This is a genomic window from Variovorax sp. 10N420, from assembly GCF_056394705.1.
On sequence record NZ_JBFTIJ010000018.1, the window covers coordinates 1 to 56350 of the forward strand.

53 protein-coding genes (1 of these 53 cut by a window edge) are annotated in these 56350 nt (G+C 64.4%); 25 read left to right on the plus strand and 28 right to left on the minus strand.

Annotated features, from left to right (window positions below; genetic code table 11):
- The first annotated feature begins 172 nt into the window (after positions 1–172).
- From AC1DEK_RS27575 to AC1DEK_RS27600, 6 genes are read left to right on the plus strand one after another with little or no spacing between them, the layout of a single operon-like run.
- Positions 173–976 carry an ABC transporter ATP-binding protein gene (locus AC1DEK_RS27575; protein ID WP_478128505.1) on the plus strand — a complete coding sequence of 268 codons (804 nt, stop codon included), beginning with the start codon at positions 173–175 and terminating at the stop codon, positions 974–976.
- Positions 973–1707, plus strand: coding sequence for an ABC transporter ATP-binding protein (locus AC1DEK_RS27580; protein ID WP_478128506.1), 735 nt, complete (start codon positions 973–975; stop codon positions 1705–1707). The genes AC1DEK_RS27575 and AC1DEK_RS27580 overlap by 4 nt, the downstream gene beginning before the upstream one ends.
- Before the next feature lie 43 nt (positions 1708–1750).
- Positions 1751–2482: a nicotinamidase gene (locus AC1DEK_RS27585; RefSeq protein WP_478128578.1), complete on the plus strand. Its 732-nt coding sequence runs from the start codon at positions 1751–1753 to the stop codon at positions 2480–2482.
- Positions 2479–2958: a (2Fe-2S)-binding protein gene (locus AC1DEK_RS27590; RefSeq protein ID WP_478128507.1), complete on the plus strand. Its 480-nt coding sequence runs from the start codon at positions 2479–2481 to the stop codon at positions 2956–2958. The genes AC1DEK_RS27585 and AC1DEK_RS27590 overlap by 4 nt, the downstream gene beginning before the upstream one ends.
- On the plus strand, positions 2955–6674 hold the full coding sequence (locus tag AC1DEK_RS27595; protein WP_478128508.1) for a molybdopterin cofactor-binding domain-containing protein: 3720 nt from the start codon (positions 2955–2957) through the stop codon (positions 6672–6674). The genes AC1DEK_RS27590 and AC1DEK_RS27595 overlap by 4 nt, the downstream gene beginning before the upstream one ends.
- Positions 6675–6714: 40 nt before the next feature.
- The gene (locus tag AC1DEK_RS27600; RefSeq protein WP_478128509.1) at positions 6715–7899 is read left to right on the plus strand and encodes a fumarylacetoacetate hydrolase family protein; all 1185 of its coding nucleotides are present in this window, start codon (positions 6715–6717) and stop codon (positions 7897–7899) included.
- Positions 7900–7903: 4 nt separating this feature from the next.
- Here AC1DEK_RS27600 and AC1DEK_RS27605 read toward each other — a convergent pair whose 3' ends face one another.
- Together AC1DEK_RS27605 and AC1DEK_RS27610 are read right to left on the minus strand one after the other, a co-directional pair.
- Complete coding sequence (locus AC1DEK_RS27605) at positions 7904–8581, minus strand: hypothetical protein (protein WP_478128510.1); 678 nt, start codon at positions 8579–8581, stop codon at positions 7904–7906.
- Between the two features lie 54 nt (positions 8582–8635).
- Positions 8636–10171 carry a YifB family Mg chelatase-like AAA ATPase gene (locus AC1DEK_RS27610; protein ID WP_478128511.1) on the minus strand — a complete coding sequence of 512 codons (1536 nt, stop codon included), beginning with the start codon at positions 10169–10171 and terminating at the stop codon, positions 8636–8638.
- 164 nt (positions 10172–10335) lie between these two features.
- Between AC1DEK_RS27610 and AC1DEK_RS27615 the strand changes: the two genes are divergently transcribed.
- The 7 genes from AC1DEK_RS27615 to AC1DEK_RS27645 all read left to right on the plus strand — a co-directional run bounded on the left by AC1DEK_RS27615 (position 10336) and on the right by AC1DEK_RS27645 (position 17205).
- Complete coding sequence (locus AC1DEK_RS27615) at positions 10336–11208, plus strand: TorF family putative porin (protein ID WP_478128579.1); 873 nt, start codon at positions 10336–10338, stop codon at positions 11206–11208.
- A 56-nt stretch (positions 11209–11264) separates the two neighbouring features.
- Positions 11265–11603: a P-II family nitrogen regulator gene (gene glnK / locus AC1DEK_RS27620; RefSeq protein ID WP_162565354.1), complete on the plus strand. Its 339-nt coding sequence runs from the start codon at positions 11265–11267 to the stop codon at positions 11601–11603.
- Between the two features lie 27 nt (positions 11604–11630).
- Positions 11631–13163: an ammonium transporter gene (locus AC1DEK_RS27625; protein ID WP_478128512.1), complete on the plus strand. Its 1533-nt coding sequence runs from the start codon at positions 11631–11633 to the stop codon at positions 13161–13163.
- Between the two features lie 209 nt (positions 13164–13372).
- Positions 13373–14293: an SMP-30/gluconolactonase/LRE family protein gene (locus AC1DEK_RS27630; protein ID WP_478128513.1), complete on the plus strand. Its 921-nt coding sequence runs from the start codon at positions 13373–13375 to the stop codon at positions 14291–14293.
- Between the two features lie 25 nt (positions 14294–14318).
- Complete coding sequence (glcE, locus tag AC1DEK_RS27635) at positions 14319–15425, plus strand: glycolate oxidase subunit GlcE (RefSeq protein WP_478128514.1); 1107 nt, start codon at positions 14319–14321, stop codon at positions 15423–15425.
- Between the two features lie 41 nt (positions 15426–15466).
- Entirely contained in the window at positions 15467–16705 is a 1239-nt protein-coding gene (gene glcF / locus AC1DEK_RS27640; RefSeq protein WP_478128515.1) for a glycolate oxidase subunit GlcF, read from the plus strand.
- An 86-nt stretch (positions 16706–16791) separates the two neighbouring features.
- Positions 16792–17205 carry a carboxypeptidase regulatory-like domain-containing protein gene (locus tag AC1DEK_RS27645; protein ID WP_478128516.1) on the plus strand — a complete coding sequence of 138 codons (414 nt, stop codon included), beginning with the start codon at positions 16792–16794 and terminating at the stop codon, positions 17203–17205.
- Between the two features lie 24 nt (positions 17206–17229).
- Here AC1DEK_RS27645 and AC1DEK_RS27650 read toward each other — a convergent pair whose 3' ends face one another.
- The 3 genes from AC1DEK_RS27650 to lplT are packed head-to-tail and all read right to left on the minus strand — an operon-like array spanning position 17230 to position 19938.
- Complete coding sequence (locus AC1DEK_RS27650) at positions 17230–17715, minus strand: glutathione peroxidase (protein WP_478128517.1); 486 nt, start codon at positions 17713–17715, stop codon at positions 17230–17232.
- Positions 17712–18614 carry a DMT family transporter gene (locus AC1DEK_RS27655; protein ID WP_478128518.1) on the minus strand — a complete coding sequence of 301 codons (903 nt, stop codon included), beginning with the start codon at positions 18612–18614 and terminating at the stop codon, positions 17712–17714. Before AC1DEK_RS27655 ends, AC1DEK_RS27650 begins: the two co-directional genes overlap by 4 nt.
- Positions 18615–18633: 19 nt before the next feature.
- Entirely contained in the window at positions 18634–19938 is a 1305-nt protein-coding gene (gene lplT, locus AC1DEK_RS27660) for a lysophospholipid transporter LplT (RefSeq protein ID WP_478128519.1), read from the minus strand.
- 170 nt (positions 19939–20108) lie between these two features.
- Here lplT and alr point away from each other — a divergent pair, with 170 nt between their 5' ends.
- Entirely contained in the window at positions 20109–21197 is a 1089-nt protein-coding gene (alr, locus tag AC1DEK_RS27665; RefSeq protein WP_478128520.1) for an alanine racemase, read from the plus strand.
- 24 nt (positions 21198–21221) lie between these two features.
- Here the strand turns inward: alr and AC1DEK_RS27670 are convergent, their stop codons facing one another.
- Positions 21222–21731, minus strand: coding sequence for a MarR family winged helix-turn-helix transcriptional regulator (locus AC1DEK_RS27670; RefSeq protein ID WP_478128521.1), 510 nt, complete (start codon positions 21729–21731; stop codon positions 21222–21224).
- Positions 21732–22119: 388 nt separating this feature from the next.
- Between AC1DEK_RS27670 and AC1DEK_RS27675 the strand changes: the two genes are divergently transcribed.
- On the plus strand, positions 22120–23724 hold the full coding sequence (locus AC1DEK_RS27675) for a tannase/feruloyl esterase family alpha/beta hydrolase (RefSeq protein WP_478128580.1): 1605 nt from the start codon (positions 22120–22122) through the stop codon (positions 23722–23724).
- A gap of 57 nt (positions 23725–23781) precedes the next feature.
- Here AC1DEK_RS27675 and AC1DEK_RS27680 read toward each other — a convergent pair whose 3' ends face one another.
- The 5 genes from AC1DEK_RS27680 to AC1DEK_RS27700 form a co-directional block, all read right to left on the minus strand.
- Positions 23782–24867 carry an ornithine cyclodeaminase gene (locus AC1DEK_RS27680; protein ID WP_478128522.1) on the minus strand — a complete coding sequence of 362 codons (1086 nt, stop codon included), beginning with the start codon at positions 24865–24867 and terminating at the stop codon, positions 23782–23784.
- A gap of 138 nt (positions 24868–25005) precedes the next feature.
- Complete coding sequence (locus tag AC1DEK_RS27685) at positions 25006–25431, minus strand: Lrp/AsnC family transcriptional regulator (protein ID WP_478128523.1); 426 nt, start codon at positions 25429–25431, stop codon at positions 25006–25008.
- Positions 25432–25508: 77 nt separating this feature from the next.
- Positions 25509–26921 carry an amidase family protein gene (locus AC1DEK_RS27690; protein WP_478128524.1) on the minus strand — a complete coding sequence of 471 codons (1413 nt, stop codon included), beginning with the start codon at positions 26919–26921 and terminating at the stop codon, positions 25509–25511.
- Positions 26922–26940: 19 nt separating this feature from the next.
- On the minus strand, positions 26941–28275 hold the full coding sequence (locus AC1DEK_RS27695; protein ID WP_478128525.1) for an MFS transporter: 1335 nt from the start codon (positions 28273–28275) through the stop codon (positions 26941–26943).
- A gap of 15 nt (positions 28276–28290) precedes the next feature.
- Complete coding sequence (locus AC1DEK_RS27700) at positions 28291–29514, minus strand: M20 aminoacylase family protein (protein ID WP_478128526.1); 1224 nt, start codon at positions 29512–29514, stop codon at positions 28291–28293.
- A 242-nt stretch (positions 29515–29756) separates the two neighbouring features.
- Here AC1DEK_RS27700 and AC1DEK_RS27705 point away from each other — a divergent pair, with 242 nt between their 5' ends.
- The gene (locus tag AC1DEK_RS27705; RefSeq protein WP_478128527.1) at positions 29757–30659 is read left to right on the plus strand and encodes a LysR family transcriptional regulator; all 903 of its coding nucleotides are present in this window, start codon (positions 29757–29759) and stop codon (positions 30657–30659) included.
- Positions 30660–30674: 15 nt separating this feature from the next.
- Here the strand turns inward: AC1DEK_RS27705 and AC1DEK_RS27710 are convergent, their stop codons facing one another.
- The 14 genes from AC1DEK_RS27710 to AC1DEK_RS27775 all read right to left on the minus strand — a co-directional run bounded on the left by AC1DEK_RS27710 (position 30675) and on the right by AC1DEK_RS27775 (position 42795).
- Positions 30675–31652 carry a 2-dehydropantoate 2-reductase gene (locus AC1DEK_RS27710; RefSeq protein WP_478128528.1) on the minus strand — a complete coding sequence of 326 codons (978 nt, stop codon included), beginning with the start codon at positions 31650–31652 and terminating at the stop codon, positions 30675–30677.
- A 43-nt stretch (positions 31653–31695) separates the two neighbouring features.
- The gene (locus tag AC1DEK_RS27715) at positions 31696–32487 is read right to left on the minus strand and encodes a class II aldolase/adducin family protein (protein ID WP_478128529.1); all 792 of its coding nucleotides are present in this window, start codon (positions 32485–32487) and stop codon (positions 31696–31698) included.
- A 12-nt stretch (positions 32488–32499) separates the two neighbouring features.
- Positions 32500–33312 (minus strand): aldolase/citrate lyase family protein, encoded by an 813-nt coding sequence (locus tag AC1DEK_RS27720; RefSeq protein ID WP_478128530.1) that lies wholly within the window; start codon positions 33310–33312, stop codon positions 32500–32502.
- A 9-nt stretch (positions 33313–33321) separates the two neighbouring features.
- Complete coding sequence (hpaH, locus tag AC1DEK_RS27725; protein WP_478128531.1) at positions 33322–34122, minus strand: 2-oxo-hept-4-ene-1,7-dioate hydratase; 801 nt, start codon at positions 34120–34122, stop codon at positions 33322–33324.
- Between the two features lie 32 nt (positions 34123–34154).
- Positions 34155–34559, minus strand: a complete 405-nt coding sequence (locus AC1DEK_RS27730; protein ID WP_478128532.1) for a 5-carboxymethyl-2-hydroxymuconate isomerase — start codon at positions 34557–34559, stop codon at positions 34155–34157.
- A gap of 13 nt (positions 34560–34572) precedes the next feature.
- Positions 34573–35424: a DODA-type extradiol aromatic ring-opening family dioxygenase gene (locus AC1DEK_RS27735; protein WP_478128533.1), complete on the minus strand. Its 852-nt coding sequence runs from the start codon at positions 35422–35424 to the stop codon at positions 34573–34575.
- Positions 35421–35756: an aromatic ring-opening dioxygenase subunit LigA gene (locus AC1DEK_RS27740; protein ID WP_478128534.1), complete on the minus strand. Its 336-nt coding sequence runs from the start codon at positions 35754–35756 to the stop codon at positions 35421–35423. Before AC1DEK_RS27740 ends, AC1DEK_RS27735 begins: the two co-directional genes overlap by 4 nt.
- A gap of 14 nt (positions 35757–35770) precedes the next feature.
- Positions 35771–36742: a tripartite tricarboxylate transporter substrate binding protein gene (locus tag AC1DEK_RS27745; protein WP_478128535.1), complete on the minus strand. Its 972-nt coding sequence runs from the start codon at positions 36740–36742 to the stop codon at positions 35771–35773.
- Positions 36739–38199: a 5-carboxymethyl-2-hydroxymuconate semialdehyde dehydrogenase gene (gene hpaE / locus AC1DEK_RS27750; RefSeq protein ID WP_478128536.1), complete on the minus strand. Its 1461-nt coding sequence runs from the start codon at positions 38197–38199 to the stop codon at positions 36739–36741. The genes AC1DEK_RS27745 and hpaE overlap by 4 nt, the downstream gene beginning before the upstream one ends.
- A 37-nt stretch (positions 38200–38236) precedes the next feature.
- Complete coding sequence (locus AC1DEK_RS27755; protein ID WP_478128537.1) at positions 38237–38989, minus strand: fumarylacetoacetate hydrolase family protein; 753 nt, start codon at positions 38987–38989, stop codon at positions 38237–38239.
- Entirely contained in the window at positions 38986–39609 is a 624-nt protein-coding gene (locus AC1DEK_RS27760; protein WP_478128538.1) for a fumarylacetoacetate hydrolase family protein, read from the minus strand. The genes AC1DEK_RS27755 and AC1DEK_RS27760 overlap by 4 nt, the downstream gene beginning before the upstream one ends.
- Positions 39606–40037 carry a homoprotocatechuate degradation operon regulator HpaR gene (hpaR, locus tag AC1DEK_RS27765; RefSeq protein ID WP_478128539.1) on the minus strand — a complete coding sequence of 144 codons (432 nt, stop codon included), beginning with the start codon at positions 40035–40037 and terminating at the stop codon, positions 39606–39608. Before hpaR ends, AC1DEK_RS27760 begins: the two co-directional genes overlap by 4 nt.
- Positions 40038–40117: 80 nt before the next feature.
- The gene (locus tag AC1DEK_RS27770; RefSeq protein WP_478128540.1) at positions 40118–41104 is read right to left on the minus strand and encodes a Bug family tripartite tricarboxylate transporter substrate binding protein; all 987 of its coding nucleotides are present in this window, start codon (positions 41102–41104) and stop codon (positions 40118–40120) included.
- Positions 41101–42795 (minus strand): FAD-dependent oxidoreductase, encoded by a 1695-nt coding sequence (locus AC1DEK_RS27775; RefSeq protein ID WP_478128541.1) that lies wholly within the window; start codon positions 42793–42795, stop codon positions 41101–41103. Before AC1DEK_RS27775 ends, AC1DEK_RS27770 begins: the two co-directional genes overlap by 4 nt.
- A 71-nt stretch (positions 42796–42866) precedes the next feature.
- Between AC1DEK_RS27775 and AC1DEK_RS27780 the strand changes: the two genes are divergently transcribed.
- The 3 genes from AC1DEK_RS27780 (at position 42867) to AC1DEK_RS27790 (ending at position 44483) form a co-directional block, all read left to right on the plus strand.
- Entirely contained in the window at positions 42867–43796 is a 930-nt protein-coding gene (locus AC1DEK_RS27780; RefSeq protein ID WP_478128542.1) for a LysR substrate-binding domain-containing protein, read from the plus strand.
- Positions 43797–43858: 62 nt separating this feature from the next.
- Entirely contained in the window at positions 43859–44344 is a 486-nt protein-coding gene (locus tag AC1DEK_RS27785) for a helix-turn-helix domain-containing protein (protein WP_478128543.1), read from the plus strand.
- Positions 44337–44483, plus strand: a complete 147-nt coding sequence (locus AC1DEK_RS27790; RefSeq protein WP_478128544.1) for a hypothetical protein — start codon at positions 44337–44339, stop codon at positions 44481–44483. Before AC1DEK_RS27785 ends, AC1DEK_RS27790 begins: the two co-directional genes overlap by 8 nt.
- A gap of 101 nt (positions 44484–44584) precedes the next feature.
- Here AC1DEK_RS27790 and AC1DEK_RS27795 read toward each other — a convergent pair whose 3' ends face one another.
- Together AC1DEK_RS27795 and AC1DEK_RS27800 are read right to left on the minus strand one after the other, a co-directional pair.
- Entirely contained in the window at positions 44585–46513 is a 1929-nt protein-coding gene (locus AC1DEK_RS27795) for a hybrid sensor histidine kinase/response regulator (RefSeq protein WP_478128545.1), read from the minus strand.
- Between the two features lie 82 nt (positions 46514–46595).
- Complete coding sequence (locus tag AC1DEK_RS27800) at positions 46596–46991, minus strand: MAPEG family protein (RefSeq protein WP_478128546.1); 396 nt, start codon at positions 46989–46991, stop codon at positions 46596–46598.
- A gap of 91 nt (positions 46992–47082) precedes the next feature.
- On the opposite strand from AC1DEK_RS27800, the gene radA reads away from it, so the two are divergent.
- From radA to AC1DEK_RS27820, 4 genes are all read left to right on the plus strand, one after another.
- A complete protein-coding gene (gene radA / locus AC1DEK_RS27805) occupies positions 47083–48474 on the plus strand; it encodes a DNA repair protein RadA (protein ID WP_478128547.1) in 1392 nt (463 codons plus the stop codon).
- Between the two features lie 218 nt (positions 48475–48692).
- The gene (locus AC1DEK_RS27810; protein ID WP_478128548.1) at positions 48693–49103 is read left to right on the plus strand and encodes a hypothetical protein; all 411 of its coding nucleotides are present in this window, start codon (positions 48693–48695) and stop codon (positions 49101–49103) included.
- Between the two features lie 454 nt (positions 49104–49557).
- Positions 49558–50031 carry a hypothetical protein gene (locus AC1DEK_RS27815; RefSeq protein WP_478128549.1) on the plus strand — a complete coding sequence of 158 codons (474 nt, stop codon included), beginning with the start codon at positions 49558–49560 and terminating at the stop codon, positions 50029–50031.
- The gene (locus AC1DEK_RS27820) at positions 50024–51064 is read left to right on the plus strand and encodes a serine/threonine-protein kinase (protein WP_478128550.1); all 1041 of its coding nucleotides are present in this window, start codon (positions 50024–50026) and stop codon (positions 51062–51064) included. Before AC1DEK_RS27815 ends, AC1DEK_RS27820 begins: the two co-directional genes overlap by 8 nt.
- 652 nt (positions 51065–51716) lie before the next feature.
- Here the strand turns inward: AC1DEK_RS27820 and AC1DEK_RS27825 are convergent.
- Positions 51717–54092 carry a hypothetical protein gene (locus AC1DEK_RS27825; protein ID WP_478128551.1) on the minus strand — a complete coding sequence of 792 codons (2376 nt, stop codon included), beginning with the start codon at positions 54090–54092 and terminating at the stop codon, positions 51717–51719.
- A gap of 131 nt (positions 54093–54223) precedes the next feature.
- Here AC1DEK_RS27825 and AC1DEK_RS27830 point away from each other — a divergent pair, with 131 nt between their 5' ends.
- Together AC1DEK_RS27830 and AC1DEK_RS27835 are read left to right on the plus strand one after the other, a co-directional pair.
- Positions 54224–54637: a PaaI family thioesterase gene (locus tag AC1DEK_RS27830; RefSeq protein ID WP_478128552.1), complete on the plus strand. Its 414-nt coding sequence runs from the start codon at positions 54224–54226 to the stop codon at positions 54635–54637.
- A gap of 144 nt (positions 54638–54781) precedes the next feature.
- Positions 54782–56350 carry the 5' portion of a DEAD/DEAH box helicase gene (locus tag AC1DEK_RS27835; protein ID WP_478128553.1) on the plus strand. It continues 246 nt past the right edge of the window, so only the first 1569 of its 1815 coding nucleotides appear in the window; it begins with the start codon at positions 54782–54784; its stop codon lies off the right edge, out of view.

Below are 56350 nucleotides of genomic sequence, written 5' to 3' on the forward strand. Positions count from 1 at the left end.
GTTTGCGCGGACCCCACGAAAAGCGAGCACCGCAGGTTGCCCGTAGCGCAGCGAAGGGACGCCCACAGCAGGGTCGCCTTTCTTTTGCTTCCTTTTCTTTGGCGAAGCAAAGAAAAGGAAGTCGCCCGCCGGGGCGAGTCCCGGCCAACGGCCTAACCAAGCACGCCACCCCATGACCCTCCTAAAAGTCCAAGACCTAGGCAAGTCCTTCGGCGGCGTAAAAGCCGTAGACGGCATCACCTTCACCCTCCCCCCCGGCGAGCTCCTGGCCCTCATCGGCCCCAACGGCGCAGGCAAGTCCACCACCTTCAACATGGTCAACGGCCAACTCAAGGCAGACCGCGGCTCCATCCTCCTCGACGGCGAAGAACTCGTAGGCCGCAAGCCTAGAGAGATCTGGCGCATGGGCGTAGGCCGCACCTTCCAGATCGCCGAAACCTTCGCCTCACTCACCGTGGCCGAAAACGTGCAGATGGCCTTGCTCTCCAATGACCACAAACTCTTCACGACGTGGCGCCGCGCAGCCGACCACAAGCGCGACGAAGCGATCGAATTGCTCGACCAGGTCGGCATGAAGGCGCAAGCCGACCGCCCCTGCAGCGTGCTCGCCTATGGCGACGTCAAACGCGTCGAACTCGCGATCGCGATGGCCAACCGTCCCAAGCTCCTGCTCATGGACGAGCCCACCGCCGGCATGGCCCCCAAGGAACGCAACTCGCTGATGGCGCTGACCAAGCAACTGGTCGTCGATCGCGGCATGGCGGTGCTCTTCACCGAGCACAGCATGGACGTCGTCTTCGCGTATGCCGATCGAATGATCGTCCTCGCGCGCGGGCGGCTGATCGCGCAAGGCAAGCCGCTGGAGATCCGTGACCATCCGAAGGTGCAGGAGGTGTATTTCGGCAGCGGCAAGACTTTCGAGAAGATCGCGGAAAAGGCGGCGGCGGTGAACGCGGCGGTGGGAGAAAGCGCATGAGTTCGCACGAGGTATTGCTCGAAGCCAAGGCACTTTGCGCCTGGTACGGCGCTGCGCAGATCCTCTACGACGTCGACCTCGAAGTGCGGCGCGGCGAAGTGGTGGCGCTGATGGGGCGCAACGGGGCGGGCAAGTCGACGACGCTGAAGGCGCTCATCGGCATGCTCGGCAAACGGCGGGGCGGTGTGCGCTTTCTCGGACATGACATCTCCAAGAGCGAGCCGCATCAGGCCGCGCGGCTGGGCCTGGGTTTCGTGCCGGAGGACCGTCGCGTGTTCACCGATCTCAGCGTGATGGAGAACCTCGAGGTCGGCAAGCAGGACGCACGTCGCTGGAGCGATGGCACCGACGCGCCGCTGTGGACGCCCGAGCGGCTCTTCAAGCTGTTTCCGAACCTTGGCGAAATGCCCCATCGCCCCGGCGGGCGCATGAGCGGTGGCGAGCAGCAGATGCTCACGGTGGCGCGCACATTGATGGGCAATCCCTACCTCGTGCTGCTCGACGAGCCTTCCGAGGGTGTTGCGCCGGTGATCGTCGAGCAGATGGCCAACATGATCCTGGAGCTCAAAGGGCAGGGCGTGAGCATTCTCTTGTCGGAGCAGAACATGCACTTCGCGGAGCTGGTGTCCGACCGTGCCTATGTGCTGGAGAAGGGGCAGATCCGCTATCAGTCGACGATGGCGGACCTGGCCACCAACGACGAAGTACGCCGCGCATATCTGAGTGTCTGAGCATCGATTTTTTCAACCACGAGGAGTGAAGACCATGACGACCATGCATTTCACGCAACGCAGAACTCTCTTGAAGTCCGCAGCCGCCTTCGGCCTGATCGGCGGGCTGGGTGCCTCGGCGCCGCTCTTCGCGGCTTCGAAGATCAAGCCGGCATCCAACGCGGCGCTGATCGTCGTGGACGTTCAGAACTGCTTCATCGACGGCGGAACCTTGCCAGTCAAGGGCGGTGCCGAGGTCGTGCCGATCATCAATAAGCTCGCCGGATCCTTCGACAACATCGTCGTCACGCAGGATTGGCACACGCCGGCCCATGCCTCCTTTGCGAGCACCTACGCGGGCAAGAAGCCGTTCGAGACGACCAAGCTGAGCTACGGCACGCAAGTGCTTTGGCCGGACCACTGCGTGCAGGGGACGGACGATGCCGCGCTCAACAAGGACCTGAAGCTGCCGACGGCGCAGATCATCATCCGCAAGGGCTTCCACAAGGGCATGGACAGCTACTCCGCATTCGAGGAAGCCGATCACAAGACGGCGACCGGGCTTGGCGGCTACCTGAAGGCACGTGGCGTGAAGACAGTGTTCGTCACCGGGCTCGCGACGGACTTCTGCGTGGCCTGGACGGCGATGGATGCGCGCAAGGCAGGCTTCGATGTCTACGTGATCGAGGATGCGACGCGCGCCATCGACCTCAACGGCTCGCTCGCCGCGGCATGGAAGCAGATGACCGCCAAGGGCGTCAAGCGCATTCAGTCTTCCGATATCGAAAGCGTGTGACACCGACCCGCCTCACGGTCAACGGACGCAGCGTCGAACTCACCGCGCCGCGCGAGGCGACGCTCCTGCACGTATTGCGCAACGACCTGGGCCTGAACGGGCCCAAGTACGGCTGCGGCCTCGGGCAATGCGGTGCCTGCACGGTGTGGGTGGACGGCGTGGCCGCGCGTTCGTGCGTGATTCCGGCGCACGGCGTGGCGGGCCGCGCCATCACCACGCTCGAAGGCCTCGGCTCGCGTGATCGATGGCACCCCGTCCAGCAGGGCTTCGAAGACGCACAGGCGGCGCAATGCGGCTATTGCCTGAGCGGCATGGTGATGCAGGCAGCAGCATTGCTCGCCCGTGAGCCGAACCCGAGCGAGGCTCGAATCCGCAGCGAGCTGTCCGGCAATCTCTGCCGTTGCGGCACGCACGTGGAGATCGTGGCGGCCGTGCAGCGCGCGGCACTGTCGATGGCGAGGGACGCGGCTTCGTGACTCGGCGCGCCGACCAGCCCCGCACGCGCAGCGATTTCCTCCATGCCGACGGCGTGCTCGTCGTCGTGCGCGACACGCCGCCGGCACCGCCCCCGGCAAAGGGACAGCCGGCGCTCATCGCAGGCAACCCGGCAGAGGGGCCGGAGGTGTTGGTCGCGATATGGGACGACGGCAGCGTGACCGCGCTGAACGGCCATGTCGACCTGGGCACCGGCATCCAGACCGCGCTGTCGCAGATCGTCGCGGAAGAGCTCGATGTGTCGCTGGCGCAGGTGCGCATGGTGTTGGGCGACACCGCCAAGGCGCCCAACCAGGGCGCGACCATCGCGAGCGCATCGATCCAGATCCATGCCGAGCCGCTTCGCCGCGCGTCGGCACAGGCGCGCGCCTGGCTCGTTGCGCAGGCATCGGAGCAGCTTGGCGTACAGCCTTCGCTGCTGAAGGTGCGCGATGGCCGGGTGCACGCCGGAGACGATCCGGCCTTCAGTCTCGGCTTCGGCGAACTGGTCGCCGGCGCGCGCACGGTGCTGCAGCTTGATCCTGCATCGCGCTTGAAAGACCCTGCCGACTACCGCATCGTCGGCAGCCGCATTCCGCGCGTCGATATCCCTGCCAAGCTCACTGGCGAACTCGTCTTCGTGCATGACATGCGCGTGCCGGGCATGCTGCACGGCCGTGTCGTGCGCCCTCCGTATGCGGGGGCGGACCATGGTGACTTCATCGGCAATACGCTCGAATCGGTCGATGAATCGTCGATCGCCCACATCCCCGGAATCCGCGGCGTGGTCGTCATTCGCGACTTCGTCGGCGTGGTTGCGGAACGCGAAGAGCATGCCGAGCAGGCCCTGCGTGAACTGCGCGTGACCTGGAAAGCATGGCCCGGCCTGCCCGCGCTCAGCGATCTGGAAGGGGCATTGCGCAACAACCCTTCGACCCAGCGCGTGCTGGTCGACGAAGGCGACGTGGACCGTGCACTTGCGAGCGCCGCGAATCCGATGCCGCGCACCTACGTGTGGCCCTATCAGATGCACGCGTCGATCGGGCCCTCGTGCGCAGTCGCGCAGTGGGAGCCCGAGGGCGATGACGGCTACAAGCTGCGCGTGTGGGCCGGTTCGCAAAACCCGCACGTTCTGCGCGCCGATCTTGCAAAGCTGATGGGCCTCGACGACCTAGCTGTCGATGTCGTGCGGATGGAAGCGGCCGGTTGCTACGGACGCAATTGCGCCGACGACGTGGCGGCCGACGCGGCCCTGCTCGCGCGCGCAGTGAGCGCGCCCGTGCGAGTGCAACTCACGCGCGAACAGGAGCATGCGTGGGAGCCCAAGGGCGCCGCTCAGTTGATGCAGATCCGCGGCGGGCTCGACGCTGACGGCAATGTTGCGGCTTACGATTTCGAAACCTCCTATCCATCGAACGGTGCGCCGACGCTGGCGCTGCTGTTGACGCGCACCATTGAACCTGTCGCCCAAGCCTTCGAGATGGGCGACCGCACCGCCCGCCCGCCCTATGCCTACGCAAACCTGCGCGTCAAGGTCAACGACATGGCGCCCATCCTTCGGGCTTCATGGCTGCGCGGGGTGTCCGCGTTGCCGAGTTCGTTTGCGCACGAGTCCTACGTCGACGAACTCGCGACGGCCGCGGGCCTTGACCCCGTCGCCTTCCGCCTGCGCCATCTGCACGATCCGCGCGCCGCGGACCTCGTGCGCGAGACGGCACAGAAGGCAGGCTGGCGCATGCGCACCGGCCCGCAAGAGAACGCCGATGGCGGGCTGGGACCCGGTGGCGACATTCTTTTTGGGCAGGGCTTTGCCTATGCGCGCTACGTGCACAGCAAGTGGCCGGGCTTCGGGGCCGCATGGTCCGCCTGGGTTGCGGATGTGGAGGTCAACCGAAAGACCGGCGAGGTGCACGTACGCCGTGTCGTGGTGGGGCATGACGCCGGCCTCATGGTCAACCCGGCGGGCGTCGAACACCAGATTCATGGCAACGTGATCCAGACGACGAGCCGCGCGCTGAAGGAGCGGGTGCAGTTCGCGCCGCAGCGAGCGCCGGATGCAGCAACGCTCCCGGGCGTGCGGCCTTCAGGCGTGGTCGCGAGCCGCGAGTGGGGCGGCTATCCGATCATCAACTTCCGCGAGGTCCCGGTCATCGAGGTGATGCATATGCAGCGCCCCGGAGAGCCGCCGCTCGGCGCGGGCGAATCGTCTTCGGTGCCGGGAACGGCGGCGATTGCCAACGCGATCTTCGATGCGACGGGCGTTCGCTTCCGGTCCCCGCCGTTCACGCCGGAGGTGGTGCTTGCGGCGTTGAATCCACTCGCGGCGCCGACGCCAGCGGGCGAGGGCGATGGTCCGCAGCCGAGGCGTGTCGAGCCGCTTTGCGAGCCGCCCGCTGATGCGCCGTGGCCTCGTCGCAGAGGTCTGTGGGCCGGACTCGCCGCGCTGGTCGTCGGCGCTATAGGGGTCATCGCGGGTTCCATGGGCTGGCGCTCCGCCATCGCGCCGGTGTCTTTCAGTGCACCGGCCTACAGCGAATCGACCATCGAGCGCGGCCGCACGCTTGCAGCACTCGGCGACTGCGCGGTTTGCCACACGGCAACGGGCGGCAAGCCCAATGCCGGCGGGCGCCCGATGCAAACGCCCTTCGGCACGATCTACACCACCAATCTCACGCCCGATGCCGAGACAGGGCTTGGCCGCTGGTCGTTCAGCGCCTTCCAGCGTGCGATGCGTGAAGGCATTTCGCGCGACGGACATCATCTTTATCCCGCCTTTCCCTACACGGCCTTCGCGAAGACCAGCGACGACGATCTGCAGGCGCTCTACGCGTATTTCATGTCTTTGACGCCGGTCAGCGCCGAAACACCGAAAGCGGACCTCAAATTCCCCTTCGGCGCGCGGCCGCTCATGGCGGGGTGGAATGCGCTGTTCCACGATCCCTCGCCGATGCAACCCGTTGCTTCGCAAAGCGCGGATTGGAATCGCGGCGCCTACCTCGTCAATGGGCTGGGCCACTGCGGCGCCTGCCACACGCCGCGCAACGCACTGGGCGCGGAGCAGGGCGGCTCCGCGTTTCTGTCGGGCGCCATGGTGGACGGCTGGGAAGCGCCGGCGCTGACTTCAGTATCGACATCCGCCGTTCCATGGAACGCCGAAGCGCTCTACAGCTACCTCCGCCATGGTCACGCAAAGAGCCACGGCATTGCAGGCGGTCCGATGGCGGAAGTCGTGCGCGAACTCGCAGCAGTGCCGGACGCGGACATCCGCGCGATGGCCACGTACCTTGCGTCCTTCAACCCCGACACATCCAATGAAGCAACCGCAGCGCAGGCGAAGCGCGTGGTGGCCGACGCTGCCGCCCGACAGGGCCGACTGCTGGGCAGCGGTCAACGCTTGTTCGACGGCGCTTGCGCGGCCTGCCATCACGACGGCGACGGACCGACGCTGCTCGGCGTCAACACGCCCCTGGCGCTGAACAGCAATCTCACGAGCGCCCGGCCGGACAATCTCCTGCGCACGATTCTGGATGGCGTGCGAGAGCCGGCATCACGAGACATCGGCTTCATGCCCGCGTTCGGCGATGCGCTCGACGATGCGCAAATCGCCGAACTGTCCAGTTACATGCGCGCGCGTTTCGCGCCGCAAGAGCCGGCATGGAAGGACCTGCCGCAGGCGATTGCCCGCGTCCGCGCGAGCGGTACCGACAAAGCGCGCTGACAGTCCCGTACGATCTGCAAATCATAAAGGAGACTTCTGCATGACCTCGTCGCTTTCGCCAGATCAATCATTGCCTCAGGATGCCGAGCGCGCCACGCTGATCGGCCGCATCTGGCTGCCCGACGTCGGTCCGGTGCTCGTGGCCCTGCACGAGGGCGGACTGCACGACCTCTCGCGCATCGCCGCGACTGCCAGCCAATTGCTCGAACTCGATGACCCTGTAGGCGCCGTGCGCCAGGGGCTGCGCGACGAACGCCTGCCGCGCGTGGCTGCACTGGAGCCGACCTTGGCCAACAGCGACGAGTCGCAACGCGACACCCTGCATCCCTGGATGCTCGCACCGTGCGATCTGCAGGCAGTCAAGGCCAGCGGCGTCACCTTCATCGCGAGCCTGCTGGAGCGCGTGATCGAAGAGCAATCGCGCGGCGATGCGTCGAAGGCGGAATCCATCCGCGCAGCGCTCGGTGGCGTGCTCGGAGACAACCTCGCCGGCATCGTTCCCGGATCGCCGCAAGCAGCCAAGGTCAAGGACGTGCTCATTGCACAGGGCGCGTGGTCGCAGTATCTGGAGGTCGGAATCGGCCCTGATGCCGAGATCTTCACCAAGGCGCCGGTGATGTCGGCAGTCGGAACCGGCGCCGACGTGGGCATTCATTCGGGATCGATCTGGAACAACCCCGAGCCCGAGGTGGTGCTGGCCGTCAACAGCCGTGGACAGACGCTCGGTGCGGCGCTCGGCAACGACGTCAACCTGCGCGACTTCGAAGGCCGGAGCGCACTGCTGCTTGGCAAGGCAAAGGACAACAACGCTTCTTGCGCCATCGGGCCTTTCATCCGGCTCTTCGATGAACACTTCGGCATCGAAGATGTGCGCCGCATCACCGTCGCCCTGCGAGTGCTCGGGCCGGAAGGCTTCACGCTCGAGGGATCGAGTTCGCTCTCGAAGATCAGCCGCGATCCGCTGGACCTCGTGTCACAGGCGATCGGGCCGCACCATGCCTATCCGGACGGCCTGATGCTCTTTCTCGGCACGATGTTCGCGCCCACGCAGGACCGCCATGGCCCCGGCCAGGGATTCACGCACGTGGTGGGCGACCGCGTCACGATTTCGGCCCCTGAACTCGGCGCGCTGGAGAACCGTGTCGTGCATTCGGAAGACGCCGCACGTTGGAACTTCGGGATCGGCGCGCTGATGCGCAACCTCGGGGGGCGCGGACTTCTTTGACCGACTATTCAATGCTCGTCGCGTTCTGCATGGCATCGCTCTCGCTCGCGCAGTTGCCGAACTCGCAGCGCACCACCATCACCTCTCCATCGCTGCACGGCACTGCGTGAAGCTCGAAGCCGGGGCCCTTTTCCTGCAGCGAGGCAAACGGAACCGCTGCGCAGTTTCGATCCTTGGCCAGGGCTTCGACGTTGTAGGTGTCCCGTCCCGTCGCACGGGGCGGCGGCTTTCGCGTCGACGGTGGGCGAGGTGCCCAGGTGACGTTCACGGTCGGGTCCGCGTTGACGTAGCCCTTCTCGGCCATGCAGTTCATCAGCATGGTTTCCTGGCGCGACCACCAATCGACGCGCTCGGGCATGTACGCGACGTAATGCAGGCCCGCCAGTCCCAGCAGCGCGCCGCCGCCGGGAAGAACGCCCCAGCCGGCGGCCCAGCCCAGGCCGACCGTGCCGACGTCGATGGCTGCCAGCGCATCGTCGTGCCGGTCCATCTTGAACGGCACGTTCACCGCACTTAGCCTGCAGTGCGCGACGTCCTTGTCGAAGGCCGCGATGTCGGTCGATGGGGGATGAACGTTGGGTACGTAGTCCGCCCCGTAACGCGATCCCGGCCCCTCGTTGGGACGAATCGCACAGCCGCAAACCAGCGCGGCCGCGCACGCCATGCTCAGCACTTTTTTCATACCTCTCCCTGCGAAATTCTTGATTTAGGGTGCGGATTCAACCACACCCGCCGATCAAATCGCAGTGCGCAACGCGCGCCGGTATTGCACCGCTTCGGCGACGTGCGCCACCTGGACTTCATCGGCTTCCGCCAAGTCTGCGATGGTGCGGGCCACCTTCAATGCGCGATGTGTGCTGCGCGCCGACCAGCCCAGCTTGGCCGCCGCTGTGTGCATGAACTTCAACGCGTCGGCTGCCAACGAAGCGTGCTGGTCGATCTCTGCGCCCTGCAACGCGTGGTTGGTCTTTCCTTGTCGCTTTACTGCAAGTTCGCGAGCGCGAACCGCGCGCTCGCGAATGGCGCCGGTCGCTTCGCCGGCAGGCGCCTCCAGCAGTTGCTGCGCGGACACTGCAGGCACTTCGATGTGAAGATCGATGCGGTCGAGCAAGGGTCCGCTGAGCTTGCCCTGGTAGCGCGAAACCTGATCCGGCGTACAGCGGCAGGCTTTCAGCGTCGATCCCAGATAGCCGCAGGGGCAGGGGTTCATCGCCGCGATCAACTGGAACCTCGCGGGGAACTCGGCGCGCCGCGCCGCGCGTGCGATCGTGATGGTCCCGGTCTCCAGGGGCTCGCGGAGCGCCTCCAAGGCGGGCCTCGTGAATTCCGGAAATTCGTCGAGAAAAAGGACACCGTGATGCGCCAGCGAAATCTCGCCGGGCCGTGGAGGCGACCCGCCGCCCACCATGGCGACGGCGCTCGCCGTGTGATGCGGGCTGGACGTCGGCCGGCACATCCAGCAGTCGACCGCGAACCGGCCACCCAGACTGGCGACGGCGGCGCTTTCGAGCGCTTCGTCGACGCTCATGGCAGGCAGCAACCCGGCGAAACGCTGCGCCAGCATCGACTTGCCTGAACCGGGCGGCCCCACCATCAAGAGGCTGTGATTGCCAGCGGCGGCGATTTCCAGTGCGCGCTTGGCGCCGGCGTGTCCCTTCACATCAGCCAGATCGGAATGAGCCACAGCGGTTCTGCCAGGCACCGGCAGGACGCGGGCCCAGCCGTCATCCCTGGCTTCGGGCGGAACGCTGTCCGGCGGGAGAAACTGCTGGACCACGTCGAGCAGATGCCGCGCGCCATAGACCTCCGCGCCGGGCACCAGGGCGGCCTCCTGTGCGCTGTCGGTCGGCAGCACCAGCCGGGTGGCGATGCCGCGCGTATGCAGCGCCAGCGACATGGCGAGCGCACCACGCACGGGACGCAACTGCCCCGAAAGCGAGAGCTCGCCCGCGAACTCATGCCCCACCAGTCGCGCGGCCTCGATCTGGCCGCTCGCCGCGAGGATGCCAAGGGCGATCGGCAGATCGAAGCGCCCGGAATCCTTCGGCAGATCCGCAGGCGCGAGGTTGACCGTGATCCGCTTGTTATTGGGGAACTCGAGGCCGGCGTTCTGGATGGCCGACCGCACGCGTTCGCGTGCTTCCCTCACTTCGACGTCGACCAGACCGACCAGCGTGAAGCTGGGCAAACCATTGGCCAGATGCACCTCAACCGTGACGCTGGCGGCTTCCAGGCCCAACAGCGCGCGGCTTTGCACCAAACAAAGACTCATGACACTCCCTATCCCCAGGATGGTGCACCCATCCCTTTCTTGTATGAAACGACGTACATGCCGCGCCGGCCCTTGTAAGGCAGGCCTTGTTGCGCTTGGCACGCTCCCTGCTTTGAGGTGGTTGATCACCACTTTCAAAAACAACTCCGAGGAGTCTTTCGATGATGCACCGTAAACCCGTCCGAATCCTGGCTTTGGGCGCACTCGCTGTCTTGCCGATGCTTGCGAGCGCGCAAGCCACCGACGCAAGTGCAGCGCCGGCGGCAGCTCCAGCCCCGAATCTCACGGGCAATATTTCGCTGACCACGAACTACAAGTTCCGCGGCCAGGATCAGGACACCATCGGGCACAACGGCTTCGCCAAGACCAGCTGGTTCAAGCCCGCCATTCAAGGCGGCCTGGACTACGCCTTTGGAGAAAGCGGCTTCTACGTCGGCAACTGGAACTCCAGCGTGAACTGGCTGCCGGGCAACTCGATCGAGATGGACTTCTACGGCGGCTACAAATTCAAGGGCGGCCCGATCGACTGGGACGTGGGCGTCTACCAGTACTACTACCCCGGCAACACCGCGGGCAACACGACTGAAATCTACGGCGGCGCAAGCTGGACCGACGAGCGCATCGGCACCTTCGCGGGCAAGTATTCGTGGACCGTATCGAGCGACTACTTCAACTACGCCGGCAGCCAGGGCGGCTCGGGGCTCGATGGCCAGAACACCAGCTACCTGAATCTCTCCTACTCGAAGGAGATCTTCCCGAAGCTGACCTTCAAGACGGCCGTTGGCTACACCTTCTTCACCAGCGACATCAAGAGCCTGGGCTACAAGGACTACCTTGACTACAACGTAGGCGTTTCCTACGACTTCGGCAGCGGCTTGGCGTTGGCCGGCTCGGTGCAGGGGGGCAACAACCAGAGCGCCTTCAACCTGGTTGCCAGTCCAGGGATCCCCACCGGGACTGCCTTCGGACCGATCGGCCAGACCACCTTCTCGCCGAACGTCACCCGATTCATCGTCATGCTCACCAAGACGCTGTAGCTGCCGCAGGCGCGGCACCCATGGCCGCGCCGCTTCCATCCATCAGGAGAAACATCATGAAGCTGGTCACAGCCATCATCAAACCCTTCAAGCTCGATGAAGTGCGCGAAGCGCTCTCGGCCATCGGCGTGCAAGGGATCACCGTCACCGAGGTCAAGGGCTTCGGTCGGCAGAAGGGCCACACGGAGCTGTATCGCGGCGCTGAGTACGTGGTCGACTTCCTGCCCAAGGTCAAGATCGAGGCCGCCGTGGCCGACGAACTCGTCGAGCGAGTGATCGAGGCGGTCGAGTCCGCCGCACGCACCGGCAAGATCGGCGACGGCAAGGTTTTTGTGTACGACCTGGAGCAAGTCGTCCGCATTCGCACCGGCGAAACGGGCCGCGAAGCGCTCTGAACTACAAGGCATGAAAGACATACCGAAATGAAGAAATTCCTTGTTTCACTCGCGCTCGGCCTGAGCGTGCTTGCCGCCGGCACCTCCGGCTTCGCGCAGACGCCGCCGGCAGCGCCCGCTGCAGAGGCGAGCGCCCCGGCCGCTGCCGCCACCGCAGCAGCACCTGCCGCAGCCGCTGCTGCCGCAGCACCGGCCGACGCCGCTGCAGCAACGCCCGCTGCTGCACCCGCGCCTTCCTTCAACAAGGGCGACACCGCCTGGATGCTCGTCTCCACGCTGCTGGTGATCATGATGACGATCCCCGGCCTGGCGCTGTTCTACGGCGGCCTCGTCCGCAGCAAGAACATGCTGTCGGTGCTGATGCAGGTGATGGTCACCTTCTCGATGATCGTGGTGCTGTGGCTGATCTACGGCTACAGCCTGGCATTCACCGAAGGCAATTCATTCATCGGCGGATTCGACCGGCTCTTCATGAGGGGCATCTTCGATGCGTCGACCGGCGTGTTCGCGCCCGGCGCGACCTTCAGCAAGGGCGTGTACATCCCCGAGCTGCTGTTCGCCGCCTTCCAGGCAACCTTCGCCGGCATCACCTGCTGCCTGATCGTCGGCGCCTTCGCCGAACGCATCAAGTTCTCGGCCGTGCTGCTCTTCATGGCGATCTGGTTCACCTTCAGCTATGCGCCGATCGCGCACATGGTCTGGTTCTGGATGGGTCCTGACGCTTACTCGAGCAAGGAAGTGGTCGACGCGATGAACGCCAAGGCCGGTTTGATCTGGCAGTGGGGCGCACTCGACTTCGCGGGCGGCACGGTGGTGCACATCAACGCGGCCGTCGCCGGCCTCGTCGGCGCCTTCCTGGTCGGCAAGCGCATCGGCTACGGCAAGGAATCGTTCACGCCGCATTCGCTGACGCTGACGATGGTCGGTGCTTCGCTGCTGTGGGTGGGCTGGTTCGGCTTCAACGCCGGCTCCGCGCTCGAGGCAGGCACCAGCGCCGTGCTCGCCTTCATGAACACCTTCTCCGCGACCTCCGCCGCCGTGCTGGCATGGTGCATCGGTGAAGCGCTGATGCGTGGCAAGGCTTCCATGCTGGGTGCCGCATCGGGCGCCGTCGCCGGCCTCGTGGCCATCACCCCCGCCGCCGGCAACGTCGGCCTGATGGGCGCGATCATCATCGGCTTCATTGCCGGCTTCGCCTGCCTGTGGGGCGTCAACGGTCTCAAGAGACTGCTCGGCGCGGACGACTCGCTCGACGTCTTCGGCGTGCACGGTGTCGGCGGCATCGTCGGCGCACTGCTCACCGGCGTGTTCAACACCCAAGCGCTCGGCGGCCCTGGCCTCGTCGGCGACTGGGTCACCGCCAGCGTCATCTCCAACGGCATCGGCGCCCAATTTTGGATCCAGCTCAAAGCCGTCCTGCTGACCGTCGTCTGGTCTGCCGTCGTCGCCTTCATCGCCTTCAAGATCGCCGACCTCACCATCGGCCTGCGCGTCACCGAAGAAGAAGAACGCGAAGGCCTGGACATCTCCGCCCACGGCGAAACCGCCTACAACCGTTAACCCAAGCGTCTCCTCTGGATATTAGGCCCGCTAACGCGGGCCTTTTTTTGCGCAAAAAAAAAGCCCAGCGAAGCGGGGCCCCCACCAGAAACACCGCGGAACCGGCTTCGCCGGGCCGCTGGTGTTGCCCCCGGCAGGGGGTGGAGAGCGACACGAAGTGCGCGAGCCTGGGGGCGAGCATAATTTTTGGGGCGAGCATAATTTTTTAGATGTGGACCACACTGAATGAGAGCTTGAGCCAGCTCGGCGAATCGCCCTTCTGGCATCCGGCGGAACGATCGCTCTATTGGCTGGACATCCCCGGCCGCGCCGTTCTGCGCACGCGCGGCGACATCGCCGATCCGAAGGTCGAGCGATGGGACATGCCGACCGAGCCCGGCTGCATGGCGCCGGCGCGGCGCGGCGGGCTGGTGATTGCGCTGCGCGACGGCGTCTATCGCGCGCGCGAATGGGGCGGCACGCTGCAAGCCATGGCCGGTGCCGACCACGACGTGCGCACGATGCGCTTCAACGACGGCAAATGCGATCCGCTGGGTCGCTTTTGGGCCGGCACGCTCAATGAGGCCAAGGACCGGCCCAACGCGGCGCTCTATTGCCTCGACGCACGCGCCGGCCGCGCGCCGACGCTCAGGCAGATGGCCAACGAAGCGACCACGGCGAACGGGCTGGCCTTCTCGCCCGATGGCGCCACGCTGTATTGGGCCGATACCGCGGCGCACTGCGTGCGTGCGTGGAATTGGGCCGCGCGCGCCAACACCATGACGCATCCTCGCGTGTTCCAGCAGTTCGCCGACAAGCCCGATGGCTGGACGCCGGAGTCGCCCGTGCGCTACGAGGGCCGGCCTGACGGAGCGACGATCGACGCCGAAGGGCACTACTGGGTCGCCATGTTCGAGGGCGGCCAGTTGCTGCGTTTCTCGCCCGCGGGTGAGCGCGTGTTGTCATTGCCCACGCCCGTCCAATGCCCGACCATGCCCTGCTTCGGCGGGGACGACCTGCGCACGCTGTTCGTGACCACGGCGCGACGCGGCAGGCCGGCGGCGGAGCTCGAAAAGCGGCCCGCGTCGGGGCATGTGCTGTCGATTCGCGTTGCGACGCCGGGGCTGCCGGTCCAGTTTTTCGAAGAGTGATTGCGCCGGCGGTACGATCGCCCGCATGGATCCAGCCCTCTGCCCGATCACCGAGCGCATACGCGCCGCCGCGAGCGCCGCCGACGGCACGTTTCTCTGCATCCGCGGCCACGGAACCAAGGACTTCTACGGCGAGATGCCGCAGGGCGAACCGCTGCTCACTGGAGGACTCGCGGGCATCACGAGCTACGAGCCCAGCGAATTGGTGGTCACGGCGCGCGCCGGAACGCCGCTCGTCGAGCTCGAAGCCGCTTTGGCGGCGCAAGGCCAGTGCCTGCCTTTCGAGCCGCCGCGCTTCGGTGCCGGCGGCACGGTGGGCGGCATGGTGGCTGCCGGACTCAGCGGGCCTGCGCGCGCGAGCGTCGGCTCGGTGCGGGATTACGTGCTCGGCGCCACGATCGTCAATGGTCGCGGCGAGGTCCTCACCTTTGGCGGACAGGTCATGAAGAACGTTGCGGGATACGACGTCTCCCGCGTGCTTGCCGGTTCGCTGGGCGTGCTCGGCCTCATCGCCGAGGTAAGCCTGAAGGTGCTGCCGCTGGCGCCGGCCGAGGCAACGCTCGATTTCGAATGCAGCCAGGCCGATGCGATGCGATTGCTGAACGAATGGGGTGGCCGTCCGCTGCCGCTGAACGCCAGCGTCTGGCGTGAACGCGACGGCGCGGGCGTGTTGTCGCTGCGCTTGCGCGGCGCGGCGGCGGCGGTGGAGGCCGCGTGCGTGCACCTCGGCGGTGAGCGACAGGACAACGCACGCACGGGCGCCGGCTGGGATTCTCTGCGCGATCAGACGCATCCGTGGTTCGCCTCGGCGCAGGGTGCGAACGACCTCTGGCGGATATCGGTGCCGCAGACCGCGCCAGTGCTCCAAGTGGACGGCACGCCGCTGATCGAATGGCACGGCGGCCAGCGGTGGTATCTCGCGCCGCCGGACCAGCGCCCGCGGCTGCGAGCTGCCGCGCGTGCAGCCGGCGGCCATGCGACGTTGTTCAGGGCTTCGGACGCACACAGCCAGCGCGTGCTCGACAAGTTCGACGCGTTGAGCGCTCCGGTCGAGCGCATTCATCGCGCACTGATGCAGGAGTTCGACCCGCACGCCGTGTTCCATCGTGGCCGGCTCTATCCCGCGCATTGATGCGCAACCCCATGCACTGACACGTACACGCACGCACCAGCATGCAAACCGAACTCGCACCCGAATTCCAGGGCACTCCCGAAGGCCGCGAAGCCGAAGCGATCCTGCGCAAGTGCGTGCACTGCGGCTTCTGCACGGCCACCTGTCCGACCTACCAGTTGCTCGGCGACGAACTCGACGGGCCGCGCGGGCGCATCTACCTCATCAAGCAAGTGCTCGAAGGCAAGGCCCCGACGCGCAGCACGCAACTGCACCTCGATCGTTGCTTGACCTGCCGCAACTGCGAAACCACCTGCCCGAGCGGCGTGCAGTATGGCCATCTGGTCGACATCGGCCGAAAGATCGTCGACGAGAAGGTGCCGCGGCCCGCATTCGAAAGCGCCGTGCGCTGGACGCTGAAGGAAGCGTTGCCGTCACCGCTCTTCGCGCCTGCGATGAAGCTCGGCCAGTCGGTGCGCGGCCTCTTGCCTGCCAAGCTCAAGGCCAAGGTGCCAGCGCCGCAACCGGCCGGTGCGTGGCCTGCGCGCGCCCACGCGCGCAAGATGCTGATGCTCGCCGGCTGCGTGCAGCCTTCGATGTCGCCCAACATCAACAGCGCGACGGCGCGCGTGCTCGATGCCGCCGGCATCCAGGCGGTGGTGGCGCCCTCGGCGGGTTGCTGCGGTGCCGTCAAGTTTCACCTCAACGACCATGAGGGCGGCAAGGCCCAGATGCGCGCGAACATCGACGCGTGGTGGCCGCAGGTCGACAGTGGCGAGGTCGAGGCGATCGTCATGAACGCATCGGGCTGCGGCGTGACAGTGCGCGAATACGGCCACATGCTGAAGGACGATGTGGCCTACGCGGCAAAGGCTGAACGCATCAGCGCCCTCACACGCGACTTGAGCGAACTGCTGCCGGACATGGTCGAGACATTGAAGCCGCGCGTCCGTGCGCCATCGGGCGTGGTCGCCTACCACCCGCCCTGCACGCTGCAGCACGGGCAGAAGCTGCGCGGCGGGGTCGAGAAGAACCTGCGCATCCTGGGTTTCGACATTCAGGTTGCGCAGGCCGAGGCGCACCTCTGCTGCGGATCGGCGGGCACCTATTCGGTCCTGCAGCCGGACTTGGCCTATCCGCTGCGCGACCGAAAGCTCGGTCACCTCAACCAGTTGCAGCCGACGACTATCGTGTCGGCCAACATCGGGTGCATCACCCATCTGCAAAGCGGCAGCGAAGTGCCCGTGCGGCATTGGGTCGAACTGCTCGACGAAGCGCTCGCTCCCGCATCGGCACCCTGATCGGACAGCGACAGGGGGTTTGGTCCGACCCTGGCGCAGACGTTGTGCCGCGAGCATTCCCGGATGTTCATGACGGGAGTGATGTGATGGCTGCCTCTTTCCGGAATCTTGCGCGCGGCGCCGCCGTATGTGTGTGCGCACTCGTGCCATGGGTGGTGCAAGCCCAGTCCGCCGCTCACGTCACCGAAGATGGTGGCGCGAAATATGTGTGCGGCGGCGTCGGCTCGGACGAATCCGTCGCGCTCCGGGCGTCGATGAAAGACCATCCGTTGTCGCTGCTGTTTGCTCGGTCCAACGGTGCCTATCTGGCGGACGTGGCTGTGACGGTCAAGGATGCCGGCGGCACAACGGCGCTGGCGATGCGCGCCACCGGGCCCATCTGCCTGGTGGACCTTCCGGCCGGGCGCTATACCGTCGAGGCCGAGAGCGAGGGCGTCACCAAGACGCAGGTCGTGACGCTCGGCGGCAACGGGTCGAAGACGGCCGATTTTCGGTTCTGACCCCGCACGTGCTCTTTGCGCGCGTCACGCCGCCAGCGCGGCCTCGATGTCGCGCGTGATCGACTCGGGCTTGTCCAGCGGCGCATAGCGCCGGATCACTTGCCCGTCCTTGCCGATCAGGAACTTGGTGAAGTTCCATTTGATGGCCGTGCTGCCGAGGAGTCCCGGGGCTTCCTTGACGAGCCACTTGTAGAGCGGCGCCGCGTCCGGTCCCTTGACGTCGATCTTTTCCATCATCGGAAAGCTCACGCCGTAGTTCTTCGTGCAGAAGGCGCCAATTTCCTCGTTGGTGCCCGGGTCCTGATGGCCGAACTGATTGGATGGGAACCCCAGCACCGCCAGGCCCTTTGCCGCATATTTCTCGTACAGCGCCTCAAGCCCTGCGAACTGCGGCGTGAAGCCGCACTGGCTGGCCGTGTTGACGATCAGCAGTACCTTGCCCTTGAAGCTTGCGAGCGACACCGGCTTGCCGTCGATCTGGCGGGCTTCGAAGTCATAGACGCTGGTCATGGCATGTCCTTCCGGAAAACAGTGGGACGATCATCGTCGGCGACCGGATTTCGCGCAAACGCCGACCACACCGCCGCGAGCACGATGAGTGCGCCGCCGATCCAGATCCGCTGGTCGAGAGTCGCCGCACCGAGCGCAACGGAGGACACGCTCGCAAACAGCACTTCGGACAGCATGAGCACCGAGGTCGCGTTGGCCGCAAGGCGCGCGGCGCCGTATTGCAGGCAGACGTTGGCGAACACGAATCCGCAGCCCAGCACCAGCGCCCAGGCCCACAAGCCGGAACCGCCGAGCGCAGGCGCCGGCATCGCTCCCACGATGGTGCCTGCAACGGCCGTCACGCCGGCTGCCAGTGCGCAGCCGCCGAACATGGCCAGCGCGCGCGACTCGCCCGGTGCGGCACGCAGGCGGCGCAGCAGGATGTTGGTCACGGCAAAGCCGAATCCCGCCGCGACAGCGAGCCAGTCAGGCAGGCTGGAGGGCACCGGCCAGTCGGTCTCCGGCGTCTTGAGCACCACTGCCACGCCGATGAGCGCGAGCGCCACCCGGGCTAGTGCCGATGCCGTCGGCCGCTCGCCGAGGAAGATCCACGCCAGCAGCACGATCCACAGCGGCATCAGATAGAACAGCAGCACCACGCGCACTACGTCGCCCTGGGTCACCGCCCAGTTGAAGCCGACGTTGGTGAAGCCCGCCGCCAAGCCCAGCAGCACGAGCGAGGGAAAGCGCGCAAAGGCGTGCCACATGCTGCGACGCAGCAGTGCCATCACGGCCGTGATCGCGGCATAGATCAGGAAGGTGGCCCACACCGGATGGACTCCGTGGCTTTCGATCTGCCGAAACGGAAACCACGAGACGCCCCAGACGAAGGCGTTGAAGATCAGCGCAATAGCGGGCAAGGCTGTTCCGGACCCGCGCTCAGTGATGCTTGTCGCTGCGTGCGATGGCGAGGAGGTGCTCGACTTCCTCCGGGTAGCGGCGGAGATTGTTCTGGTGCCAGCGCTTGATCAGCCACATGAAGCCCGCCACCACGACGCCGAAGGCGGTAATGGCCGAATAGGCCGACATGCCGATGCCCGTGCAGGCGCTGTAGAAGGCGCCGAGGACCAGGATGCAGGACTGCTCGTTGAAGTTCTGCACGGCGATCGAACGGCCGGCGCCCATCAGGTTGTGGCCGCGATGCTGCAGCAGCGCATTCATGGGCACCACCAGAAAGCCGCCCAGGCCGCCCAGCAAGATGAGGAAGGGCACGGCCAGCCAGATGTTGCCGATGAAGTTCATGCCGATGACCAGCACGCCCATGCCGATGCCCATCGGGATCACGCGCGTCGCCATGTCGAGCCGCATGCGCACCGAAGCGACGATCGCGCCGACGGCGGTGCCGATGGCCACCACACCCGTCAGCGACGAAGCCTGCGCCGTGTTGTAGCCGAGCGCCAGCGAGGCCCAGGCCAGCACGATGTACTTGAGATTGCCGCCCGCGCCCCAGAACAGGGTGGTGGTCGCCAGTGAGATCTGGCCGAGCTTGTCACGCCAGAGACGCGAATTGCAGTGCCAGAAGTCGGGCAGCAGCGCGGCCATGTTGCGCAGGACGCCATGCTGCGGATTGGCCCGCAGCGGCCGCATCTCGACCCCGGTGTCCGGAATGCGGGTGTTGAACCATGCGGCCACCACGTAGACCACGATCAGCGTCGCGATCGCGGCTTCGGGCGGCGTGTTGACGCCGGTGTCGATGAAGGGGAAGTCCAGCGCCAGCAAGTGGCTGGCCAGCGCATGGCTCACCAGCTGACCGCCGAGCACGATACCCAGGATGATCGATGCGATGGTCAAGCCTTCGATCCATCCATTGGCCTTCACCAGCTGCGAAGCCGGAAGAAGCTCAGTCAAGATGCCGTACTTGGCCGGCGAGTACGCAGCCGCCCCGAGCCCGACAATCGCGTAGGCAAAAAGCGGATGCGAGCCGAACAGCATCGTCACGCAGCCGACCACCTTGATCGCATTGCTGATGAACATGACCTTGCCTTTGGGCAAGGCGTCCGCAAAGGCACCCACGAGCGGCGCGAGCGCTACATAGAAGACGGTGAAGATGGGGACCAGTGCGGCGCGCTGCCATTCGGGCGCGCCGCTGCTTCGCATGAGTTCGACGGCAGCGACAAAGAGCGCGTTGTCGGCCAGCGACGAAAAAAACTGGGCCGACATGATCGTATAGAAACCGCGCTTCATCGATGGCTGACTGGCCGGTAACAAAAGTGGTCCGGCGATAGTGGAAGAGGGGCCGCTTCAGCGGCGGCTGCGCGGTTATAGCATGGGGGTGCGATGTCAAAATGGCGCGATGTCCCCGTAGCGCCGGGCACATTTTTGTGAGTGTTTTCTGCTTTTTCAGGGTTTTTATCGTGCCGCGTCCGATCCTTGCCACTGTTCATCTTTCCGCCCTGCAGCACAACCTCGACCGGGCTCGCCGTGCGGCGCTCGACTCGCGCGTCTGGGCCGTCGTCAAAGCCAACGCCTACGGACACGGCATCGAGCGTGTCTTCGAGGCGTTTCGCGGCGCCGACGGGTTTGCGCTGCTCGATCTGGCGGAGGCCGAGCGCGTGCGTGCCTTGGGCTGGCGAGGCCCGGTGCTGCTGCTCGAAGGCGTCTTCGATGCGCGCGATCTCGAGCTTTGTTCCAGGCTCGACCTCTGGCACGTGGTGCATTGCGATGCGCAGATCGACTGGCTCGCGGCCCACAAGACACAGGTGCCGCACCGGGTCTTCCTGAAGATGAATTCAGGCATGAATCGCCTGGGCTTCCCGCCGGATCGCTTCCGTTCGGCATGGACGCGCCTGAACGCGCTGCCGCAGGTGGACGAGATATCGCTGATAACGCACTTCAGCGACGCGGACGCCGAGCGCGGCATCGGCCACCAGATGGAGGCCTTCGAGCGCGCCACGCGGGACCTGCCCGGCGAGCGTTCGATCGCCAACAGCGCCGCCACCCTCCGCCATGCGCCCAGCACACGCGCCGATTGGGTCCGCGCCGGCATCATGCTGTACGGCAGTGCGCCGGATTTTCCCGAGCACGACATTGAGCACTGGCAGTTGCAGCCGACGATGACCTTGTCGACTGAACTCATTTCTGTGCAGACGCTGGAGGCCGGCGACAGCGTGGGGTACGGTTCCAGGTTCACAGCCGAAGGCCCGATGCGCATCGGCGTGGCGGCGGTCGGCTATGGCGACGGCTATCCGCGTCATTGCGGCACCGGCACGCCGGTGTTGGTCAATGGCGTGCGCACCCGGATGGTGGGACGCGTCAGCATGGACATGGCGACCATCGACCTCACGCCCGTGCCCGCAGCGGCCTTCGGCAGCGAAGTCACCTTGTGGGGCCGCGCCTCGGGCGGGGCGATGTTGTCGATCGACGAGGTCGCGCAGGCCGGCCATACCGTGGGCTATGAGCTCATGTGCGCGATCGCTCCGCGCGTGCCGGTCGTGGTCGACTGACCGACCGGCCAATTCAGAGACTCTTCAGGTCGGCGCCCGGTGCGCTTCCGCGGCGGCGCCGCGCGACATCGCCACCTTGTGCAGCAGTTCGATCAGCATCATGCGCTCGGCCACTGAAAGATTGCCTAGCGCTTCGTGCTCGCCCTCGAGCACGGATCGGGTGGCCTGGCCGGCGAGCGCCGCGCCCTCCGGCGTGGTCCGCAGGTACTGAGCCCGACGATCGGTTGCGTGCGGCGTGCGCTGGATCAAGCCCCGGCGCTCAAGTCTCTCGATCCATGCAGTGATGTTGGGCGCCGTTACCGCGAGCGCCTTGGCCAGCCGCGCGGCCGAGACATCGGGGTTTTCATGGATCAGGCTGAGCACCGTGTATTCGACTGGGCGCAGATCGAATGAGGCTCCGATGCGACCCGCAAAAACCGCATTGGTGACGATCGACGCCTGCGCGAGCTGGTAGCCGAGCACGAGGTGCAATGAGGCTTCGACCAGCCGGCCGGCCGGCGTGGCGTCCTGCGGAGTGCTTCTGTTCTTGGGCATCGCCGGCATTGTCGCGCGACTCGTATTGATTCAGTGACTGAACTTCATGGGGATTTGAGGCGCCAGTCTTTCGTACACTCTGTAGTGGAAAACCATGACTGATTGCCAAATATAGTTAAATAGACTAACTAAATGGCGCCGTCAGCATGCGTCAAAGGAGACATTCTTGAAGACCTCTGTATCGCTTTCGGCCATCGTTGCCGCCTCTCTGTTGACCGCTTGCGGCGGCGGCGGCAGTGGCGGTGGTATCTCCTCTCTGGTTTCGCCTGCGGGCGGGACGACGACGGGAAGCGGCACCACGGCCGGCAACGGCTCCGGCAATACGAGCACCGGCAACACCAACACCAACACCAACACCAACACCGGAAACTCGACGCCGGTCGAAACCTTGCCGGTCCTCGGCGTGGCCACTGGCGCAACGCTTGGCAACTGCGCCGCGCTCGCCGGCTTCAGCTTTGCGAACACGACCATCACCGCCGCGAACTCGATTGCCGCCGGAACGCTGAAGGTCGCTGGCAAACCGATCGACGCCCATTGCCAGGTGCGCGGCAGCATGTACGCGCGCACCAGTTCGGTCGACGGACAGAACTACGCGATCGGCTTCGAGATGCGCTTTCCGCAGAACTGGAATGGGCGCTTCTTCTATCAGGCCAATGGCGGCGTGGACGGCAGCGTTGCCACCGCAACCGGCGCTATCAACGGAGGCGGCGGCTTGAACAACGCCTTGAACATGGGCTTCGCCGTCATCAGTTCGGATGCCGGCCATCAGGCGCCGACACCGTTCTTCGGCATCGACCCGCAAGCACGGCTGGACTACGGCTATCAGGCCGTCGCAAAGCTCACGCCGATGGCGAAGGCGCTGATCGCGTCGGCCTACGGCAAAGGTCCGGACCGGTCGTACTTTGGCGGCTGCTCCAATGGCGGGCGGCACACGATGGTCGCCATGTCGCGCTATCCGGACGACTACGACGGCTTCCTCGTCGGCGACCCGGGCTTCCGGCTTCCGCTCGCGGCGTCGGCCAACATCGTCGGTGCGCAAAACTACAACGCCCTGGCGACCACGCCCGGCGATTTGGGCACCGGCTTCACGCAAGCCGAACGCACGCTGGTTTCCAATGCCGTGTTGGCCAAATGCGATGCGCTCGACGGCTCGACCGACGGGCTGGTCCAGGACACCGGCGCCTGCCAGGCCGCTTTCAACCTGAATCGCGACGTCCCCACCTGCAGCGGTACCCGCGACGGCACTTGCCTGAGCGCGGACCAGAAGCAGCGCATTGGCCAGCTCTTCGCGGGCGCGCTCGATGGGAACGGGCAGAAGTTCTATTCGAGCTTTCCGTTCGATTCGGGGGTGAACACGAACGGCTGGGCCTCGTGGAAGTTCAACAGCTCGCTGAACCTCGATTCGGGTGCCGTGGGTTTCATCTGGCAGGTTCCGCCGGAAACGCAAGCAGGCTTCAATGGCCCGAACTTCACGCTCACCACCAGCATCGACACCATCCTCGCGAAGATCACCGCGACCAGCGCGCTCTACACCGAGAACTCGCTGTCATTCATGACGCCGCCGAATCCCGCGGACCTGAGCCGGCTCAAGAAGCGCGGCGCCAAGGTGATGGCCTATCACGGCACCAGCGATCCCATCTTCTCGAGCGACGACACCCAGCATTGGTACGACCAGCTCGCCGCAGCCAACTCGGGAGATGCTTCGAACTTCGCGCGCTTCTATCGCGTCCCGGGCATGAACCATTGCAGCGGCGGTCCCGCAACCGACCAGTTCGACATGCTCACGCCGCTCGTCAACTGGGTCGAGAAGGGCCAGGCCGCCGATTCAGTGGTCGCATCCGCTCGCGGCGCGGGCAATGCGGGTGGGGTGAACGCCGACGTTCCTGCAAGCTGGGCGCCAGACCGTACTCGTCCGCTTTGCGCATACCCGAAGGTTGCGCGCTACAAGGGCACGGGGGATGTCGAGAAGGCGGAGAGCTTCAGCTGCCAGTGACGGATAGCCATGCGAATGGCCATACGCCATTGCCCTCGCATGGGTGCAGCACCGGGGTCACGCAAGCTGCCCCGGTGCGCTCGCGTGTGCCGTGACTTGGGCGGGCGCGCGCAACAACCCGAACAGATCCTTCGGATTCCTTGGCTCGGGCAGCAGTTCGATCCGCTCTCCCATGCCGAGCGCCAACGCCTGCTCGCGCATGAAGGCCAGCGCCGCGAAATCCTCCAGCGCAAAGCCGACCGAATCGAAAAGCGTGAGCTGCTTCTCGTCGACGCGTCCCGGAACTACGCCGGCCAGCACGCGCCAGAGCTCGGTCACCGCGAAGTCCGCAGGCATTTGCTGGATTTCGCCCTCGATACGCGATTGCGGTTCGAACTCGACAAAGACGCTCGCGGCTGCGACCACGCCGCGCGCCAGTTCGGTCTTGCCGGGGCAGTCGCCACCCACCGCATTGATGTGCATGCCTGGCTCGACCATTTCTGAAGTGAGGATGGTCGCGTTCGTCTTGTCGGCGGTCACCGTGGTCACGACGTCGACCCCGCGCACAGCATGCGCGGTGCTGTCGAAGATGCGCACTTGCAGGCCCTGGCCGCGCAGGTTCGACGCCAGCTTCTCGCTGGCGGCGCGATCCACGTCGTACAGATGAAGCTCCCGAATGCCCACGAGGTCGCGGAAGGCGAGCGCCTGGAATTCGCTTTGCGCGCCATTGCCAATGAGGGCCATGCGGCGGCTGTCCTTTCTGGCAAGTGCGCGCGCGGCGACGGCGGACATCGCCGCCGTGCGAACAGCCGTCGTCAGCGTCAATTCGCTCAAGAGGCGCGGCGCGCCGGTGTGGACGTCGGCGAGCACGCCGAAGGCGATCACCGTCGGAAGCCCGAGGCGGTAGTTGCCAGGGTGCCCGTTGACGTACTTGAAGGCGTATTGCTCGGCATCGGCAATTGGCATGAGCTCGATGGTGCCCACGGGCGAATGGCAGGCCGTGCGTGCGCTCTTGTCGAATTCGTTCCAGCGCAAAAACTCGCGTTCGATGCGCTCGGCCACGCCAGCGATGCATGCCGGGACGCCGAGCTGCTGCACAAGGCGGATCATCTCGGGCGCGCTGAGATAGGTGATGGTCGGATAGCGGGAACTCGTGTGCTGCATGGGTACCTCCAGAAGGGTTGAAAAGATTCCTGTCTGAAAAGTAGTTTCCCAACGGAAGGGGTCAATCCGAAGGCTGCAGACTGCTGCGCTCTGCGCGATGTGCTGCCACAGTGGCAGCGCGGATTGCCACCTTGTTGGCTAGCGGTAAGTGGCCAGCAGGATGTTGGTCTCGCTGTGCGCGATACCTCTGGCCAGCCGGATTCGTTCGAGCAGGTCCGAGAGCTCGGACATCGATCCGGCGCTGAGTTCGGCCAGCATGTCCCAACGGCCATTGGTGTCGTGCAGTGCGCTCACGCCAGGTTCGCCGATCAAGGTGGCGATCACGCTTCGGGCCTGGTTGCCCTCGACACGGATGCCCATCCACGCCCGGATGCGATGCGGCTCGGCGTCCGGGCGAAGGCTGATGGTGTAGCCGGTCACGACGCCTTCGTCTTCGAGTTTGCGCAGGCGATTGGCGACCGTGCCGCGCGACGTGTCCAGCTTCGAAGCGAGCGTTGCGAGGGGCGTGCGCGCGTCTCGGCGCAGCAGCGCGATGAGTCGGCGGTCGAGATTGTCGAGGACCATGAAGAAGGCAGGCGATCAGGCGTGCCCCTCCGGTTTTGCGGCGGCGGCAGCTTGGGGGGCAGGGAGTCGAGAGCGAATCAGCGCGGGGCGAGATGCTCCAGCGCCGAGAAGGCGGCTGCGCGTTCGATGACTTCGCCAGCGGCCAGCGCCAAATCTTCGCGGTAGCGCGTGCTGACGATCTGCACGCCGGCCGGCAGGCCATCGGCAAGCCCTGTAGGAACGCACAGGCCCGGCAGGCCCAGCGCCGCGGTGCTCAGCAAAGGCGCCTGGGCCTCGAGCATCTCCTCATAGCGGGATTGCGATCGCTGATCGTCGTCGATGGGAAACTGCCGCTCCCAGGACACCGGCATCAAGAGAATCGGGTAATCGGCGAAGAACAGCGACCATGCACGCGCAATGCTCAGGCGGTGCTGGAACGTCGAGAGATACGCGTCCCGGTCCATCGATTCGAGGTCGCCCATCTGGAAGCGCAATGCATTGCGCACGGCCGCATCTCCCATGGCTTCGATCGCCGGGCGCCCACCGCGGCGCAGGTCGTCGTTGAGCATCGAGCGCCACAGACGGGCTGCTTCTTCGACGCAGGGCGGGGCTGCTTCTTCCACCCGGTAGCCGGCGTCGGCCAGCGATTGCGCGGCCTGTTCCAGGGCGCGCACCACGCTGGCATCAGCCTTCGCGCCCGCCTGCTGCTTGAACAGCGCCACTCGCACCGGCCGGGCACTGTCAGGGTAGGCCAGCGGTGCCGGCACCCAGAGCGGATCGCGCGCGTCGCCTTGCGCCATGACCTCGAATGCCAGCCGCGCGTCGGCGACGGTGCGCGTGAGCGGTCCCTGCACCGACATTAGCTGGTTGGTGACGATGCGGTCATCCTTGGCGCTGGCATTGAAGGCCGGCACCCGCCCGGCCGTGGGGCGCAGGCCCACCACGCCGCAGGCCCATGCGGGGTAGCGGATGGAGCCTCCGTAGTCGTTGCCATGTGCGATGGGCCCCATGCCCAGCGCGACCGCCGCCGCGGCCCCGCCGCTGGAGCCGCCGGGCGTCACGGCCGGATCCCACGGATTGAGCGTGCGGCCATGGGCCTCGTTGTCGGTGAACCAGCGCAGCGAAAACGAGGGTGTGTTCGAACGACCGACGATGATGCCGCCGGCACGCCTGAGATTGTTCACGAGCGGCGCGTCGATCTCGGGCCGGAAATCCTTCAGCGCGGTGATGCCGCCGCTGCCGGTACTGCCCGCCACATCGACGTTGATCTTGATGGTGAGCGGAACGCCATGCAGTGGCCCGAGCGTCTCGCCGCGCGCCTGCGCCGCGTCGGCCTCGCGCGCTGCCGTGCGGGCGCTGTCGTGCAGTACCTCGGTGAGGGCGTTGACGACGGGGTTGGTGCCCGCGATGCGCGCCAGCACGCTGTCGGTCGCTTCCAGTGCAGAGATTTCCTTCCGCCGGATGCGGCCGGCGAGTTCGGTGGCGCTCAGGCGCCAGGCTTCGAGGTTCATGGGAAAGGCTCCTGGGATGTCAGTCTTGTTCCAGCTTGCGGCCGCGGCTCTCGGGCAACGCCAGCATGGCGAGTGCGCTCACGACGCTGGCACCCGCCATGTACCAGGCCGGCGCCACCGGATTGCCCGTCGCGCCAATGAGCCACGTGATGATGAACTGCGTGGTTCCGCCGAACAGGGACACGCCGACCGCGTAGGCAATGGCGAGTCCGGTGGCGCGGAAGCTGGCCGGAAGAAGTTCGGGAATGGCGGTCATCGACGCCGCGCCGCTGATGGCGGTGAGCGCGGAAAGCACGCTGGACACGGCCAACAGCATGCCGACGCCGGGATGGGTGGTGAGCAGCATGAAGGCCGGCACCGCGAGCACCACGGTAAGCACGCGCGGCCACAGCATCGTGCTGCGGCGGCCATGGCGGTCTGCCAGCCAGCCGCCCACCAGCGCGAAGCCGGCAGTGACGAAGCCCCCCACCACCGTCGCGCTGAGCGCGATGCCGGGCGACATCTTCAGAGTCGTGATGGCGTAGGTCGTCATGAAGTTGAGCACGTAGGTGGAGACGGTGCCTCCGACCATCACCAGCACGGCAATGGCGATGAGGCCGCGCCAGCGCGCCCGTCCGCCTCGGACGGCGGTATCGATGCCGCGCGGCCGGGATTCGCGGTGCAGCGTCTCGGGCATGCGCCGACGCAGATAGACCGCCACCGGCACCAGCAGCAGGCCGACCAGGAAGGGCACGCGCCAGCCCCAGTCACCCATCTGAACGGGCGTGAGGAGGGTCGTCATTGCCAGGCCCATCACGCCCGCCACGCCCGCAGCCAGGCCCTGGCTCGCGAGTTGCCAGCTGGCGTACAGGCCGCGCCGGCCGTCGGGCGCGGCCTCGATGAGGAAGGCGCTCGCAGGACCCACTTCCCCGCCCAGTGCCAGGCCCTGGACCAGGCGGCAGACCACCACGATCACGGGCGCGGCGAGGCCGATGCTGGCATACGAAGGCGTGAGCGCAAGACCCATCGTGCCGACGGTGATGAGCGCGATCGTCAGCAGCATCGCGGGCTTGCGGCCCGCACGGTCGGCGAACGCGCCGATCAGCACTCCGCCGATCGGCCGTGCGAAGAAGCCCACGCCGAAGACCGCGACGGACAAAAGAAGACTCCCCGTCGGCGTAGAGGCGGGAAAGAAGGCCCTGCCGATGTAGACGGCGAAGAACGCATAGGTGACGAAATCGTAGAACTCCAGCGCATTGCCCGCGACCGTGGCGGCGATGACGCTGCGCGGCATCTTGCCGGTGTGTGCGGCGCGCTGCGGGTCGGAGTCGTTGGAGGGCATCGTGGCATCGATCGTGGCGGTACCGAAGGACATGGGCGGCTCCTAGGTTCAAACGGCGCGTGAGGAAGAAGGGGAGTGCAATCCGCCATGGCGCGCGCTCAGGAAGCGGCGCGCGAGCAGCACCCAGTAGGCGGCGCCCACGGCTACGTTGTCGTCGTTGAAGTCGTAGCCGGGGTTGTGAACGGAACAGCCGCCTTTGCTGTCGCCATTGCCATTGCCGATCATCAGATAGCTGCCGGGGCAGTGCTCCAGCATGATCGCGAAGTCCTCGCTGCCGTTGGCAGCCGGGCCCTGCTGCACCACCCGTTCGGGGCCCACGAGTTCCAGTGCCACACTGCGCGCGAATGCTGTCTCGGCCGGTGTATTGACGAGCACCGGATAGTCGCGCTTGTAGTTCACCTGCGCCTCGCAGCCGTAGCTGCGCGCCTGATCGACCGCCAGCGCCCGAATGCGCGCCTCGAGCCGATCGCGCACCGCCGCGTCGAGCGCACGCACGCCGATCTCCATCGTGACTTCCTGAGGTATGACGTTGTTGGCCTGGCCGCCATGGATCGCTCCGACGGAGACGATGGCGGTCTGTTGCGGATCGACGTTGCGCGAGACCACTGTTTGCAAGGCCATCACGATGCTCGATGCCGCCACCACCGGATCGGCCGCCAGATGCGGCATGGCGCCATGCCCGCCGTTGCCGCGCACGGTGATGGTCACGTCGTCCGACGAGGCCATGGTCGCGCCGTCGCGAAAGACGAGTGTTCCCTGCGCGACGCCCGGCATGTTGTGCATGGCGAAGATGGCGTCACACGGAAAGCGTTCGAACAGGCCCTGCTCGATCATCAGCCTTGCGCCGCCGGGGTGTTCCTCCGCCGGCTGAAAGATGAGGTTCAGCGTGCCGTCGAAGTCGCCCTCGTTGGCCAGTTGCCATGCTGCGGCCAGCAGCATTGCAGTGTGGCCGTCATGGCCGCAGGCGTGCATGACGCCCGCGTGCGTGCTGGCCCAATCGAGCCCCGACTCCTCCTGCAGCGGCAGCGCATCCATGTCAGCCCGCAGACCGAGCCGCAGGCGGCCCGTTCCGCGGCGCAAGGTGCCGACGACACCGGTGATGGCCAGTCCGCGATGCACTTCGTAGCCCCAGGCCTGCAGCCGCTCGGCGATCAAGGCGGAGGTGCGGTGCTCTGCGAGCCCCAGTTCAGGATGTCGGTGAATGTCGCGCCGCAAGGCCACGAATTCAGGGGCCTGCACGTGCATGCGTTCGAGAAGAAGGGCGGCGGACATCGGGCTCGATCCAGGTCGGTGATTGATAAGACGATGCTATGCAGGCCGTCAGAAAACCAAAAGGCAACTAATTCTGTTCATGACCACCGCTTGTTGTCTGTGGGGACTCCAGACTGGCAAAAGAGGGTGGTGATGCACTGAGCGCCTGAATTCACACCTGTCTCGATGCATTGCGCAGTTGGAATGACTGCACAATTTCCCGTCGGAATTGACTTGTGAACTAACCGGAGGTTGTCGTTCCAATGAAATTGGGTCAACTCGAGTGCCTTGTCGCCGTTGTGGAGCATGGCAGCATCCGCGCCGCCGCACGGGCGCTGAATCTCTCACAGGCTGCCGTCACCAAGTCCATGCGGCTGCTTGAAGATGAAGCCGCCTTGCCACTGTTGTTGCGGCAGTCGCGTGGCATCGCGCTCACCGCCGCTGGCAGTCGGCTGCTGCAGCGCGCCCGAGTCATCACGAGGCAGACCGCACTCGCGCGCGAGGAGTTGCGCCAAGCCGCCGGCGAGGATTTCGGCACGCTGCGCGTGGGCATCACGCCGTTTCTGACGTCGAGCGGGCTGGGTCAGGCATTCGGCTGGTTTCGGCAGCGCTATTCCAATGTCCAGCTGCAGGTCATCGAAGGACTGATGACGCGGGTACTGCCGCGCTTGCGAGAAGGCACGTTGGACATTGCAGCCGTGGCGGCCGACGTGGGCGAGATGCAGGGCGACGAGTTCCGGATCCGCCGGGTCTTCCGGGCGCCGCAACGCATCGTGGTACGCGAGGCGCATCCGCTCCTGGAGCATCCCACCGCGCGAGCGCTGGCTGCTTGCGAATGGGTATTGACGCAGCCTATCGGCAACGGTCAGCAGCCCCGCGTCGAAGCGATGTTCAGCCTCGCCGGCGTGGCGCCGCCGACGCATGTGGCCGTGTGCGAGGCCATGTCGACCGTGGCGCTACTGCGCAGCACCGACGCCGTGAGCATCATGCCCGCGCCGGTGTTGGGGCACAGCGATGCCGCTGGCATTGTCGCTATCCGGAATGGGATCTTCAGCCCGAGCGACATCGAACTATTGATCCTCACGCGCGCCGATGTGCCGCTGACGCCCGCGGCGGAATACTTCGTCCATTGCCTTGAGACGGTGAGTCGGCCTGACAAGTATTAGTCAGGGGCCGCTGGATCAGTAAAGGCCCAACTGCCGCGCCCGCAAACGCGCGAGCCCCAGCAGCGCATCGGTGAACGGCGTCTGCACCCCCGCCAGTTGCCCGAGTTCGCGCACCGCCGACACCAGCGCGTCGAGCTCCACCGCTCGGCGCGCTTCCACGTCCTGCAGCATCGAAGTCTTGAATGCGCCGAGCTTGCGTGTCACGGCATGCCGGTCTTCGGGGCTCTCTGCGATGGGCACGCCGATGCGCGCGCCGATCTCGCGGGCCTCCAGCATGATCGTGGAGATGAAGCCACGCACCAGGTCGTCGCCGAGGATCAGGTCGGTGGTGGCGCCGGTCAGGAGACTGATCGGGTTGACCGTCATGTTGCCCCACAGCTTGTACCAGACGTCTTTCTGGATCTGCGGCGAGAGCTTGGTGTCGATGCCCGCGCGCACCAGCAGATCGCGCAGCGCCTCCGCTCGCGGTGTGGCCTCACCCGAAGGCTCTCCGACGATGAGGCCGTTGCCAAAGTGGTGTCTGACCACGCCGGGCGCATCGAGTGAGCAACTCGCGTGCACCACGCAGCCGAGCACGTGCTTGGCGGGAATGGCGGCGTCGATCTTTCCGCCCGGATCGACCGCCTGCAACTGGCCGCCGGCCACGCTGCCGCCAAAGCCCCCTTGCAGGAACCACCACGGCACGCCGTTCATGGCGGTGAGAACGATGGTCTCCGGCCCGAGCAGCGGTGCGATCTTTTCTGCAACAGCAGGCAGCGCCGGCGCTTTCACCGCGACCACCACCAGTTGCTGAATGCCGAGCTTGCCGGGGTCATCGCTTGCATTGACCGGCACCGAGACGCGCGAATCGCCGCTCACCAGCGACAGGCCATCACGCTTCAGCACATCGAGCGTTGCGCCGCGCGCGACGACGTCGAGTTCACAGCCCGCCTGCGCGAGCTTGACTCCCATCCAGCCGCCGATTGCGCCGGCGCCATAAATGCAGACTTTCATGATCGAGTTCGGGCTCCGGTTCGGATTCGAGTTCAGGTTCGGGTCAGTTCTTGTACGAACCATCGATACGGTCGACCTGCCGGACCAGCGCATCGAAGACGTCCTTGCCCGCACCGTGGTTCGGGTTGAACTGCAGTGCATCGCGCGTGCATTTTTGCGCGACGTCTTCAGACACAGGGATCGCGGCGCCCATCGAGAGTGTCGCCATCTGGATCTCGCAGGCACGCTGCAAGGTCCAGAGGATCGCAAACGTCTGCGGCAGCGTCCGCCCCCACGCCAGCAAGCCATGATTGCGCAGGATGACGGCGTTGCGGTTGCCGATGCTCTTGAGCAGTCGCGGGCCTTCATCGGCGTGGATCGTGATGCCCTCGAAGTCGTGGTACGCGACCATGCCGTGCAGTTGGGCCGTATAGAAATTGGTCTGCTGCAGTCCGCTTTGCAAACACGCGACAGCAACTCCTGCCGTCGTGTGCGTGTGCATCACGCAGTGCGCGTCGGGCAACCCGTCATGGATCGCGGCATGCACCGTGAAGCCGGCAGGGTTCACCGGATACGCCGAGCCGTCGAGCACCTTGCCCTGCAGGTCGATCTTGACGAGATTGCTTGCGGTCACCTCGCTGTAGTGCAGGCCGAACGGATTGATCAGAAACTGCTTCTCGCCGCCGGTCACGCTGTCGGGCAGCCGCACGGTGATGTGGTTGTAGATCATCTCCGTCCAACCGAGCATCGCGAAGACGCGGTAGCAGGCAGCGAGTTCGAGCCTTGCGGCGCGCTCGTCCGGATGCATCTCCAAATGGTGAGGGACAGACAACGGCGTGTCGATTCGCGTGTTCATGATCGCTTCCCTTCAGTAGGTGCCGCCGACCGCCAGCGTCGCCTTGGCATCGCCTTTGAAGCGAGCCGCGAGTGCGGTGGTGGTGCGCACCAGCAGGTTGGTGTCGAGGCCCACCGCGACGAAGAGCGCACCCAGCTCCAGGTACTTGCGGGCTTGCGTCTCGTCCGGCGTCAGGATGCCGGCAGCCTTGCCCGCGCGGCCGATGCGTGCAATGGCGTCTTCGATCGCGGCCTGCACTTCGGCATGGCCCGCGTTGCCGACGAAGCCCATTGACGCCGACAGGTCGGCCGGGCCGATGAAGACGCCGTCCACACCGTCGACTGCCGCAATCGCATCCAGGTTAGCCAGCGCCTCGCGCGATTCAGCCTGCACCAGCAGGCAGACGCGGTCGTTGGCGTCCTTTGCATAGCTCGGAAAGCGCCCCCAGCCCGATGCGCGCGCACCGCCCATGCCGCGGATGCCGAGGGGCGGGTAGCGCATTGCGCGGACGATCGCCTTCGCCTGCTCGGCCGTGTCGACCATCGGCACCAGCAGCGTCTGCACGCCGAGGTCGAGGTACTGCTTGATCAGCGCCGTGCCGGATTCGCCATGGCCCAGCGGCACGCGCGCAATGGCGTTGACGCCCGGATAGGCGGCGATCGCCTGCGCCTGCTGCAGGATGCTCTGCAGGCCATTGGGCGAATGCTCGCCATCGATCAGCAGCCAATCGAAACCGGCGCCCGCACAGATCTCTGCGCTGTAGGCATCGGCAAGGCCGAGCCAGAGGCCGATCTGAGCGCGCTTCTCGATGAGGGCTTGCTTGAAGAGATTCGGGGGTGTTTGCATGTCGAGCTTTCAGATGAAGCGAAAGGCGATGGAGCCGAGTGGGCCGTAGTCGGCGTGGAAAGTGTCGCCGGCCAAGGCCGTGGTCGGCCGCGTGAACGAACCGCCGAGCACGACCTCGCCGGCTTCAAGGCATTCGTCCCACGGCGCGAGCTTGTTGGCAAGCCACGCAACGCCGGTGGCGGGGTGGTTGAGCACGGCCGCGGCCACACCGGATTCCTCGATCACGCCGTTCTTGTAGAGCAGCGCGCTCACCCAGCGCAAGTCCACCGCGTCGGGCTTGACCGGCCGGCCGCCCGTCACGATGCCGGCGTTGGCCGCGTTGTCGGCAATGGTGTCGAAGACCTTGCGCATGGCTTTCGTGTGGCGGTCGAGCTGCTCGATGCGCGCATCGATGATCTCGATGGCCGGCACGACGTATTCGGTGGCGGCGAGCACGTCGCAGATCGTCACGTTCGGGCCCTTCAGCCGCTTGCCCAGCACAAAGGCCAGTTCGACCTCGACGCGCGGCGCAATGAAGCGCTTGAACGGAATGTCGCCCTGCTCGAAGAACATGTCGTCCAGCAGCGTGCCGTAGTCGGGCTCGGTGATCTGGCTGGCTTGCTGCATCGCGCGCGAAGTCAGGCCGATCTTGTGGCCCTTGACGATGCGGCCTTCGGCGATCTTCGCCTTGACCCACTCGCGCGAGATCGCATAGCCATCTTCGATGCTCATCTGCGGAAAGCGCTTCGAAAAGTGCTCGACCTGCACGCGCGACTTCTCGCTTTCATGGAGTTCGGCGGCGAGTTGCTGGATGACGTCTTGAGCGAGCATGTGGCTGGCGACCGGGTAGGCCTGTTGTTTGTTTATCTGTTGAAAAGCGGATGCAGGTTGCTGTGCTTGGCGTCATAGACCTGGCCGGGGCTCTCGTCGATGTTGAGCGTGATGCCGATGTGCCGCTTGTCGAAGATCGTCTCGAAGTGTTTGCGGGTGGCGGCCATCAGTGCATCGCCGGCCTTGGTCTTGGCTTCGTCGCTGCGGCCCTGCGCGATGCGCACGTTGATGTAGACGAAGGCGTAGTCGTCTTCGCCATCCGCGACCGAATAGTGGTGCGCCGGATAGGCCAACACGCGCGTGCCGCCGGTCGGGAAGATCTTTTTTCCCTCCTGGTCCTTTTGCGCGACAAGCACGGCGGCAAGTGAGCGGCAGAGGCCGCTGATGTCGGCGTCAGCCTCGAGGTTGGCGGTGTACTGGATCACGGTATGCGGCATGGCTTTGTCCCGTCTATTCAATCGAAGTCGCAATCGAAGGCGCAATCGACATCACGGCAGCCGTGCAGGTCACCGCGAAGATCGGAATCGCCTTCATGTGGAAGATCTCGCCCCTTCCGCGCGCGGCAGCCGCCACGGCGATAAAGGTGCGAATCTCGAAGCCGCCCTGGCCCGCTTCGCGGTAGGTGGCCTCGTCGTTGTAGTCGTCCTGCGACAGCAGCGCCTCGCGGTCGTTGGCGCACCAGCGGCGCATGAACTCGGCGTCCCATTCGGCGTTGACCTTTCCCGAGTCGGGCGTTGCCGGCCAGTGCGAAATACCGCCGGTGCCGATGATCGCGATGCGCTCGGGCGCCTTGTCGCACGCTCGGCGCAGTGCTTCGCCGAAGGCCCATGCGCGGTGCAGCGGTGTGAGCGGCGGACCCTGGCAGTTGATGTTCACGGGAATCACCTTCGTGTCGAACTTCGGCGTCAGGAAGTGGAGCGGCACGATGATGCCGTGGTCGAATTTCCATTCTTCTGCGTAAGCCACGTCGACCGTCTGCATCACCTCGCGGATCAGCCGCTGAGACAGCGCCGCGTCGCCAGGAATCTTCGTCTTCTCGATGCCGAGCCACTTCGGATCCTCGATGGGGCCTTCGTAGCTGTCGGCCATGCCGATCGCATAGGCCGGCATGTTGTTCATGAAGAAGTTGGCGAAGTGCTCGGCCGCGATCACGATCACCGCGTCGGGCTTTGTCGCATGCAGCGCTTCGCCCATCCGGCGGAACTGCGCATGGAATTCATCCTTGATCGCCGCATCCGCCAGGTGCGCGCGGCCCGTGATACCTGGGGCGTGACTGCACACGCCAGCAAAGACAAGACTCATACGCCAGCCACTTTCTCGTCGTGCGAAGTTGTCATCGCGTAGATGCCTGCGCGGACCGGACCGTACTTGAGAACGCCCTCGCGCATCGCCGCGATGTAGTCGGCCCACGGCATCCCGAGCAGCGGAGCGAAGTGCATCAGCAGTTGTCCATTGCAGCCGAGGACGTAGAGCTTGCCGATGTCGCCGGCATCGATGGCCTGGCGCTCCTCGGCGTTCAGGTCGTAGCCGTCGAGGAGGGTGGCCCGCGCTGGGCCGCCTTCCGCGTACAGGCGCTGCACCTCGGGTTCGCGATTCAGTGCAAACAAGAATTTCTGCATGGCGTAGAGGCTCATTGCGCTCTCCTGTTTCAGCCTTCGACTTCGATGCCGGCCTTGCGGATCACGTCGCCGTACTTTGCAACCTCTGCGCGGATGAATGCCGCGAACTGGTCGGGCGAGCCCGATAGCGACGCAATGCCGCCTTTGTGGAATGCCTCGGTCACCACCGGCCCTGCGAGCGCGCGATTGACTTCGTCGTTCACGCGCCGCACGACCGCATCGGGCGTGCCCGCAGGCGCCAGCAGTCCATTCCATGAGTTGGATTCGATCGGCACGCCCTGTTCGGCCAACGTGGGAATGTCGGGCGCATATTGCGAGCGCTTTGCTGTTGCCATGCCCAGCGCGACCAGCTTGCCGGCCTGGATGTGGCTGCGGAACTCGGGCCAGTTGCCGAACATCATCGTCACCTGCCCGCCGAGCAAATCCGACAACGCAGGGCCCTGGCCTTTGTAGGGCACATGGACGATGTCCAGGCCCATCTGCATCTTGAGCATCTCGCCCGAAAGATGCGCTGAAGTGCCGTTTCCGAATGACGCAAAGCTCAGCGTGCCAGGCTTTGCCTTGGCCTGCGTGCGCAGGTCGGCGAGTGTCTTGATGCCGCTGTTCGGATGGGTCGCGAGCACGTGCTCGGACATGCCCATCAGCGCGACAGGACGGAGGTCTTTCAGCGTGTCGTAGGGCAGTTTTTTCAACAGCGTCTGGTTTGCCGCGAAGCTGTTCGCCACGCAGACGAAGCTGTAGCCGTCGGGCTGCGACTTGGCAACTGCATCGACGCCGATCACCGTGCCGGCGCCGGGCTTGTTCTCGACGATCACCGGCTGACCGAGCGACTTGGCAAGTTCGAGGCCCACCAGCCGGGTAACGAAATCGGTCGTCCCGCCGGGCGTGAAGGGCACCACGATCCGAACAGGCTTTGCGGGCCATGCCTGCGCAAACGCGAGCGAGGGCAGGGCCGCGACTGCCGCGATACCCTGCACCAGCGTGCGGCGCGATCCGTTCATGCCACACCCCAATGCGGGATGTGATGCGAGCCGAGCGAGACCGCGACGTTCTTCGGCTCGCAGAAAACCTCATAGCTCCACGTGCCGCCTTCGCGCCCGGTGCCTGAAGCCTTGGTGCCGCCGAAGGGCTGGCGCAGGTCGCGAACGTTCTGGCTGTTGACAAAGCACATGCCGGCCTCGACCGCAGCGGCAACGCGATGCGCGCGGCCGATGTTCTCGGTCCACACATAGCTCGACAGGCCGTACTGGATATCGTTGGCCAGCCGGATCGCGTCGGCTTCGTCCTTGAACGGAATGAGGCAGGCGACCGGTCCGAAGATCTCGTCCTGTGCGATCTTCATGCGGTTGTCGACATCGGCGAACACGGTGGGCAGCACGTAGTTGCCGCGCTTGACGCGGTCCGGCAATTCGGGCGCGCCGAGGCCACCGCACATCAGCGTCGCGCCTTCCTTCGGGCCGAGCTCGATGTAGCTGCGCACCTTGGCGAGATGCGCCTGCGAAATCATGGGGCCGACGATGGTCTTTTCGTCCAACGGATCACCCACCGAAATGCGCTTGCCGCGCTCGACGAACTTCGCGACGAAGTCGGCGTAGATCGACTGCTGCACCAGAATGCGCGAACCCGCCGTGCAACGCTCGCCGTTGTTGCTGAAGATCATGAACACCGCGGCGTCGAGCGCCCGATCAAGATCGGCGTCGTCGAAGATCACGAAGGGGCTCTTGCCGCCGAGTTCCATGCTGAACTTCTTGAGGCCCGCACTCTTGACGATGCGGTTGCCCGTCGCTGTCGACCCCGTGAATGAAATCGCCCGCACGTCCGGATGCGCCACCAGCGGCTCGCCGGCTTCCTTGCCGTAACCGTGCACGAGATTCAACACGCCCGCGGGGATGCCCGCTTCGAGTGCGAGTTCGCCGAGACGCGCAGCCGTGAGCGGCGAGAGTTCGCTCATCTTGAGCACGGCCGTGTTGCCGAAGGCGAGGCAAGGCGCAACCTTCCACGTTGCCGTCATGAAGGGCACGTTCCATGGAGAGATCAGTGCGCAGACGCCCACCGGATGAAAGAGCGTGTAGTTCAGATGCGTCGGCGTCGGGTAGGTGTGGCCGTCGACGCGCGTGCACATCTCCGCGAAGTAATAGAAGTTGTCGGCTGCGCGTGGCACCAGTTGCTTGCCGGTCTGCGCAATGACTTGGCCGCAATCATTGGTCTCGGTCTGGGCGATTTCCGGCACGTTTTTGGCGATCAGGTCGCCGAGCTTGCGGATCAGTTTTGCGCGCTCTGGCGCAGGCATGCCGGCCCACTTCGGAAAGGCTTCCTTGGCGGCTGCGACCGCGGCGTTCACTTCGGCTTCACCGCCCGAGGCGACTTCGGCCAGCACTTCCTGTGTCGCTGGATTCACGGTCTGGAAATAGTCGCGGCCGCCGACCGGCTTGCCGTTGATGAGGTGATCGATCTGCATTGAATGTCTCGTTGGGTGTCTCGTTGGGGTGTGCCGCTCAGGCGGCTGCGATCGTGTTGACCAGTGCGCCGATGCGCTCGATCTCGGTCACGATGACATCGCCAGGCCGGCAGTCCACCACGCCGTCGGGCGTGCCGGTGAGGATCAAGTCGCCCGGCGACAGCGTCATGAAGCTGCTGAAGTATTCGAGGAGAAAGGGCGCATCGAAGATCATGTCCTGCGTGTTGCCCGATTGCGTGACCTTGCCGTTCACCGTGGTTTGCAGCGCCAGCGACATGGGATCGGGCACGTCGGCGGCGTCGACCAGCCATGGGCCGATGGGCGTGCAGGTGTCGCGATTCTTCACGCGCAGATTGGGGCGATACCAGTTCTCCAGGTAGTCGCGAATCGCGTAGTCGTTGGCCACGGTGTAGCCGCCGATGAAGTCGTAGGCATCATCGCGCCGTACCTTGCGCGCGGTCTTGCCGACGACGATCGCGAGTTCGCACTCGTAGTGCATGAACTGCACGTCCGACGGCCGCGAGGTGAGCTGCCGGTGGCCGATGAGCGTGCTTTCGCCCTTCACGAAGACGAGCGGCTCTTCAGGTGCCTTGAACTCGAGTTCCTTGGCGTGGTCGGCGTAGTTCAGTCCCAGCGCGAGGATGGTGCGAGGGCGCGGCGTCGGTGCCAGCGGGGGCATCCACGACACGGCGTCCGGCGCGACGAGCCGGCCGTCGGCCAACAGCAGTTGTCCTTCCTTCTCGACGGCATCGTGCACCGCCCCTTCGAACAGGATGCGTGCGCGCTTCATGCTTCTTCCTTCACGAGCGTGTTGACGAGCGGCTCAAAGCCCGGACCGCTGATCTCGATGCGGTCTCCGGCACGTGCGAGCGGACGTCCGGCGTCGCAACCCAGCATCAGCACATCGCCATGCTGGAGCGTCATGAAGGCGCCGACGTCGGCTAACAGCTGCGCAGCACTGCGCACAGTTTGCGAGAAATCCACCGACTGCCGCAGTTCGCCGTTGATGCGGACTTCGAGCCTGAACTCGGACGGATCGGCGACCTCTTGCGCGTCGCGCATCGCGGGGCCGATGCCGAGGAATCCATCGAGGCACTTGAACTTGACGGGAGGGCGGAAAAAGCTCGTGTGCGGGATCGAGAGATCGTTCATCAGCACGAAGCCTTCGACGTCGTTGTCCGCACCGATCACCATGGCGACCGTGGCGCCGACTTCGACCTCCGGCACACGTGCAGGAACCGCGATGGCGCTGCCGTGGGGGCTCCAGGTGTTGGCGGTCTTCACGTAGAGCACAGGCGCCTTTGGCGGTGCCTTGTAGGGCGGCTGGTTCATCTGCGGCGCCAGTGCTTCGACTTCCTTTCGGAAATTCAGCAGCACGCCGTAGACGGTGCCGGTCGGCAGGAAAGTCATGGTTGTTCCAATGCGATCAGTTCGTCTAGCAGCGCGTAGAGCTCTTCGAGCTTGTCCTCGCCCAACCTTTCTTCCATCCACCTGTAGTGCGCTTCGATGCTGGTGGAAAGGCGCTTGACGAGTTTGCGGCCCTGGGCGGTGGCCTCGATCACCGTGCGGCGCTGATCCTCCGGATCGCGACTGCGCGTGATGAGCCCGTCGCGCTCCATGCGCGCCAGCATGCCCGTCAGGCTGGGTCCGAGGATGAAGGCTTCGCGCGCGACGCGGCCCGTTTCGACAGCACCGTGCTCGCCGAGCACGCGCAGCACGCGCCATTGCTGGTCGGAAAGTTCATGCTCGCGCAGGCTCGGCCGTGTGTGGGCCATCACGGCCTCTCGCGCCTGCAGCAGCAGACGCGGAAGATTGCGATGCGTGAAGGTGGTTGTCATGAAGCCCTCATTTACTTAACATGTTAAATGATTGCCTTGTGACCCCTCTTCGGGTTAACCCTCGCGCCCCCTCGGGACGATCAATCGATCGTCGTGCCAGAGAGGCGCACCACTTCGCCCCAGCGCTTGGCTTCGGTCTTCATGTAGGCGGCCAACTCGGCGGGCGTGCTCGATCGCGATTCGAGCCCTTCGCGCTCGAGCTTCTGGCGCAGATCGGGTTGCGCGAGGATCTTCGCGATTTCGCGGCTGTAGCGTTCGGTGATTTCCGCCGGGGTGCCCGCGGGCGCGACGATGCTCTGCCATGCCACAGCCTCGAATCCGGCCGTGCCGGGAATACCGGATTCAGCCACCGTCGGCACTTCAGGCACGGCGCTCTGGCGCTTCAGCGAAGTGACGGCGAGCGCGCGCAGCTTGCCGGTGCGCACGTGCTGCAGTGCCGGCGCGATGTCCGTGAACATCAGCTGGATCTGACCGCCGAGCAAATCGGTCAGCGCCAGCGCGCTGCCTTTGTAGGGCACATGGCTGAGCTTGATGGAAGTCGCTGCCTTGAACATTTCCGGCCCCAGGTGCTGCGGACTCCCGTTGCCGGCCGATCCGTAACTCAATGCATCGGGCTTGGCTTTCGCGAGCGCCACCAGCTCGGCGAGCGAATTCGCCTTCACCGAAGGATGCACCACCACCATCAGCGGCACCGCGCCGATCAGCCCCACCGGCGCGAAGTCCTTGGCCGGGTCATAGGGCAGCTTCTTGTAGAGCCACTGGTTGATGGCGAGCGTCGTGCTGGTTGCCACGAGCATCGTATTGCCGTCCGGTGCGGCGCGGGCGACCTGACTGGCGCCGATCGCGGTGCCGGCGCCCGGCTTGTTGTCAACGATGACGGTGCGGCCGAGCGCGGTGCCGAGCTGCTGCGCGATCAGCCGGCCCAGCATGTCGGTCGTGCCGCCCGGTGCGTAGGGCACGACGATGGTGATCTGACGGTCGCTCTGCGCGAGGACCAAAGATGGCCCGGCGGCGCAGACGGCGGCGGACAGGGTGCCGATGTGGCGGATGACTTGACGGCGGTTCACTGGACGGTCTCCTTGTCTTTCTCTTCGGATTGAAGTGCGGGGGCCGTTCCGGCGCCGCGCACTAGGTCGATCAATGCGATCGGATCGGCAGGTGCCGCATCGCCGCGCCACGCCACGTGCTGATCGGGTCGCGACAGCACCAGCTTGCGGTCGTAGAGCGTCGCGGCATCGGCGGAACGAAGATCGAGCACCGTCAACGGCACGCCGCGCGAAGCTGCAGCGGCTTCGATCGAACGGACATCGACATTCGGATCGCGCCGCAACAGCGTGTAGCCGGGGCCCATTGCGTCGTAGAGCGATCGGCCATCGTCGAGCCAAAGATGTGGCGTGCGGCAGCCGGGCACGGTCGATGGCGTGAAAGTGGCCATGGTGTAGGCCGGCGCCGGTTCGCCGTCGTAAACGATCAGCGGCGAACGATCATAGAAGTAGCCGAAATTGAGCCCGCCGCAGCAATACTGCTGCACGTTCAGGTCATAGAGCGCGCGCCCGGTGGCTTCGCGCAGCGCGTCGCCTTCCGCGCTCGGCGCTTCAATGCCCGGCGGCACGCCCTCACGCTGGCGTTGCAACGCGATCGCGTGGTTCATTGCAAAGTTCGACACCTGCTCGGTGATCGGCTGGCGTTCCGCTTCGTACGCATCCAGCGCGGCCTCCGTGGCCCAGCCTTGCAACCGGCCCGCCAGCACCCACGACAGATTCATCGCATCCGCGATCCCTGCATTCATGCCGTAGCCGGCCATCGGAATCCACAGGTGCGAGGCATCGCCACAGATGAACACGCGCCGGTCGCGGAACCGGTCGGCCACCAGACGCCGCCCGATCCAGTCCTCCTTCGAGATGATCTCGTACTCGAACCCGGGGCCGACCCCCAGGATCTCGCGGATCGCCCAGTCGCGGTCGACCGCCTCGAAGTCCGTCTCGTCCGCCAGCAGATAGTTGTGCAGCAACCAGGTCTCGCGCCCGTCGATGGCGTAGACGTTTCCGCAGCGCCGCGGATTGAGCGAAAACGTAGCCCAGGCAGGCGCGTGCTTCAGCAGCCCAAGCAGCGCCGGGGCACGAAAGTAGGTCGATTGCACGCGGCCGACCACATCGGTGCCGTGCAACTGCGCGCCGATCTTCTTGCGCACCATCGAGCGCCCGCCGTCGCAGCCGATCATGTAGCGGCAGCGGATGCGCACCGGCTGCCCATTGTCGAGATCGACGCCGTTCGCCCACACGCCGTCGTCATCCTGCGTGAAGTCGTCGATGCGCGTCCGGTTGCGGATGCGCAGGCCCTGCACCGCTTCGGCATGCGCGAAGAGCACCGGCTCCAGGTAGATCTGGTTGATGCGGTGCGGCGGCTCTGGGGTCGGCCACCCCGTGTCGGGGCCGCCCGTGGCCGTGTAGCGATCGCGCCGCGCGGGGATCGGAATGCGCGACAACTCGTCGCCCGTCATCGTCGTGCGGTAGGCCACGTCGTTCGGGTAGTCGGCAGGCAGGCCGCTGTCGCGCAGCTTGGCGGCAACGCCCAGCCGGCGAAAGATCTCCATCGAGCGGGCCGACACGTGGTTGCACTTCACGTTCGGCGGTTCGCCGCGATGGCGGATCTCGGCCACCAGCACGTCGATGCCGCGCTGCGCCAGATCCATCGCCAACGTCAGTCCGACCGGGCCGGCGCCGACAATCAGCACCTGCGTTTGGAGTTCTTCACTCATCGCTCTTTGTCTCCAGAAGTCTCAGCCGTCCATTAAAAGCCGATGTGCATCGGCTCAAAAATGAAGCTTTCATGGCGATTCATAAAAAACCGTTATCTATGCGCGGCCTGCCTTCCGTGCGGCAGTTGCGCGCTTTCGTCGCCGTGTATCACAGCGGCCAGCTGTCGAGCGCGGCGGACCAGCTTGCGCTGACGCAGCCGGCGGTCAGCGTGCTGCTGCGCGAATTCGAGCAGCGCATGGGCGTGCGCATGTTCGATCGCACCACGCGTTCCCTGCGCAGTACAGAGGCGGCCGACCAGGCCATCGTCTTCGCCGAACGCGTGCTGGCCGAACTGGACGCGCTCGGTTCCGCGATGTCTGATCTCGCCAGCGGCCGGCATGGCCGCGTGCGCGTGGCCGCCACGTCGACCATCGCGCAGACCCTGATGCCGAAGGCCATGCAGCGCTACTTCGGCACGCATCCGGACGTGCAGGTCAACATCGACGACTGCGCGCCCGGTCAGTTCGTCGAACGCATCCAGAGTGAGCAGGTGGACTTCGGCGTCGGGACGCTCGACGGCAAGGTCGCCGGGCTGGAAGAACGCATCTTCGTGCGCGACCACCTGAGCGTGATCGTCGACCGTGGCGTGCGGTTGTCATCGTCTGCGCAGATCTCGTGGAAGCAATTGGCCGCGCATCCGCTGATCACCGTGAAGCCGGGCTACGGCGTGCGCGGCAGCATCGATCGCGCCGCCGCCCAGGCGGGCGTGGAACTGAAGATTGCGCACGAGGTGACTTTGCTGGGCACCGCACTCGCCATGGCAGCGAGCGGACTCGGCGCTTCGGTGCTGCCCGCGTCGATCCTCGCGCACGCGAGTTACCCGAATCTGGTGGCGAGGCGACTTGTGCGACCCACGGTGGCGCGCAACATCGCGGTGATCGTCAAGCGCGGCCGATCGCTGTCGCCAGCGGCCGAGGCCTTCGCGGAACTGCTGACGCGCGAATTCGGCGCGAGCCACTGAGCACCAAGAAACGTTTCTCATTATTGACAAAAAGGCATGTTTGCACATAATGAGAAACACTTATGCCCGCTCGCAGCCCCGAACTCACGACCCAATCCGCCGAGGCTCTGGCTGCCATCGGTGCCACCGTGCGCCGACGCCGCAAGGACCTGGGCATCAGCGCGGTGGCCGCTTCCGAAGCTGCGGGCATTTCGCGCGTGACCCTGCACCGGATCGAAAAAGGTGAGCCCGCGGTCACCATCGGCGCATACGTCAAGGTCCTGGGAGTGCTCGGCCTTCGGGCACTGATCAGTCCGCTAGAGGATTCTGCAAACTCTTCCGCGGCGAATCACCGAGGATGGCTTCCCGCGCGCGTTCGCATTGCCGACTACCCCTGGCTCAAGCAACTCGCGTGGCAGGTTCATGGCCCGCAGGAATTGACCCCGCGCGAAGCGTTGAGCATCTACGAGCGCAACTGGCGGCACATCGATCGTTCGACCTTGTCGGCCAGCGAGAGCAGTCTCATTGAAGCCCTGCGCCTTGCGCTCGGGAGCGACCCTGTTGTTTGAACGGCCCCGTCACCGCCGCATCGCGCGCGCACTCGAGGCTCTGGACGGTACGCTGCTGCGTCAACGAGCCTGTCTGTTCGGCGGAGGCACTGCGATCGCGCTGCAGCGCATTCGCGCATTGCGGCGCGTGCTGGCGTGACCTGCGCGGGAGCTTGCCCGCACCCGGTGCGCGAATGAGGGCGCCTTCCCTGCAGTCGACGTCTGCACCGAATGCGATTGGCTGAATCAGTGAGAAACGCTTCAACTTGACAAGCGCGCGCTGTCGAAAGGCGGGATGCCCGCATCGGCCGGCGCCGCACACAGCTCTCGAAGTCGCTTCGCCAACTGCTCGGGCTGCACCGGCTTGAACATCACCACCAGACCGCTGTCGTAGGCGGCACGCACGAGCACCGGGTCGGTGTCGCCGGTGATCAGGATGACAGGCAGCATGCGCCCGGCCTGCGCTCGCAGGCGGTGCGTAGCGCCGATGCCGTCGAGTTCGCCGGCCAGCCGGAAGTCCACCAGCATCGCGTCGAGCCTCGCGCCTTCGCGCGCCACTACGACGCTGGCCTCGTCCACCGTCTGCGCGGTGTGGATGGCAGCGCAGTAGGGCGCGAGCCATATGCGCATGGCGTCACAGACTGCGGCCTCGTCATCCAGCAGCAATACGTGCAATGGTCGCTCGGGCATCGCTGCACCAGCGCTCTCCAAGCTGGGCACAGGCGCACCGGCAACGTTGGCGAGCGCACTGGCCTGCGCGGCGGTGCTGGGGCGCAGCGGCAGCTCGATCCAGAACACGCTGCCCCGGCCCGGCGCCGAATGCAAGCCCACCTCACCCTCCAGCAGCACCGCGAGCCGCCTGACGATCGCCAGCCCGATTCCGAGCCCGCGCACGCTGTCGCGATGCAGGTTGTCCACCTGGTAGAACTCATCGAACACGCGCGACAGGTGCGCGGCGCCGATACCGCGCCCCGTGTCCCACACGGCCAGCCTGATGCGCCCGCCGCGCGGCCGCGCGCTCACCAGCACGCCGCCGCGCTCGCAGTACTTGAAGGCGTTGTCGACGAAGTTGAACAGCACGCGCAGCAGCAGATCGCCGTCGCTCACGATCTCGCACGGGATCGGGTGAAAGCGCAGCTGCAGCCCGGCCGCGGCCGCGCGCTCTTCATACAGTTGGGACAGGCGCAGGAAGATCTGATCCACCGCCACTGGTGCGAACACCGGCTGCACCGCGCCAGCGTCGATCTTGGAAATGTCTAGCAATCCGTTGAGCAGACCGCTCACCGACCGCGTGGCCTCCACCACCTGATCGGCCAGCCGTTGCGCCGGAGTACCCTGCACTTCGCGCCGCAGCGCCTCGGAGAACAAAGCCAGTGCGTGCACCGGCTGGCGCAGGTCGTGGCTGGCCGACGCGAAGAAGCGGCTGCGCTCGGCATTCAGCCGCTCCAGGTCGTGCGACTGGGCCATCAGCTGTCGCGACAGCTCTTCCTTCTCGATCTGCGAACGCAGCCCGGCGCGCAGCAGTTCGCCTTGCTGGCGCGCAAAACGCCACGCCACGATCGCGTACAGCAGGATGTAGGTGCACAGGGTCCAGCCGACCGCTCCGCCCTGGACCGCGGCGCGTGTCGCCATGCCCAGCGCCAGCGGCACGAGCCACATGTAGGCGGCCTTGCGCGACGGCGCCACCACCGGAACGACGCCCGTCATCAGTCCCGATACGAACACCGCCTGCACCGCCAGCCACTCGGTGGGGATCGGCCCCAGCGGCATCAGGAACCACGGCCCCAGGCCCCAGACCACGCTCGTCGCGGTGTAGGGCACGAAGTAGCGCCAGTTGCCGGCGGGTTGGCGTTCGGCGTATTGGGGGGCGGGGTATACCCGCAGGTTCTGTTCGAGGAAGTACAGGCGCACCATCAGCACGCCACACACCAGCGCCACCCACAGAAAAATGGCAAGCCGCGGGCCGGTGAGCGCCGAGAAGACCGCTGCGAACACCGCCACCGCCATCAGGCCCTGGCGCACGGCCGCATGGCCCAGCACGAACAGCCGCCGGCGCAGCCGGTCTTCCAATTCGCGATCCAGCAGCGCGCCCTCGGCGAGATCTGCCACGGGCCCCAAGCGATCCGCCTCGCCGGCCGAAGCCTGCGTTGTGAACCCCTGGCCGGAAGGCTGATCGAGGCTGGCCGTCATGGTCGGGTGAGTCTAGCGCCGGGACGCTGCGGCGGCGACTTTTGCGGCGCTGCATCTTCCGCGCGCCTGCCGCGGGTTGCGCCTACAAAATGGCCATGATCATCATCACCAGACCCACGATGCTGATCGTCCAGATTGCAGTGCGCAAATAGATGATTCCGGCGTAGTACACCGGGATGTACAGCACGCGGGCCCAGAAGAATATTTCCGCCCCCAGGGCAACTTTCGGATTGGTGGCCCCCACTGCATGTGCGACCAGCGCGATCACGGCAAAGAGCGCGAAGTTCTCGAAGGTGTTCCGGGCAGTGCGTTCGGCCCGTCCTGCGAACGGCGTCGCCACTGGCAGGTTGTCGCGATTCCCGAACGCAAGCATGGTGCCGGAGAAGGTCCATCCTCTGACTCGAACGAGGCCCGCGACAAGCGACGTGAGCCACGCAAGTACGGCCATGTAGATCACGAGCTTCAAGGTGGAGGTCATATCAAGCTCCGGGGTGATTGCCATCGAGCAGAGGGTCTCGCGCGCCATTGTGCGCGGAGCGGCGCCCCTGCGCCTCCCTACACTTGACGGCATGGCCAAAGAAAAAACGATTTACGTCTGCACCGAATGCGGCGGCACGAGCGCCAAATGGCTCGGCAAATGCCCGAGCTGCGGTGCCTGGAACACATTGATCGAGCAGGTTGCGGCGCCCGCCGGCGGCACCGCCAACAACCGCTTCGGCACCCAGTTCGCCGCGCTCGCCGGGTCGGCCGAGCTTGCAACCCTTTCAGAGATCGAAGCCACCGACATCGCACGTACGCCCACGGGCATTGACGAACTCGACCGCGTGCTGGGCGGCGGCATCGTCGACGGCGGCGTCACGCTCATCGGCGGCGACCCGGGCATCGGCAAATCCACGCTGCTGCTGCAGGCTGTGGATGCGTTGCAGCACGCCGGCCGAAACGCGCTCTATGTGACGGGCGAAGAAAGCGGCGCGCAAGTCGCATTGCGCTCACGCCGGCTCGGGCTGGAGCGATCGCAGGTGCAGGTATTGGCCGAGATCCAGCTCGAAAAGATCATTGCCACGCTCGACGCCACGCGGCCGGCGATTGCGGTGATCGATTCGATCCAGACCGTCTATTCAGACCAGCTCACGTCGGCGCCCGGCTCCGTCGCGCAGGTGCGCGAATGCGCGGCGCACCTCACGCGCTTTGCCAAGGCCAGCGGCACGGCCGTGGTGCTGGTCGGCCACGTCACGAAAGAAGGCGCGCTCGCCGGGCCGCGCGTGCTGGAGCACATGGTGGACACGGTGCTGTACTTCGAAGGCGACACGCATTCGAGCTTCCGCCTGGTGCGGGCGATCAAGAACCGCTTCGGGGCGGTGAACGAGATCGGCGTGTTTGCGATGACCGAGCGCGGGCTCAAGGGTGTGGCGAATCCGAGCGCGATCTTTCTGAGCCAGCATGCGGAGCCGGTGCCCGGGAGTGTGGTGCTGGTGACGCTGGAAGGCACGCGGCCGATGCTGGTGGAGATTCAGGCGCTGGTGGACAACGGCGGGCCGAGTCCGAGGCGATTGTCGGTGGGGCTGGATCGGGATCGGCTGGCAATGCTGCTGGCGGTGTTGCATCGGCACGCGGGCGTGGCTTGCATGGATCAGGATGTGTTCGTCAACGCCGTGGGCGGGGTGCGGATCAGTGAGCCGGCGGCGGACTTGGCTGTGATGCTGGCGATCACGTCGAGCTTGCGGGGGAAGCCGTTGCCCAAGGGGTTCATTGCGTTTGGGGAAGTGGGGCTGGCCGGTGAGGTGCGGCCGGCGCCGCGTGGGCAGGAGCGGTTGCGGGAGGCTGCGAAGCTGGGGTTCAGCGTGGCGATCGTGCCGAAGGCGAATGCGCCGCGGAAGGGGGCGAAGGAGATTGAAGGGCTGACGATTCATGCGGTGGATCGCATTGAAGAGGCGTTGGATATCGTGAGGCAGATGCAGTAGCAATAGCGCTCGATATACTGCCCAAGTCGCGCAAAAGGGCGCGATCGGGATTGGTCTCCCGTGCAATCTCTGCGGCGACGGTCGCAGTCAGCCTGCAAGGTTTTGCGGCCTCGTCGCGTTCGTGCCCCCTTTTGGCGGCTCGGCGGGCGGGCGCAAGCCCGGCCGGTTTCTCGCAAGAGGTTGCCCGGTAGACCAACTCGTCGAGCCGCCGCCCTCGATTGGTCTCGGGAGCGGCGGTTTGTGCAAACCGCAATCTCTTGGGAGGCCAAAAAATGGCTAAGTCTGATCGCACCGCCGCGAGTTCTTCCGGCAACTCCAAATCCACAAGGCGCAAAGCCGTCAGACGCCGAACGGCGACAAGTCCCGCGCTTCAGAAGTCAGCCGAAAACAAAGCGGCCCGCAATGCCGCGCTACGCGTCGAGGACGAGTTCAACAACCTGCGCGCGGCGCATCGTGCGTATGCCTGCGTGCAAAGCTTTCTGACGCCGAGCTATCTGCAGGAAATCGAGGAGTTCCGCATCCAGCCGATCGAGTTGAGCGCTTTGATGGAGGTGATCAACGCGGAGATGGTGCGGCGCATGCAGACGGTGACGGCTGCGATTCAGGCGGCGCGTGAGGCGCTGCACTAAAGACCAGTGAAAGCTCGGTCTCGGCTTGCGGCTTGTTGGCCGCTCGTCGTGGGCTGAAGTCTGTGCCTGAGCCTCGCTCCAGCCATCCGTTGCACGCGTTCGGAAACAACCTCTGATGGGAACCGCGCTTGCCGTTCACCAGCTGCGGGCCCCTGATTGTTGGAGAACGTTGCCGCCGCCTGCCCCCATTGCGATGAGTACCAGCACAACGGTCGGGCGCACAGCGCCCCAGATCCAGAACGTCTTCGGGTGGAGGTTCTGGCGCGTGGCGCGTCAGCGATCGAACCCATCGGGGGTTGGCTTCCTCGATGCCGTCTATGTCGCGCACGCCTGAAGGGTGCCATGGCGCTACAGTCGCTTTCTACGCAGTCGGCAGCTGTAATGCGCAGGAGTGGCGGAATACTGTATGCTCATACAGTATTAGTTCAGACTGTCGATGCAACAAAACTAGCCATTGGACCAAGTACTGACCATGAGATGTCTAGGTATTCGAGCCGCGCCCACGGTCGTCACCTTTGCTGTGTATGACCACTCACAGAAAAAAATCCTCAACGTTGAAGAGATCAGGATCGCTGCGGCCTTCGACGTTCCCGATAAGTTGAAGTATCTGAGAAACAATCTTTTGGATGTACTTCGAGAGTACCGCATTGAAAAGGCTGGCGTTCGCGTCACCGAGCCAAGCGCCCAGCAAGCAGATACCTTTCGAATTCAAATGGAAGGGGTGATCCAAGAAGCTTTTGCGAGCAGTGACCTCGCCCACTATTACGTGGGGCACATCTCCAACATATCGTCAAAAATAGATATCCCGCGCGCTGACTTTAAAAAGTATATCGACGGCGAACTCGATTGGGATATGGAAAACTGGTCCGAATTATCCAAGGTGGAGCGAGAGGCTGTGCTGTGCGCGATTGGGGCGTGCAATGCTTAATCCGATTAGCAAGGCGGAAGTAAATTTCGAATTCAAACGGGAAATTGGACTAGAGGGCGCGAATTCTCGTACGTTTTTGGCTCACGATCATCAACTGGATGCCGAAATCGTAATCAAGCAAGTGCCGAAGGCATCTTTTGATTCGGTTAGTGCTTTTTTCGATGAGGCGCGTATTCTGTATTTGAGCGTTCATGCGAATGTCGTGGAGATTTGCTACGCATGCCAAGATCCGGATAATATTTATATTGCGCTTCCGTATTATTCCAACGGATCGTTAAACACATTGCTCAATAGCCGTCACTTGACTGTCCGGGAAATTGTGGTGTTGGGGAGTCAGATCGCCAGTGGTCTACATAATATCCATTCGAAAAAGCTTATTCACTTTGATGTAAAGCCTGACAACGTTCTCCTTTCAAATCGTGGTGAAGCGTTGCTGAGCGATTTTGGTCTTTCCAAGCGGATGTTGCCGAATGGAGTGGCCGAACAAGATCGTATGTACGGGAAGATGCGCCCCCCGGAAACCTATGTCACCGACCAATATGGGCCGGCATTCGATATCTACCAGTTTGGAGTGACTCTTTATCGGATGTGCAACGGAAATCGCGCCTTTTATTCTCAATACGAGAAATACCGAAAAGGCGATGGTTCGTTCGACCGAGATTTATTTAAATTCGATGTTCAAAATGGTAGATTTCCAGATCGTAGTGTCTTTGAGGAGAGAGTTCCTGAACGAATGCGGAAACTCGTCAAGAAATGTCTTGAGGTAAATCCTGCTGAGCGCTTCCGATCCATTATTGATCTCGCTAACGAATTGGCGAAGGTCGACGACCGCCTTGATTGGATTTACGAAGAAGTCGGCGATGTGCGCACATGGACTAAGAAAGACGATGAGCGGACATACACGTTGACGGTGGACGCCGAGGGTAAATCGGTGGCTGAGAAACACACCAAAGCTCAAAAATCTAAAATCCACGACTACTGTCTTGAAAAAATTACGCCCGCCAAGATTCGGAAATTTCTAGGAGAAACGTAATGAAATCCAAGATTAAAAACGCGAGATCGCTGTATTTGACGCGCGCAAAACTTGGAGGTGCTTGTTTTGCTAGCCAACGTGAATTGACTAAAGACGAATTGTTGCAGCATCAGAGGCGAGATGCCGAGGCAGCAATGGATAGTAGGGGGTACGTCAAGTTCGCCCCGAAAAAATCCCATTAATATTTACAGTATCAGCAGCGAAGCGGAATTGAGCCTTCTCGCTAGTAACTCGCGCACAGATTGAGACTATCTTGCTCCTGGGCGCAGTAGCCAATGAGATACGTGACCGAGTGAGATCCTGAACGAAAGGCCTTGAAGGCGGCTTTCACGGTTTGGCCCGAGTATTGCCACACGAACGGCACGACCGCTCAGGGCGGAATCATCACGGCCCGGCTTGATACAGCGACGGCACATGCGGTGATCCACGATTTCGGGCATGCGAAAACCGTCTTCAGCCTGGAAATCAAGGTCAGCCTCTCTGAGGGTCGGCCGCGGTGACGATTGGGTGGACGTGATCAGGTGCGGCAAGCGGGTGGCCTTTCTTGAGGCTTCGCTTTACAACTCCGCAGGCAAGTTGGCGGCCGAAGCCACATCGTTTCCTGGCACACGAAGCTAGGGCCTTTCTCGCAAGCGTTGCACTGAGTCGGCAGTCAGGATAGCGTCAATGTATCGAACAAGTTCGTTGCAGTCTGCCTAGCGAGGACGCTATACGGGTAACTTGGGGAGCTTAAGCTCACGCCAATGACCGCCATCCCTCGCACACTATCGCTGAACTCTCCATTCATCAAGTCGGCAATGACCGAATTTCGGATTTCCTTGTCGGTCGTTGTGTGCGGATAGCCGGCAATGACGTAGAGCCTTCGAGTTGGCCCCGACTTAAAGATTACGAAGTTGTGTGGCATATCGACCTGCCCGCGCTCGACCCGCCGCATGAGATTCTTGAACTCGCGTTCGAACTTCGCCTGGTCGTCCTTTGTTGTATTGAGCAGAATGAACCCAGTCTCTACCCATCCATCGGAGCGCCTCTCCGAGATGCGGTTGAGTATGTCTCGCCACCAGGTCGTCATAGCAAGTTCGGGCTTGGCGACCTGCTTGCCCTCGCGGGATCCTACGAAATAGGGGTCTAGCTCCTTGGACTTCAAGAGCATGTTGATAGTTGTGCTCTTGTCGTATTCTGTGTTCCCGATGTTGAAGCCCGTGTCGAGATAGAAGCCCAGCAGATCCATTTCGTCCCCCTCGTATTCCATGTGAGCTTCGAATTCGCGGCGCCGAGCAAGATAGTGAATCTTTTCAAGTTCGAGAGGAAGAAGCTCCAGAATCGATTCGAGATCCGTGAGGCTCATCGACGGCGCCAACTCCTCCAATTTTTTATTCGTGATTTGAGCCGCAATCAACTTCTTGAGATTGCTTCCAATGGACCCCAAATGTGAAAGTGTGACGCCCAATGGAATGTAGTACTTGATGGGCGTACTATCGACTACGTTAGTGCCTCCCCGCTTAGTGTTGAACGTGAGCGTCTGCTTCTGATTCTCTAGGTGCCGAATGAATCGGTGCGCTTGGTCGGACGGATCTTCGATCAATTCGCGAAGCGTCGCTGCAAGACGCTCAGGGGCGCCTCGCCGCGCTGGGTCACTTACCGAGGCCGACTTCGCTTCAAGAACGATCGCGAAGCTATCAATGACGACCAACAAGTCGTTTTCGTACTCGACGCCAGATGCAGGGTCTCGCCATAGGCTTCCGCGATACAAAGTCGCGTTTGGAAATCCGGCGCGCATGATGCGTTCTAGCTCATCCTCCAGGTACTTGGACTTCAGGCGTGTGTATTTGGATCTAAGCGCGCCCTCCTCCCAGATCAAGTCCTCTAGGATGTCCATTGCCAAGTGGGGAAAGATGCCCCACATCGCGGAAAAAAACTGGCCATCTTGCAATCGTATAAACGGACGGGAAAGGACTGGATTGCTGAGAATGATGTGATCCTTGTTGAAACCCGCGAGGTCACCAAACTGATATGACAGTCGGGTCAACAGTCCCTTGAGCGCGTCACGGTCCGCGCCGTGTCCGAGAACGTCGAGAGCGTGGTCAAGTGAAAACGAATAAATGTCCTGGAGCTTCAGGTCCGCGTGGGCCATCAAGAGAGCTCGGAGCGTGCCCCTGTTCTTGCGGGCCCTTTCCCAAATTTCAGCCGCTCCGGCGTCGTGAATCCGCACGTTCTCAGGGAATGCGTCGTTGTAGGCCGAGAAGATATCTGTGTGACTTTTCTTGCGGAAGATGGGTCGCAGTCTCGAGATGTGAGCGTTGAGCAGGTCTTCTCGCTCGTCCGCAAGATAGAACAGCATCGTGAACAGTGCTACCGGATCTATTAGATATTTGGCTACGAATTCGGCTCGAATAGCGGAAGCAAGATCAAAGACAACCTTTCGCATCTGATGCGGGTACGCCCAGTTCCGTACGGCCGTTGTCTGGGCCATCATCTCGGTTCGCAAGCGGTAGGCTTCGACCTCGTCCCGTGTGGAGTGGGTCTCGGGAATTGCCAAGTATCGGAGATTCATGGTTTGACCGACTTCGATCATCTCGTTCTTGAGCATCTCCATGTTGCCTTGGAGCGGAATGAAGTTGAAGCTTCGCGGTTGATAGAGCGCGAATGCCTGCATGATCTCCAAGAAGTGATGCGGAAACTCTAGCTTGCCGACTGCCTCGGGATCAGTTCCTTCAGGCAACGAGACGAAGTAGAAAGCGCACATCGACAATACGTGGACGGGGTCGTAGTCAATGAGCCACTTCTGAATGCGGGGATACCGCTCGTCGAACTCTGTCTTCGCTTGGTCCCCTATAGCTCGCAGGAGCGCGAGACGCTGCTCCCACGACAAGTCGTCTCTAACCAGTTTCGGCACTTGGAAGATTTTCATCTTCGGCGCTTCCCAAGCCTTGAGTTTCGGCTCCTGTTGTTTTAGCGCGCGCGCTTGTTGCCGTTTCAGTTCCTTCTTCTTGCGATTCTCGCGGCGCTGACTTTTTGTAGGTTTAGGCATGTTTCTACTCTGTCATAGCCACTAATGAGGGTCAACGAAAGTACCGAGCGATGCATACATCCGCGATGCCGCCCCGTCGAATAGCCGCCTCCCGGCACGACAATGCCCCACCTCCACCAGCAATCGCACCCATGAACGACGACTTGGACGCACGGATCCGCTCAGGCAAGGCGCTGAGCGAATCGATGGGCAACTTCCACGTGACCGAATGGGACCCCGAACGAAAGGCACTGAAGGCGGCATTCACGGTTCGGCCCGAGTATTGCCACACGAACGGCACGATCGCCCAGGGCGGATTCATCACGGCCTGGCTCGATGCGGCGATGGCGCATGCGGTGATCCACGATACCGGGCATGCGCAAACCGTCTTCAGCCTGGAGATCAAGGTCAGCTTCTACGAAAAGGTCGCCCCCGGCGAGGGCTGGGTCGAGGGACGAGTGATCCGACGCGGCAAGCGGGTGACCTTCATGGAGGCCTCGCTCTACAACCCCGCAGGCAAGTTGGCTGCCGAAGCCACATCGACCGGGATACTGGCCGACCTCTAAAGCGGAGGGACGGAAGACTCGAACACCACGAATCCAGGCCGGGATATATTGCACAGTTCGCGCCTCGTTCATCCCTTGCAGAAGTGCCGGCCGAGGAGCGCCCCAGCCATGATGCCAAGCTGACCAACCCGGCGAATCTCTCCAATGGCTGTCCTGATCCCCGCCCTCAGCACTTGCGTCGCGCGCATGACCTCCGGCGAGCGTCGCCTGGCGGAACGGCTTCAGCAGAAGCTCGACGACGACTACCTGCTTTGGTTCGACGTGCCCATCGGCCCCAAGCAATGCCATCCCGACTTCGTGGTCCTGCATCCGCGCAGCGGCCTCCTGATCCTTGAGACCAAGGACTGGCGCCTCGACACGATTCGGGAGGCCAGTCGCGGCGACTGGCAGATCGTGCCCGAAGGTGTACCCAAGAGCGTGCCCAACCCTATCGAGCAAGCCCGACACCAGAGTCTGCAGGTGGTCGATGCCCTCAAGCGCGACGCACAGTTGGTGCAGCACGAGGGCAAGTGGCAAGGCATGCTCACGTTTCCGTGGAGCTACGGCGTCGTCTTCACGCGCATCACCCGCAAGCAGTTTGAAGCGGCTGGCCTTTCCCGCGCCATCGAGCCGCACCGGGTGGTCTGTTCCGACGAGATGCTCGAAGACGCCGAGCCCGAAGCCTTTCAATCCCGGCTGTGGGACATGTTCCCGCAGCTCATGCGCGGCACGCTTTCGCTGCCTCAGATCGACCGCGTGCGGTGGAACCTGTTTCCCGAAGTGCGCGTGGCCGATCAAGGTTCGCTCTTCGACGATGTGGACGAAGAGGCGGCCATCCCCGATTTCCTGCGCGTGATGGACTTGCAGCAGGAGCAGCTCGCGCGCAGTCTTGGCGACGGCCATCGCGTGATCCACGGCGTGGCCGGCTCCGGCAAGACGATGATCCTGGGCTACCGCGCGGAGTACCTGGCCAAGGCCACGTCCGCCGGTGCGAAGCCGGTGCTCATCCTTTGCTACAACGAGCCGCTCGCGGTCAAGCTGCACGCAACGATGGGGGCCAAAGGACTGTCGGATCGCGTGCACGTCCGGCATTTCCACAAGTGGTGCCGCGATCAGCTGGTGGCGTTCGGCCAACCACTGCCGCCCAACGAACTGCCGGTGGGCGCCAAGATGGATCGGATGGTGCTCAACGTCATCGAGGGGGTCGACCGGCGGATGATTCCGTCGGGCCAGTATCTGGCAGTGCTGGTCGACGAAGGCCACGACTTCGCGCCGGAATGGCTCAAGTTGGTCACGCAGATGGTCGACCCGAGCACCAACAGTCTGCTGCTGCTTTACGACGATGCGCAGAGCATCTACGACAAGCGGCGAGGCAAGCCCTTCAGCTTCAAGAGCGTCGGGGTGCAAGCGCAGGGCCGCACGACGATTCTCAAGATCAACTACCGCAACACCCGGCAAATCCTCCAGACCGCGAGCGCGATGGCGTCGGAGCTGCTGCGTCCGCAGGAAAAGGACGATGACGGCGTTCCGGTCCTGCAGCCCGTGAGCTGCGGCCGTGATGGCCCGGAGCCGATCGTCATCGATCTGCCGAGCCCGCGAGAGCAGGCGGACCGCATCGCGGATCTGATGGCGAGTGCGCACAACGAAGGCCACGCCTGGGGCGACATGGCGGTGCTGTGCCGCAGTTGGGCGCTGATGGACGAATGCTCGCGGGCGCTGAGCCGTCGCCGGCTG

What these genes read in the sequence shown, in the direction of transcription:
- AC1DEK_RS27575 (WP_478128505.1), top strand. Translation starts at nt 173, where the DNA reads ATGACCCTCCTAAAAGTCCAAGACCTAGGCAAGTCCTTCGGCGGCGTA.
- AC1DEK_RS27580 (WP_478128506.1), top strand. Translation starts at nt 973, where the DNA reads ATGAGTTCGCACGAGGTATTGCTCGAAGCCAAGGCACTTTGCGCCTGG.
- AC1DEK_RS27585 (WP_478128578.1), top strand. Translation starts at nt 1,751, where the DNA reads ATGCATTTCACGCAACGCAGAACTCTCTTGAAGTCCGCAGCCGCCTTC.
- AC1DEK_RS27600 (WP_478128509.1), top strand. Translation starts at nt 6,715, where the DNA reads ATGACCTCGTCGCTTTCGCCAGATCAATCATTGCCTCAGGATGCCGAG.
- AC1DEK_RS27605 (WP_478128510.1), bottom strand. Translation starts at nt 8,581, where the DNA reads ATGAAAAAAGTGCTGAGCATGGCGTGCGCGGCCGCGCTGGTTTGCGGC.
- AC1DEK_RS27610 (WP_478128511.1), bottom strand. Translation starts at nt 10,171, where the DNA reads ATGAGTCTTTGTTTGGTGCAAAGCCGCGCGCTGTTGGGCCTGGAAGCC.
- AC1DEK_RS27615 (WP_478128579.1), top strand. Translation starts at nt 10,336, where the DNA reads ATGCACCGTAAACCCGTCCGAATCCTGGCTTTGGGCGCACTCGCTGTC.
- glnK (WP_162565354.1), top strand. Translation starts at nt 11,265, where the DNA reads ATGAAGCTGGTCACAGCCATCATCAAACCCTTCAAGCTCGATGAAGTG.
- AC1DEK_RS27625 (WP_478128512.1), top strand. Translation starts at nt 11,631, where the DNA reads ATGAAGAAATTCCTTGTTTCACTCGCGCTCGGCCTGAGCGTGCTTGCC.
- AC1DEK_RS27630 (WP_478128513.1), top strand. Translation starts at nt 13,373, where the DNA reads ATGTGGACCACACTGAATGAGAGCTTGAGCCAGCTCGGCGAATCGCCC.
- glcE (WP_478128514.1), top strand. Translation starts at nt 14,319, where the DNA reads ATGGATCCAGCCCTCTGCCCGATCACCGAGCGCATACGCGCCGCCGCG.
- glcF (WP_478128515.1), top strand. Translation starts at nt 15,467, where the DNA reads ATGCAAACCGAACTCGCACCCGAATTCCAGGGCACTCCCGAAGGCCGC.
- AC1DEK_RS27645 (WP_478128516.1), top strand. Translation starts at nt 16,792, where the DNA reads ATGGCTGCCTCTTTCCGGAATCTTGCGCGCGGCGCCGCCGTATGTGTG.
- AC1DEK_RS27650 (WP_478128517.1), bottom strand. Translation starts at nt 17,715, where the DNA reads ATGACCAGCGTCTATGACTTCGAAGCCCGCCAGATCGACGGCAAGCCG.
- lplT (WP_478128519.1), bottom strand. Translation starts at nt 19,938, where the DNA reads ATGAAGCGCGGTTTCTATACGATCATGTCGGCCCAGTTTTTTTCGTCG.
- AC1DEK_RS27670 (WP_478128521.1), bottom strand. Translation starts at nt 21,731, where the DNA reads ATGCCCAAGAACAGAAGCACTCCGCAGGACGCCACGCCGGCCGGCCGG.
- AC1DEK_RS27680 (WP_478128522.1), bottom strand. Translation starts at nt 24,867, where the DNA reads ATGCAGCACACGAGTTCCCGCTATCCGACCATCACCTATCTCAGCGCG.
- AC1DEK_RS27685 (WP_478128523.1), bottom strand. Translation starts at nt 25,431, where the DNA reads ATGGTCCTCGACAATCTCGACCGCCGACTCATCGCGCTGCTGCGCCGA.
- AC1DEK_RS27690 (WP_478128524.1), bottom strand. Translation starts at nt 26,921, where the DNA reads ATGAACCTCGAAGCCTGGCGCCTGAGCGCCACCGAACTCGCCGGCCGC.
- AC1DEK_RS27695 (WP_478128525.1), bottom strand. Translation starts at nt 28,275, where the DNA reads ATGTCCTTCGGTACCGCCACGATCGATGCCACGATGCCCTCCAACGAC.
- AC1DEK_RS27700 (WP_478128526.1), bottom strand. Translation starts at nt 29,514, where the DNA reads ATGTCCGCCGCCCTTCTTCTCGAACGCATGCACGTGCAGGCCCCTGAA.
- AC1DEK_RS27705 (WP_478128527.1), top strand. Translation starts at nt 29,757, where the DNA reads ATGAAATTGGGTCAACTCGAGTGCCTTGTCGCCGTTGTGGAGCATGGC.
- AC1DEK_RS27710 (WP_478128528.1), bottom strand. Translation starts at nt 31,652, where the DNA reads ATGAAAGTCTGCATTTATGGCGCCGGCGCAATCGGCGGCTGGATGGGA.
- AC1DEK_RS27715 (WP_478128529.1), bottom strand. Translation starts at nt 32,487, where the DNA reads ATGAACACGCGAATCGACACGCCGTTGTCTGTCCCTCACCATTTGGAG.
- AC1DEK_RS27720 (WP_478128530.1), bottom strand. Translation starts at nt 33,312, where the DNA reads ATGCAAACACCCCCGAATCTCTTCAAGCAAGCCCTCATCGAGAAGCGC.
- hpaH (WP_478128531.1), bottom strand. Translation starts at nt 34,122, where the DNA reads ATGCTCGCTCAAGACGTCATCCAGCAACTCGCCGCCGAACTCCATGAA.
- AC1DEK_RS27730 (WP_478128532.1), bottom strand. Translation starts at nt 34,559, where the DNA reads ATGCCGCATACCGTGATCCAGTACACCGCCAACCTCGAGGCTGACGCC.
- AC1DEK_RS27735 (WP_478128533.1), bottom strand. Translation starts at nt 35,424, where the DNA reads ATGAGTCTTGTCTTTGCTGGCGTGTGCAGTCACGCCCCAGGTATCACG.
- AC1DEK_RS27740 (WP_478128534.1), bottom strand. Translation starts at nt 35,756, where the DNA reads ATGAGCCTCTACGCCATGCAGAAATTCTTGTTTGCACTGAATCGCGAA.
- AC1DEK_RS27745 (WP_478128535.1), bottom strand. Translation starts at nt 36,742, where the DNA reads ATGAACGGATCGCGCCGCACGCTGGTGCAGGGTATCGCGGCAGTCGCG.
- hpaE (WP_478128536.1), bottom strand. Translation starts at nt 38,199, where the DNA reads ATGCAGATCGATCACCTCATCAACGGCAAGCCGGTCGGCGGCCGCGAC.
- AC1DEK_RS27755 (WP_478128537.1), bottom strand. Translation starts at nt 38,989, where the DNA reads ATGAAGCGCGCACGCATCCTGTTCGAAGGGGCGGTGCACGATGCCGTC.
- AC1DEK_RS27760 (WP_478128538.1), bottom strand. Translation starts at nt 39,609, where the DNA reads ATGACTTTCCTGCCGACCGGCACCGTCTACGGCGTGCTGCTGAATTTC.
- hpaR (WP_478128539.1), bottom strand. Translation starts at nt 40,037, where the DNA reads ATGACAACCACCTTCACGCATCGCAATCTTCCGCGTCTGCTGCTGCAG.
- AC1DEK_RS27775 (WP_478128541.1), bottom strand. Translation starts at nt 42,795, where the DNA reads ATGAGTGAAGAACTCCAAACGCAGGTGCTGATTGTCGGCGCCGGCCCG.
- AC1DEK_RS27780 (WP_478128542.1), top strand. Translation starts at nt 42,867, where the DNA reads ATGGCGATTCATAAAAAACCGTTATCTATGCGCGGCCTGCCTTCCGTG.
- AC1DEK_RS27785 (WP_478128543.1), top strand. Translation starts at nt 43,859, where the DNA reads ATGCCCGCTCGCAGCCCCGAACTCACGACCCAATCCGCCGAGGCTCTG.
- AC1DEK_RS27795 (WP_478128545.1), bottom strand. Translation starts at nt 46,513, where the DNA reads ATGACGGCCAGCCTCGATCAGCCTTCCGGCCAGGGGTTCACAACGCAG.
- AC1DEK_RS27800 (WP_478128546.1), bottom strand. Translation starts at nt 46,991, where the DNA reads ATGACCTCCACCTTGAAGCTCGTGATCTACATGGCCGTACTTGCGTGG.
- radA (WP_478128547.1), top strand. Translation starts at nt 47,083, where the DNA reads ATGGCCAAAGAAAAAACGATTTACGTCTGCACCGAATGCGGCGGCACG.
- AC1DEK_RS27820 (WP_478128550.1), top strand. Translation starts at nt 50,024, where the DNA reads ATGCTTAATCCGATTAGCAAGGCGGAAGTAAATTTCGAATTCAAACGG.
- AC1DEK_RS27825 (WP_478128551.1), bottom strand. Translation starts at nt 54,092, where the DNA reads ATGCCTAAACCTACAAAAAGTCAGCGCCGCGAGAATCGCAAGAAGAAG.
- AC1DEK_RS27830 (WP_478128552.1), top strand. Translation starts at nt 54,224, where the DNA reads ATGAACGACGACTTGGACGCACGGATCCGCTCAGGCAAGGCGCTGAGC.